This is a genomic window from Lichenibacterium ramalinae, assembly GCF_004137085.1.
Taxonomy (GTDB): domain Bacteria; phylum Pseudomonadota; class Alphaproteobacteria; order Rhizobiales; family Beijerinckiaceae; genus Lichenihabitans; species Lichenihabitans ramalinae.
On sequence record NZ_QYBC01000022.1, the window covers coordinates 1 to 57671 of the forward strand.

44 protein-coding genes (1 of these 44 running past the window's edge) are annotated in these 57671 nt (G+C 70.1%); 23 read left to right on the top strand and 21 right to left on the bottom strand.

From position 1 onward, the window contains the following. Both D3272_RS21995 and D3272_RS22000 read left to right on the top strand, forming a co-directional pair. Positions 1 to 466 (top strand): DNA translocase FtsK (locus tag D3272_RS21995; protein WP_281010999.1); only part of this gene is annotated, 466 nt, incomplete at its 5' end. Positions 467 to 1003: 537 nt separating this feature from the next. Next, complete coding sequence (locus tag D3272_RS22000) at positions 1004 to 1471, top strand: Fur family transcriptional regulator (RefSeq protein ID WP_129221367.1); 468 nt, start codon at positions 1004 to 1006, stop codon at positions 1469 to 1471. Here D3272_RS22000 and uvsE read toward each other — a convergent pair whose 3' ends face one another. Together uvsE and D3272_RS22010 are read right to left on the bottom strand one after the other, a co-directional pair. Beyond that, the gene (gene uvsE / locus D3272_RS22005) at positions 1472 to 2596 is read right to left on the bottom strand and encodes a UV DNA damage repair endonuclease UvsE (RefSeq protein WP_245496722.1); all 1125 of its coding nucleotides are present in this window, start codon (positions 2594 to 2596) and stop codon (positions 1472 to 1474) included. A gap of 104 nt (positions 2597 to 2700) precedes the next feature. Then, complete coding sequence (locus D3272_RS22010; RefSeq protein WP_129221368.1) at positions 2701 to 2934, bottom strand: hypothetical protein; 234 nt, start codon at positions 2932 to 2934, stop codon at positions 2701 to 2703. Positions 2935 to 3035: 101 nt separating this feature from the next. On the opposite strand from D3272_RS22010, the gene D3272_RS22015 reads away from it, so the two are divergent. Both D3272_RS22015 and D3272_RS22020 read left to right on the top strand, forming a co-directional pair. Beyond that, positions 3036 to 3812, top strand: a complete 777-nt coding sequence (locus D3272_RS22015; RefSeq protein ID WP_129221369.1) for an SDR family oxidoreductase — start codon at positions 3036 to 3038, stop codon at positions 3810 to 3812. A gap of 75 nt (positions 3813 to 3887) precedes the next feature. Further along, complete coding sequence (locus tag D3272_RS22020; protein WP_129221370.1) at positions 3888 to 5222, top strand: MFS transporter; 1335 nt, start codon at positions 3888 to 3890, stop codon at positions 5220 to 5222. Between the two features lie 13 nt (positions 5223 to 5235). Here the strand turns inward: D3272_RS22020 and D3272_RS22025 are convergent, their stop codons facing one another. From D3272_RS22025 to D3272_RS22035, 3 genes are all read right to left on the bottom strand, one after another. Further along, positions 5236 to 8073 (bottom strand): rhamnan synthesis F family protein, encoded by a 2838-nt coding sequence (locus D3272_RS22025; protein WP_129221371.1) that lies wholly within the window; start codon positions 8071 to 8073, stop codon positions 5236 to 5238. 34 nt (positions 8074 to 8107) lie between these two features. Continuing rightward, complete coding sequence (hisN, locus tag D3272_RS22030) at positions 8108 to 8905, bottom strand: histidinol-phosphatase (RefSeq protein WP_129221372.1); 798 nt, start codon at positions 8903 to 8905, stop codon at positions 8108 to 8110. 308 nt (positions 8906 to 9213) lie between these two features. Continuing rightward, complete coding sequence (locus tag D3272_RS22035; RefSeq protein ID WP_129221373.1) at positions 9214 to 10149, bottom strand: N-formylglutamate amidohydrolase; 936 nt, start codon at positions 10147 to 10149, stop codon at positions 9214 to 9216. A gap of 311 nt (positions 10150 to 10460) precedes the next feature. Here D3272_RS22035 and cpdR point away from each other — a divergent pair, with 311 nt between their 5' ends. Then, on the top strand, positions 10461 to 10841 hold the full coding sequence (gene cpdR, locus D3272_RS22040) for a cell cycle two-component system response regulator CpdR (RefSeq protein WP_129221435.1): 381 nt from the start codon (positions 10461 to 10463) through the stop codon (positions 10839 to 10841). Between the two features lie 85 nt (positions 10842 to 10926). On the opposite strand, the gene D3272_RS22045 is transcribed toward cpdR, so the two are convergent. Both D3272_RS22045 and D3272_RS22050 read right to left on the bottom strand, forming a co-directional pair. Then, positions 10927 to 11310, bottom strand: coding sequence for a HesB/IscA family protein (locus D3272_RS22045; protein WP_129221374.1), 384 nt, complete (start codon positions 11308 to 11310; stop codon positions 10927 to 10929). Between the two features lie 84 nt (positions 11311 to 11394). Then, entirely contained in the window at positions 11395 to 13695 is a 2301-nt protein-coding gene (locus D3272_RS22050; protein WP_129221375.1) for a ComEC/Rec2 family competence protein, read from the bottom strand. 113 nt (positions 13696 to 13808) lie between these two features. On the opposite strand from D3272_RS22050, the gene gltX reads away from it, so the two are divergent. The 4 genes from gltX (at position 13809) to D3272_RS22070 (ending at position 17934) form a co-directional block, all read left to right on the top strand. Further along, positions 13809 to 15242, top strand: a complete 1434-nt coding sequence (gltX, locus tag D3272_RS22055) for a glutamate--tRNA ligase (RefSeq protein ID WP_129221376.1) — start codon at positions 13809 to 13811, stop codon at positions 15240 to 15242. Between the two features lie 117 nt (positions 15243 to 15359). Continuing rightward, entirely contained in the window at positions 15360 to 16649 is a 1290-nt protein-coding gene (gene gltA / locus D3272_RS22060; RefSeq protein ID WP_129221377.1) for a citrate synthase, read from the top strand. A gap of 164 nt (positions 16650 to 16813) precedes the next feature. After that, positions 16814 to 17236: an HIT family protein gene (locus D3272_RS22065; RefSeq protein ID WP_129221378.1), complete on the top strand. Its 423-nt coding sequence runs from the start codon at positions 16814 to 16816 to the stop codon at positions 17234 to 17236. 41 nt (positions 17237 to 17277) lie between these two features. Then, positions 17278 to 17934: an HAD family hydrolase gene (locus D3272_RS22070; protein WP_207210286.1), complete on the top strand. Its 657-nt coding sequence runs from the start codon at positions 17278 to 17280 to the stop codon at positions 17932 to 17934. Between the two features lie 10 nt (positions 17935 to 17944). Here the strand turns inward: D3272_RS22070 and D3272_RS22075 are convergent, their stop codons facing one another. After that, positions 17945 to 18277 (bottom strand): hypothetical protein, encoded by a 333-nt coding sequence (locus D3272_RS22075; RefSeq protein WP_129221379.1) that lies wholly within the window; start codon positions 18275 to 18277, stop codon positions 17945 to 17947. Between the two features lie 102 nt (positions 18278 to 18379). Then, the gene (locus D3272_RS22080; protein WP_129221380.1) at positions 18380 to 19492 is read right to left on the bottom strand and encodes an anhydro-N-acetylmuramic acid kinase; all 1113 of its coding nucleotides are present in this window, start codon (positions 19490 to 19492) and stop codon (positions 18380 to 18382) included. Between the two features lie 152 nt (positions 19493 to 19644). Here D3272_RS22080 and tyrS point away from each other — a divergent pair, with 152 nt between their 5' ends. Continuing rightward, positions 19645 to 20916, top strand: coding sequence for a tyrosine--tRNA ligase (gene tyrS / locus D3272_RS22085; protein WP_129221381.1), 1272 nt, complete (start codon positions 19645 to 19647; stop codon positions 20914 to 20916). Positions 20917 to 20964: 48 nt separating this feature from the next. Here the strand turns inward: tyrS and D3272_RS22090 are convergent, their stop codons facing one another. Continuing rightward, positions 20965 to 24522 (bottom strand): DUF3971 domain-containing protein, encoded by a 3558-nt coding sequence (locus D3272_RS22090; protein ID WP_165361469.1) that lies wholly within the window; start codon positions 24520 to 24522, stop codon positions 20965 to 20967. 200 nt (positions 24523 to 24722) lie between these two features. Here D3272_RS22090 and D3272_RS22095 point away from each other — a divergent pair, with 200 nt between their 5' ends. The 3 genes from D3272_RS22095 to D3272_RS22105 all read left to right on the top strand — a co-directional run bounded on the left by D3272_RS22095 (position 24723) and on the right by D3272_RS22105 (position 28071). Beyond that, the gene (locus tag D3272_RS22095; protein ID WP_129221383.1) at positions 24723 to 25199 is read left to right on the top strand and encodes a peroxiredoxin; all 477 of its coding nucleotides are present in this window, start codon (positions 24723 to 24725) and stop codon (positions 25197 to 25199) included. A gap of 122 nt (positions 25200 to 25321) precedes the next feature. Further along, positions 25322 to 26650, top strand: a complete 1329-nt coding sequence (locus D3272_RS22100; protein WP_129221384.1) for a M23 family metallopeptidase — start codon at positions 25322 to 25324, stop codon at positions 26648 to 26650. Positions 26651 to 26859: 209 nt separating this feature from the next. Continuing rightward, a complete protein-coding gene (locus D3272_RS22105; protein ID WP_129221385.1) occupies positions 26860 to 28071 on the top strand; it encodes a patatin-like phospholipase family protein in 1212 nt (403 codons plus the stop codon). Positions 28072 to 28274: 203 nt separating this feature from the next. Here D3272_RS22105 and prfB read toward each other — a convergent pair. After that, positions 28275 to 29403 (bottom strand): peptide chain release factor 2 gene (gene prfB / locus D3272_RS22110; RefSeq protein WP_129221386.1). Its coding sequence is split into 2 segments (ribosomal slippage): positions 28275 to 29333 and positions 29335 to 29403, totalling 1128 coding nucleotides; the frame shifts between segments, so codons are not numbered across the junction. Positions 29404 to 29727: 324 nt separating this feature from the next. Here prfB and D3272_RS22115 point away from each other — a divergent pair. From D3272_RS22115 to D3272_RS22125, 3 genes are all read left to right on the top strand, one after another. Then, positions 29728 to 31497 carry a rhamnan synthesis F family protein gene (locus D3272_RS22115; protein ID WP_129221387.1) on the top strand — a complete coding sequence of 590 codons (1770 nt, stop codon included), beginning with the start codon at positions 29728 to 29730 and terminating at the stop codon, positions 31495 to 31497. Positions 31498 to 31782: 285 nt separating this feature from the next. Further along, positions 31783 to 34854, top strand: coding sequence for a rhamnan synthesis F family protein (locus D3272_RS22120; protein ID WP_129221388.1), 3072 nt, complete (start codon positions 31783 to 31785; stop codon positions 34852 to 34854). Between the two features lie 60 nt (positions 34855 to 34914). After that, positions 34915 to 36483: a glycosyltransferase gene (locus tag D3272_RS22125; protein WP_245496723.1), complete on the top strand. Its 1569-nt coding sequence runs from the start codon at positions 34915 to 34917 to the stop codon at positions 36481 to 36483. 172 nt (positions 36484 to 36655) lie between these two features. On the opposite strand, the gene D3272_RS27490 is transcribed toward D3272_RS22125, so the two are convergent. The 10 genes from D3272_RS27490 to D3272_RS22170 all read right to left on the bottom strand — a co-directional run bounded on the left by D3272_RS27490 (position 36656) and on the right by D3272_RS22170 (position 51633). Continuing rightward, positions 36656 to 37420, bottom strand: coding sequence for a glycosyltransferase family 2 protein (locus tag D3272_RS27490; protein WP_165361470.1), 765 nt, complete (start codon positions 37418 to 37420; stop codon positions 36656 to 36658). An 8-nt stretch (positions 37421 to 37428) separates the two neighbouring features. After that, on the bottom strand, positions 37429 to 38679 hold the full coding sequence (locus D3272_RS27495; RefSeq protein WP_165361471.1) for a hypothetical protein: 1251 nt from the start codon (positions 38677 to 38679) through the stop codon (positions 37429 to 37431). A 103-nt stretch (positions 38680 to 38782) separates the two neighbouring features. Continuing rightward, on the bottom strand, positions 38783 to 39508 hold the full coding sequence (locus D3272_RS22135; RefSeq protein WP_129221390.1) for a hypothetical protein: 726 nt from the start codon (positions 39506 to 39508) through the stop codon (positions 38783 to 38785). A gap of 226 nt (positions 39509 to 39734) precedes the next feature. Further along, positions 39735 to 41717 (bottom strand): glycosyltransferase, encoded by a 1983-nt coding sequence (locus D3272_RS22140; protein WP_129221391.1) that lies wholly within the window; start codon positions 41715 to 41717, stop codon positions 39735 to 39737. After that, positions 41714 to 43021 carry a hypothetical protein gene (locus D3272_RS22145; protein WP_129221392.1) on the bottom strand — a complete coding sequence of 436 codons (1308 nt, stop codon included), beginning with the start codon at positions 43019 to 43021 and terminating at the stop codon, positions 41714 to 41716. Before D3272_RS22145 ends, D3272_RS22140 begins: the two co-directional genes overlap by 4 nt. 145 nt (positions 43022 to 43166) lie before the next feature. Continuing rightward, positions 43167 to 44669, bottom strand: a complete 1503-nt coding sequence (locus D3272_RS22150) for an HlyD family type I secretion periplasmic adaptor subunit (protein WP_129221393.1) — start codon at positions 44667 to 44669, stop codon at positions 43167 to 43169. Continuing rightward, positions 44666 to 46894, bottom strand: a complete 2229-nt coding sequence (locus tag D3272_RS22155) for a type I secretion system permease/ATPase (RefSeq protein ID WP_129221394.1) — start codon at positions 46892 to 46894, stop codon at positions 44666 to 44668. The genes D3272_RS22150 and D3272_RS22155 overlap by 4 nt, the downstream gene beginning before the upstream one ends. A 170-nt stretch (positions 46895 to 47064) precedes the next feature. Continuing rightward, positions 47065 to 48177, bottom strand: coding sequence for a 2OG-Fe(II) oxygenase (locus D3272_RS22160; protein WP_129221395.1), 1113 nt, complete (start codon positions 48175 to 48177; stop codon positions 47065 to 47067). 47 nt (positions 48178 to 48224) lie between these two features. Next, positions 48225 to 49907 carry a glycosyltransferase family 4 protein gene (locus tag D3272_RS22165; RefSeq protein ID WP_129221396.1) on the bottom strand — a complete coding sequence of 561 codons (1683 nt, stop codon included), beginning with the start codon at positions 49905 to 49907 and terminating at the stop codon, positions 48225 to 48227. Positions 49908 to 50010: 103 nt separating this feature from the next. Next, entirely contained in the window at positions 50011 to 51633 is a 1623-nt protein-coding gene (locus D3272_RS22170) for a beta strand repeat-containing protein (protein WP_165361472.1), read from the bottom strand. Positions 51634 to 52005: 372 nt separating this feature from the next. Here D3272_RS22170 and D3272_RS22175 point away from each other — a divergent pair, with 372 nt between their 5' ends. The 7 genes in view from D3272_RS22175 to D3272_RS22205 are tightly spaced (at most 49 nt apart) and all read left to right on the top strand, a layout consistent with a single transcriptional unit that may run on beyond the window. Then, positions 52006 to 52758 carry a glycosyltransferase family A protein gene (locus D3272_RS22175; RefSeq protein WP_129221398.1) on the top strand — a complete coding sequence of 251 codons (753 nt, stop codon included), beginning with the start codon at positions 52006 to 52008 and terminating at the stop codon, positions 52756 to 52758. Continuing rightward, a complete protein-coding gene (gene rfbF / locus D3272_RS22180; protein WP_129221399.1) occupies positions 52755 to 53528 on the top strand; it encodes a glucose-1-phosphate cytidylyltransferase in 774 nt (257 codons plus the stop codon). Before D3272_RS22175 ends, rfbF begins: the two co-directional genes overlap by 4 nt. Before the next feature lie 20 nt (positions 53529 to 53548). Then, positions 53549 to 54607 carry a CDP-glucose 4,6-dehydratase gene (gene rfbG, locus D3272_RS22185; RefSeq protein WP_245496724.1) on the top strand — a complete coding sequence of 353 codons (1059 nt, stop codon included), beginning with the start codon at positions 53549 to 53551 and terminating at the stop codon, positions 54605 to 54607. Further along, positions 54604 to 55842: a class I SAM-dependent methyltransferase gene (locus D3272_RS22190; RefSeq protein WP_129221400.1), complete on the top strand. Its 1239-nt coding sequence runs from the start codon at positions 54604 to 54606 to the stop codon at positions 55840 to 55842. Before rfbG ends, D3272_RS22190 begins: the two co-directional genes overlap by 4 nt. Next, a complete protein-coding gene (locus D3272_RS22195; RefSeq protein ID WP_129221401.1) occupies positions 55839 to 56372 on the top strand; it encodes a dTDP-4-dehydrorhamnose 3,5-epimerase family protein in 534 nt (177 codons plus the stop codon). Before D3272_RS22190 ends, D3272_RS22195 begins: the two co-directional genes overlap by 4 nt. A gap of 49 nt (positions 56373 to 56421) precedes the next feature. Then, positions 56422 to 57525 (top strand): DegT/DnrJ/EryC1/StrS family aminotransferase, encoded by a 1104-nt coding sequence (locus D3272_RS22200; RefSeq protein ID WP_129221402.1) that lies wholly within the window; start codon positions 56422 to 56424, stop codon positions 57523 to 57525. Between the two features lie 46 nt (positions 57526 to 57571). Beyond that, on the top strand, positions 57572 to 57671 hold the 5' portion of the coding sequence (locus D3272_RS22205) for a cephalosporin hydroxylase family protein (protein WP_129221439.1). The gene runs 713 nt beyond the window's last position; the window shows 100 of its 813 coding nt (coding positions 1-100); it begins with the start codon at positions 57572 to 57574; its stop codon lies beyond the right edge, outside the window.

The following is a 57671-nucleotide window of genomic DNA, read 5'->3' on the forward strand; positions in this document are numbered from 1 at the left end:
GCTCGGCCAGGGCGACATGCTCTACATGGCGGGCGGCGGGCGCATCTCCCGCGTCCACGGCCCCTTCGTCTCCGACGGCGAGGTCGAGAAGGTCGTGGCGCACCTCAAGCGCCAGGGCCATCCGGCCTATCTCGACGTCGTCGTGGCCGAGGAAGGCGCCGACGACGGCAAGGCCGAGGCCGCCGACGACAAGCCGGTCTTCGACAAGTCCGCCATGGGCTCGGCGGGGGGCGAGGATGACTCGGACCTCTACGACCAGGCCGTGAAGGTGGTGCTGCGCGACAAGAAGTGCTCGACGTCCTACATCCAGCGCCGCCTCGCCGTGGGCTACAACAAGGCCGCCTCGCTGGTCGAGCGGATGGAGAAGGAGGGCATCGTGGGCCAGGCCAACAATGCCGGCAAGCGCGAGATCCTCGTCTACAGCCGGGACCTGCGCTTCTCCGAGACCCGCGACGGCGAGGACTGATCCTCGAAGCCGCGAAGATGACGGACGGCGGGCTCCGGCCCGCCGTCCTCGATCGACGACCTGCACGCCCAACGGTGAGGTGACGTCGGGCGTCGACCCGCGGCGCCCGGTCCATGGACCCGCGCGGGAGACTGCAACGAGCTCGGTGCCGCCGCGACGACCGACGGATCGTCCGCATTGCTCATCCCCGCGCCGCTCCCGGCCGAGTCCGGCGCGCGGGCGGGAACCGATGGCGGTCTGAAGGCGGAGGCCGGCCGCCTTCCGCAGTCCCCGGCGTTCGAGGGCGTCGTCGCACCGATCCTGCTCCACCCTTGCCGTGCGCTGGACAAGTGGAGGCTCGTCGACTTCTACGAGTTTCGAGGGTCGCTGCATCGCGAACCCCGGCGTCGGCACGTCGCTCGGCGAGGAGGCCGGGCCGGCCGAGAGCGCGGGTGACGCGGGTCGAAAGGATGCGGGCCGTCACCGACACCGCTCCTCGGGCCAGGGCCGGGTTGAAGCGCCGGGCGGAGGGCTCACATGAAGGGCCGGAGGAACGGGATGAGCCACGCGCATGACGAGCCGACGGCAGAGCGGGACGGCTGGCTCCGCCGCGTCGAAGGGCTCTGCGCCGAACGCGGCGTGCAGCTCACGGCCCTGCGTCGCCAGGTGCTCGGCCTCGTCGCCGACGGCGCCGCACCGCTCACCGCCTATGCGCTCATCGACGGGCTGGCGCGCCTGCAGGGCCGGCCGGTGGCGCCGCCCACCGTCTACCGCACGCTGGACTTCCTCGTCGAGAACGGCTTCGTCATCAAGGTCGAGAGCCGCAACGCCTTCGCGATCTGCGATTCTCCCGGCCACCATCACCACGGCATCCTGCTCATCTGCACCCGGTGCGGGGCGACCGAGGAGGTCGACGACCACGACGTCGACGCGTCCCTGTCGCGTCGCGCCGCCGCCTCGGGGTTCAGGATCGACAAGCAGATGGTGGAACTCGAAGGCCTCTGCGGGCGCTGCGCGGCCGCCTGATCAGGCCGCCTCGTCGGCCAGGGAATCGCCCTCCGCCGGCACCGGCACGGCCGTGCTCTCGGCGATGACGCCCGCTTCCTCGGCGTCGAGCCGCGCCGTTTCCGCCAAGTCGAGGCCGAAGCGCACCGCCACCTCGGGGGCGTAGCGCAGCATGTCGGGCCGGAGCCGGATCAGCGCGAGGTCCTTGGCCTTGGCCTCGATCATCACGTCGAACTCCCGGTCCGTCAGGCTCCGCATGAAGCCCATGAACTCGAACGGGTGGACGTAGTCGGCGTGGCCCGTCCAGATCGGCGCCACATGCACGGTCTTGACCTTGCGGGTCTTGCGATCCTTGCGCTTGAGCTCGCGCAGTTCCGTGCGGGGCGACGAGAAGTGGATCTTCGGCCGGACGTCCTCCGGCCAGGTGTCCAGGATGCGCCGCACCGTCTCGCCCATGTCGAGCCGGTCCGGGTTGAGGCACAGGAAGTGCTGGTGGTCGAAGATCAGGCGCACGCCCGTGTGCTGGTGGATCCACAGGACGTCGGAGGCGCTGAAGCGGATGTCGTCGTGTTCCAGCACCAGCCGCCGCCGCACCGGCTCCGGCAGGCCGTGGAAGGTTTCGACCCAGCGGGCGTTGCTGGCCTCGCGGTCGCCGTAGGTGCCGCCGACATGGATGACCATCACGGCCTCGGGGCCGAGCTCCATGAGGTCGAGCATCTCGGCCTGGCTCAGCAGGTCGGCCGTGCTCTTGCGGACCAGCTCGGGGTCGGGGCTGTTCAGGACGATGTATTGCGAGGGGTGAAAGGACAGGCGCAGCCCCTGCGCCCGCGCCCGCGCGCCCACGGCGGCGAGGTCCGCCGCGCTGTCCCGCACCATGGTGTGGAACTGCGGCATGTCGGGATGGGTGGCGTAGGGGGCGAGGTCGGAAGACATGCGGTACATGTCGATGCCGTGCCGCCCGAGGTAGCCGAAGATGGCGTCGAGGTATTCGAGGCTGACTCTGAGATGCGGATCGGCCTGCCAGCGCCGGGTGTCGTTGCTCTTGAGGTCGGGCCGGCCCATGACCTTCACGGGAAAGCCGAGCCTCAACCGCCCGACGGGCGGCGGAACCTCGGGGCCGACCATCCGTTTCGTCGCTCTCGCCATGTCGCCCGCTCGTCCCCGCCGCAGTCCTGGGGCGGCAATCCTCTTCGGAAGCGCAAAGTTGCGCGCCGGCCGGAGGGCGGGATGCCGCGGCGGCGCGCAGCCGGTCAGTAGGGGCGCTGCTGGTTCGCCCGGATGTTGTTCTGCACCTGGTCGATCACGGCGTTGTTGCGCTGCTGCGCCTGATGGATGTTGTTCATCACGGTGGTGTGCTGCCCGACACCGACGTAGCGCGCCGCGACGGGCCGCACGCGGTGCCGCGCCTCCGCGCCTCCCGTCGAGGCCGCCAAAGCGGCGAGGGCCGCGAGGGCGGCTCCCGTGGTGGTCATGCTCGTCGTCATGATGCTGGCTTCCCCGTGTCGGTGGTTTCTGCGGAAACAACGCGGGCCATCTGCGTTCCGTTCTGGCGGCGTTGACGTGCCGCGGGGATCGGAGCGGTGCCATGGATCTCGGTCTCGGTGGACGGCGTGTGCTCGTCACGGGCGGCTCGAAGGGGATCGGCCTCGCCTGTGCGGCAGCCTTCGTGGCGGAAGGCGCCATCGTCGCCGTCTGCTCCCGGGACGCCGGCAACCTCGAGGCGGCGCGGCAGCGGCTGCCGGCCCTCAGGGCCTTCGCGGCCGACTGCGCCGACGCCGCGTCGGCCGCCCGCATGGTGGCGGCGGTCGAGGACGAGGTCGGCCCGCTCGACATCCTGGTCACGTCGGCCGGCGCCGCGCGACGCACGCCGGTCGAGGATCTGACGCCGGACCATTGGCGTGCCGCCATGGACGCCAAATACTTCGCCACCGTCAACGTCCTCGACCCGGTGCTGAAGCGCATGGCGGCCCGCGGCCGCGGCGTGGCCATCACGGTCATCGGCACGGGCGGCAAGGTCGCGTCGCCCATCCACCTCGCCGGCGGGGCCGCCAACGCGGCCCTCATGCTGGCCACGGCCGGGCTCGGTGCCGCCTATGCGCGGCAGGGCCTGCGCGTCGTCGGGGTCAGCCCCAGCCTCACCGACACGACGCGGGTCGCCGAAGGCCTGGCGGCCGACGCCGCGGCCCGCGGCATCGCGCCCGAGGAGGCGCGCGAGCGCATGCTCGCCGGGCTGCCGCTCGGCCGCATGGCCAGCGCCGAGGAGGTGGCCGACACGGTTCTGTTCCTGGCCTCGGACCGCGCCGCCTACATCACCGGGACGACGCTGTCGGTCGACGGCGGACAGCATCCCGTGGTCCTGTAGGGCGTTGGGCCTTGACCGCCTGCCGCTTCCGCCGTAGCCGCATCGTCGGACAAAAACGCGGGAAGCGATACGAACATGGCAGGAAACGCGGGGGTCGGCACCCCCCTCCAGGGGCCGCCCATCGAGGGCACGGCCGCCCGCGGCGGCGTCGCGCCCGGCTCGGGCCTCGGCCGCATCGTGCTGGCGAGCCTCGTCGGCACCACCATCGAATTCTACGATTTCTACATCTACGGCACGGCCGCCGCCCTGGTCATCGGCCAGGCCTTCTTCCCGACGTCGGCGCCCGGCACCCAGGCCCTCAACGCCTTCCTGACCTTCGGCATCGCCTTCGTGGCCCGGCCGGTCGGTTCGGTGCTGTTCGGCCATTTCGGCGACCGCGTCGGCCGCAAATCGACCCTCGTCGCCTCCATGCTGGTGATGGGCCTGTCGACCTTCCTCATCGGCGTGCTGCCCGGCTACGCCACGGCCGGCGCCCTGGCACCCTGGCTCCTGTGCGGGCTGCGCTTCGGCCAGGGCATCGGGCTCGGCGGCGAGTGGGGCGGGGCGGCCCTGCTGGCGACCGAGAACGCCCCGGCGGGCCGGCGGGCCTGGTTCGGCATGTTCCCGCAGCTCGGGCCGCCGCTCGGCTTCCTGCTGGCCAACGGCCTGTTCCTGGCGCTGCTGCTCGGCTTCGGCGAGACCACCTTCGTGGCCTGGGCCTGGCGCGTCCCCTTCCTGGTCAGCGCCGCGCTGGTCGGGATCGGGCTCTACCTGCGCGTCTCCATGCAGGAGACGCCTGCCTTCCTCGAGGCGATGCGGCGGCAGGAGCGCGTGCGCGTGCCGCTGGCCGAGGTGCTGGGCCGACACTGGCGCCCGCTGATCCAGGGCTCGCTGTCCATCGTCGTCTGCTATGCGCTGTTCTACATCTCGACGGTGTTCGCGCTCGGCTACGCGGTTGGCACGCGGCACATGCCGCGCTCGGACGTGCTCGGCATGCTCTGCGGCGCGGTCGTGTTCATGGCGATCGCCACGCCCATCTCGGCCGCGCTGGCGGACCGGTTCGGCCGCCGACCGGTGCTCATGACGGCCAGCGCGCTCGCCGCCCTGTCGGGTTTCCTGATGCCGGCCATGCTGGGCGGCGGCACGCCCGGCGAGGTCCTGCTCTTCCTGTCGATCGAGCTCGGGCTCATGGGCCTCACCTTCGCGCCGCTCGGCGCGCTGCTGCCGGAGCTCTTCCCGACGCGCGTGCGCTACACCGGGGCCTCGTCGGCCTACAACCTCGGCGGCATCCTGGGCGCCTCGCTGGCGCCCTACGCGGCTCAGCAGCTGCTGGACCACGGCGGCCTCGCCTGGGTCGGCTACTACGTCACGGGCGCGGCCGCGATCAGCTTCCTGGCGGTGGCGAGCATGCGCGAGACCGGCCGGGGCTGAGCGGCCCCGGCCGTCACCGGGTGATGCCCGGCACGTGGGTGGTGGCGAGGCCGAAGCCCGCGTGGATGGCGACGACGGGCAGCAGCCGCTCCAGCGCATGCAGCATGGTGCCGTCGATCGGCACCGGCTCCTCGGGATAGTCGTCCCAGCCGAGGCCGAGGTCGAAGAGCGGCTTCAGGGCCGCGGGCCGCGCCCAGAACATCGTGCCGATGGGGAAGTCGATCGATCGCGGAATCTCCATGGCGGGGTCCATGCGCCGCGCGATGTCGCGGGCGATCTCCCGGTCGAGGCTCCATCCCGTGAGGTTGGGGTCCTCGGGGAAGACGAGCCCGAGCGCCGGGTCGGCGGCAAAGCGATCGAGGATCAGGTCGGCCATCGGGGCGAGGTCGCCCAGGAGGTTCTGGAGCAGGAAGCCGTGCCAGCGCGTGCCGAGCTCCACGCTGAGGCCGACCGAGGTGAGGGCCAGGCTCCGCTTGCCGTGGATGTGGCCGAAGACGTCGTAGCCCTGCAGGGCTTCGGCGAAATGGGTGAGCATGGGGCCGACGTCGCGGCCGCGGTTGGGGCAGGCCGCGACGATCACGCGCCCCCGGTCGTAGGGGGCGAAGCGGGCGCGGAGCTCCTCGGCCTTCTCGGGCGCGGTGGTCGACACGAAGAGGTCCAGCGCCGCCGTGTTGGCGGCCAGCGCCGCCAGCATGTCGCCGGCGAGTTCCGGATAGTGCAGGTGGATGTGCAGGGCGGCCCGCAGCGACGTCCCCGCCCCGCGCGCCGGCGCCGCCATGGCGGCCTCGGGCGTCAGCACCGGATGGGTCCAGGGCCCGGACGGCTTGCCGGCGCGGATCCAGTGGGCCAGCGGGTTGGGATACGGCACGGCGTCGAGGGCCGGGTGGTGGTCGGCATAGGTCTGGGGCACGAAGCCCAGGGCCGGCCGGCGGCAATATTGCTCGGCCTCCTGACCCGAGGCGGCCTTGCGCACGTGCAGGCGCACGGCTTCCTCCCGGGTGAAGTGCTCGTGCGGGTCCTGCCAAAGCTCCGCCGCGAACGTGTCGTCGGCCAGCAGCAGGGCCACGTCGTCCCGCTCCTGCGCCGCGATGGCCTTGGCCCTGGCGAAGACCGGCGCGAGGCGGTCGATGTAGCGCGCCATGGGGAACTCGCGCCCGCTCCGCTCGCGCAGCGCCGCCCCCATGACGGCGCGCCGCTCGGGCTCGGCGAGGAGCGTGGCGAGGACCGCCCCGGCCCGATCGGCATCGAGGTAGCCGACCGACAGCGGCGCCGTGACGGGATCTTCCGCCAGCCAGTCGGCGAAGCCGTTGGCGCCGGCGAAGCACACGACGGGTCGTCCGGCGAGGGCGGCATCCATGGCGACGTTGGGGAAAGGGTCGAGGCGCGACGAGATCATCACGGCATCGGCCGCCGCATAGGCGCCCTCGAGGTCGTCGACGGCGTCGAGGAAGACGAGGTCGATGCCGAGGCCGGACCGCTTCACCTGGTCCTGCAGCCAGTCCCCGTACAGGCCCTCCGGGTGGGGTTTGGGCGTGTGGCCGATCCACACGAAGCGGGCCGCCCGCGGCCCGAGGCGCCGGGCCGCCGCCATGGCGCAGGAGACGAAGAGGTCGGGCCCCTTGCGCATCGAGACGGTGCCGAGGCCGAGCACCACGGGACGCGTCCCGTCCCCCCGCACGGCGCGGAAGACGGCGTCGCGCTTGGCCGCCAGGGCTTCGGGCGAGGCGGCCGGGGCCCGGGGGTCGGCCGGCACCTCCGAGGCGCCCTGGTGGAACACCTGGCTGTTGCGGCCGGTGATGCCGGGCCAGCAGGCGAGGGCCGCCTCGCGCTGGGTTTCGGCATCGAAGACCACCTGCCCGGAGAGCATCATGCCGCTCTGCAGGCGCGCCTGCGATTCGGGACCCGTCGGGTATTCGTGGACCAGCGTCACCGTCGGCACGCCGGCCGACGCGAGGCCGACCAGCAGCGGCTGGCACTCGATCGAATTGCACAGCGCCGCCTCGAAGGCGAAGCGCTCGGCGAGGTGGCGTCCGAACCGGGCCATGTAGAACCAGGTGAGCTGGCTCTTGCGGAACGGCCCGACGACGAAGGCCGCCTCCTCGACGAAGAGGTCGGCGAGGTCGCCCACCGGGTTCAGCAGCACGACCACGAGGTTGTGGCTGCCGTTGAGGTGCCGGGCGAGGTTCCAGCCGAGGATCGGCGCCCCGGTCCGGCTCGCCTCGTGGCAGGCGAGCAGCAGGGTCGGGCGCGACGGGTCGAAGGGCCTGGCGCCGGGGCGGATGTCGCGCTCGGGCTCGAACAGCGCGGTGCGCCCTTCCGTGCGGCCGTAGCGCGCATAGTGGATCAGCAGCCCGATGTCGGAACCGGCGACCTCGCGGTGGAGGTCGGCATAGACGGCGGGGTCGAAATGCGGGTTGGGGCGCAGGCCCTCGCGCTCGCCCCGCGCCACGTAGTGCTCGGCCGCCGCGAGATCGCTGACGGCGCCGAGCCGCGCGGTGGCCCGGTAGGCGGCGGCGTCGAAGAGCCCGGTGTCGAGCACCCAGACGCTCTTCGGGTCGGAGACGGTCTCGCCGGGGCCGACGTGGTGGCCGGGCGGGTGGAGCCCGCCGGGACGCGCCGGCGCGGCGCGGCGCCCGCCGCCGGACCGCCTGTGCCGCAGCGTCTCGACGGCGGCGCGGACCGGGCGCGTCACGCGCCAGGAGGTCGAGCCCAGCATCGCGTCCATCCGCTGGCGGAGTTCCTGGTTCTCGCCCTCGAGGATCGCGATCCGCTCGGCGAGGCGCCGGGCCTCCCAGGCCTCCGGGCTGGTCCCGGCCGGGCGATCGGGATCGTTCTGGGTCGCGTCGGACATGCGCAGGAGGCCTTCTGGATGGGTCGTGCGGCGGTCAGCCGGCGAGCAGCTTCAGCGCCGCCTCGTGCAGGCGCGGGTCCCCCGCCGCCACCACGGCGCCGCCGCCGGCCGCGTCCCCGCCCGACCAGCTGGTCACGACACCCCCCGCCCCCTTGATGATCGGGATCAGGGCGGCGATGTCGTAGGGCTTGAGGCCGCTCTCGATCACGAGGTCGACGTGGCCCGCCGCCACCATGCAGTAGCTGTAGCAGTCCCCGCCGAAGCGGGTCAGCTTGGCCCGGGACGCCACGCGCTCGAAGCGGGGAAGATGGTCACCGTCGAGCAGCCCCGGGCTCGTCGTCATCACGACGGCCTCCTCGAGGCTCCCGCAGGGCCGGGCGCGGAGGTGATGCACGATCTCGGTGCCGAGGTGGTTGCGCCCCCGCCAGGTGGCGCGGGCATTGTCGCCGAAGAACGATTCGCGCGTGAAGGGCTGATGCATCACGCCGTAGACGGGCACGCCCCGGTGTTCCAACGCCACCAGCGTGCCCCAGGTCGGCAGGCCCGAGATGAAGCTCTTGGTGCCGTCGATGGGATCGAGCACCCACACGTATTCGGCGTCCGGCTGGTGGTCGTCGAACTCCTCGCCCACGATGCCATGGGCCGGAAAGGTCGACAGGATGCGGCTCCGCATGGCGTTCTCAGCCGCGCGGTCGGCTTCCGTCACGGGGTCGAAGGCGCCCCGGCCGTTCTTGTTCTGCGCCTGGAGCGCCGTGCGGAAGAACGGCAGGATCGCCTCGCCGGCGGCGACGGCGAGTTCGGCGACGAAGGGTTCGAAATCGACGATCGTCATCGGGGCTCCGCAGCGGGGCGCGGGCCGGGACGGCCCAGGGCGAGAAACCGCACCCATAGCACCGGGCCGGTACGGGCTCCAGGGCGATGGGGTCATCGAGCGATGGGCGATCGTTCGACCGATCCGTCCCGCCTCGCCCGACAGACCGCTTGATTTTGTGCGGCGCACATGGCATATGTTGCATCGCGGCAGCAATGCCGTATGCCCTTCTTGGGCGTTTCCTCCCTAGACTTGGGCCGCTCGCCGAAAGGCTGAGCGGCCTCTTTCTTTCGGGGCCCCGCTCCTCGACGCCGCGCCCGCCCCCGGCATCATTCGGCCGCCATCCGCTCGGATCCGCGGCTCGCCGCCGCGATCGACACGGCTTCGACCACGGCGTGGAGATCGCGGGACAGCGCGTCGAAGCCGGGGCCGCGCGCGATCGCCCGCTCGTCCATGTAGAGGCCGCGGTTGATCTCGATCTGCAGCGCGTGGCATCCCGCGCCGGGCCGGCCGTAATGTTCCGTGATGAAGCCGCCCGCATAGGGCTTGTTGCGTTCCACCGCATAGCCGAAGCGCCGCAGCTCGCTCTCCGCCACGTCGACGAAGAGCGGCGCGCAGCTCGTGCCGTAGCGGTCGCCGAGCACGAAATCCGCCTTGGTCTTCTCGTCCCGCCACGTCGTCGGATCGGCCGTGCCGGTCACCGAGGACGAGGGCATCGAGTGGCAGTCCACCAGAACGGCGAGGCCGAAGCGTCGCAGGGCGCGGTGCAGCAGCTCCTGCAGGGCGGCGTGGTAGGGCTTGTGCAGCTCGTCGATGCGCCGCAGCCCCTCCTCGACGCTCATGCGCTTGGCGTAGATCTCCTGGCTGTCCCCCACCACCCGGGCGATGGTGCCGAGCCCGCCCGCCACCCGGACCGAGCGGGTGTTGACGTAGGCCGGGAGGCGCCCCTCGAACATGCGGGGGTCGAGTTCGTAGGGCTCGCGGTTGAGGTCGAGGTAGGCGCGCGGGAAATGCGCCCGCAGCAGCGGCAGGCCGAGCGACACGGCAGGCTCGAACAGGTCGTCGACGAAGGCATCCTCGGACTTACGCAGGCTGGCGGCGTCGAGCCTCGCGCTGCGCAGGAACCGCGACGGGTAGACGCGTCCGGAATGCGGCGAGCTCAGCACGACGGCGCTGGTCAGGGCCACCGGCTCCAGCACCTCGAAGGGTGGGTCGAACTCCGGCCCGCCCGGATCCTGGCCCTCGTCCCCTCCCGTCCGCGCCATCCCTCGCCCTCGTCCCCGTCCGGCCTTCCTCGTCGGCGCCACTCTGCCGAAGGCTCCCGGCCCTGTCCACGGACAGATGAGCCGTGGTCCCATGCCGTCGGCGTCCCCGCCCCATGCCGTCGGCGTGCCCGCCCCTGCGGGTCGTCCGGGTTGACGGCTTTTTCACGACCACATGCGACACTGTCGACGGGCCCGCCCCGGCGGCCCCGCATTCGGGCGCGAGCCGCGTTAATTTTACGGCCCGTTAACCACTCAAACGTTCTATGGTTAATGCCGGGAACCGGGCCTTTGGGGAAGTCGAGGAAGGGATGATGGACGCAGCCGCCGACCAGGCCACGAAGATTCTGCTCGCCGAGGACGACAACGACATGCGTCGCTTTCTCGTCAAGGCGCTGCAGAATGCCGGTTTCACCGTGACGTCCTTCGACAACGGCCTCGCCGCCTACCATCGGCTGCGCGAGGAGCCGTTCGAGCTGCTCCTGACCGACATCGTCATGCCCGAGATGGACGGGATCGAGCTGGCGCGCCGCGCCACGGAACTCGACCCCGACATCAAGGTCATGTTCATCACGGGGTTCGCCGCCGTGGCGCTCAACCCCGACAACAATGCCCCGCGCGAGGCCAAGATCCTGTCGAAGCCCTTCCACCTGAAGGACCTCGTCGGCGAAGTGCAGCGGCTGCTGGCGGCCTGAAGGCGCCGCCGCCTCGGCGGCTCGCCCGATCCCATCGACCCCGCGAAGGGACCCGGCGCGCCCGCGCCGGGTCCCTTCGCGCGTTTCAGGCTGCGCCCGCCAGCGCCTCCGGGCTCGCCGGCGTGATGGCGACGCTTTCCCCGCAGCCGCAGGCCGAGGTCTGGTTGGGGTTCTGGAACACGAAACCCGACGACAGCTTGTCGACCTTGAAGTCCATCTCGGTGCCGAGCAGGAACAGCACGGCCTTGGGGTCGATGAGGATGCGCACGCCCTTGTCCTCGACGATCTCGTCGGACGGAGCCGGCGCGCCGGCCATCTCCATCGTGTAGGACATCCCGGCGCAGCCGCCGTTCTTCACGCCGACGCGGAGCCCGAACGGGGGCGTGTCGGCCTGGCTCATGATCTCCTGCACCCGGCCCGCCGCCGCATCGGTGAGCGACATGACCTGATAACGTTTCCTGGCAGCCATCGTGATCTCTCCCACCGGCGGATGACGCGCGGGGTCTGACACCAATGTAGCGGTTCCGACGGCCGGAAAAAAGGCCGATGCCGGTCAAGGCTCCCGGCCGCCGTCCGGCGCGGCGGCATCGGCCGCGGTTTCGGCCCCGGCATCGCGCCCCGCCCTCCGACGTTCGGGCGCGGGGGCGGGCGACCAGGGGCGGTCCTCGCCGATGCCGCGCGCGTCCCGGCGGCGCCAGCCCTCGCCGTCGCGGCGCAGCGCCACGGCGCCGCTGGCCGCCAGCGCGAGCCGGTCGATCACCACCGGGGCGGCGCAGGGCCGCGGCGCCACGAGCGTCGTCACGACGATGCGGGCCCGCCGGCAGTCCTCGGCGAAGGCGGCGGCATCGGCGACGAGCGACACGAAGCCGCCGCCCGGCAGCGGCGCCACGCAGCCGAGCTTGTCGCAGCGACGGCCCGGCAGGGCGACCTCCCCGTGGCCGGAACCGCCGAGGTCGCGGGCGTCCCCGTCGGCCCGCAGCCATTGCTCGGCCGTGAAGGCGCCCGGGCGGCCGAGCGTGCCGAGGCGGCCGTCCGGCTCCCGAAGCGCCAGGGCGTCTCCCGTCGCCGCGACCAGGATGTCGTCCCGCGCGCCCGATGCCGCCCCGGCGAGCCCCAGGGCCAGCAGGGGCACGGCCGTCAGCCGCAGCAGGAGGCTGCGCCAGATCACGACGGACAGCAGCGCCAGGGCGAGGCAGGGCAGCGCCCAGGGGGCGAAGTCCCGGAGCGGCACCGTCGACAGGGGGGCGGCGCCGAGGATGCGGGCCACGGCCAGCACGATGCGGATGCCCCAGCCGACCCAGTGCCACACCGGCGCGTCGAGCCCGAGCGGGTAGAGGATGGTGCCGAGCAGGGCGCCCGGGACGGCGAAGACCTCGATCATCGCCAGGGTCAGGGGGTTGCCGATGAAGACGTAGGGGCTGAGTTCGTGGAACTCCGCCGCCATGAACGAGGCCGTGGCGAGCGTGGCGAACAGCGTCGCGGTGAGGAGGTGGACGACCCCCTGCCCGGCCCGCGCCGCCCGCCCGCGCCACGGCGGCCGGGGCGCGGCGCGGGGCGGCGGCTCGGCGAAGAGGTCCGGCGGCGCGGCGCGCCAGCGGGCCTCCTGCACGGCGATCAGCGCCGCCACGGCCGCGAAGGAGAGCTGGAAGCTCGCGCCCGCGATCTGCTCGGGCTCGATGGCGATCACCAGCAGGGCCGCGAAGGCGAGGTTGCGCATCGTCATGGCGCGGCGCCCCGCCAGCACGGCCGCCAGCACGATCACCGTCATGAAGAGGGCCCGCTGCGTGCCGACGCGCGACCCCGTGCCGATGTCGTAGGCCACGGCGCCGACGATCGCGACCCCGGCCGCCCAGGCCTTGATGGGCCGCCGCAGCGCCAGCGCCGGGCTCAGTGCCAGCAGGCGCCGCGCCAGCCCGAACAGCAGGCCGGCGACCAGCGTCATCTGCACGCCCGCGATGGTGATGATGTGGAAGATGCCGGCCTCGCGGATGACCTCGCGCCCGCCGGCCGAGAGCAGGTCGCGCTTGCCCGTCACCATGGCGGCCGCGATGGCGCCGGTGTCGTCGCCGCCGACGACGGCGTAGACCCGCAGTGCCAGGGCGTTGCGCGCCCGGTCGACGGCCCGGTGCAGCCGCGCCGCGGCGTCGCCCGGCGCGGGCTCCGGCAGCGTGACGATCGGCCCCAGGATCGAGCCGACGGCGCCGATGCCGGAGAAGAAGGCATCGCGGGCGAAATCGTAGCCGCCCGGCAATGCGGCACGGGCGGGCGGCAGCAGGCGGGCCTTGAGCCTGACGCCGTCGCCCGCCGCGACGGAACCGGGCCGCCGCGTCGTCAGCCTGACGCGCCGGGGCCGCTGCTCCGGCGCGAGGCCTTCGGCCGTCTCGACCGCGACCAGGATGCGGGCGCCCGTGGCGCGCAGGTCGACCTCCTCGACCGTGCCGGTGAGCGTCACGATGCGGATGCGGTCCAGCATCGGGGTGGCGACGCTGCGTGACCGGACCTCGCCCGACAGGAACCCCGCCGCCAGCGCCAGGACGCCCAGCGCGGCGCCGCAGGGCACGGGCCGGCCGCGCAGCAGCACGGCCGCGGCGAGCGCCGCCGCCGCGAGCAGCGACGGCAGCCAGGGCGAGGGCTCGACGTCGGCCGACAGGTAGAGGAGCACGCCGGCGCCGGCCGCGACCGGGAGCCACAGGAAGAAGCGCCGTTCGTCCCGTTCCTGCGCGAAGGCGCGCGACAGGGACCACCCGCGAAACCGCGCCGCGACCGCCGACGGGCGGTGCGGACCCGCCAGGACACCCGCCAGGACATCCACGAGGACACCCGCGAAACCACCCTGGCCGGACGCGTCGGGCACGGCGGTCCTCCGCCCTTTGTGGGAACCGGACCTTCATGTTAGAGCGGCGCCGCGCCGGCAAGGCCCCTGCCTGCCGGTTCCCGCTTCGTTCCGGATAATAAAGTGCAGATGCCATGCCCGAGCCCGTGATCACGCGCTTCGCGCCGTCGCCGACGGGCTTTCTTCATATCGGCGGCGCCCGCACGGCGCTGTTCAACTGGCTGTTCGCGCGCCGCCACGGCGGCACCATGCTGCTGCGCATCGAGGACACGGACCGCGAGCGCTCGACCACGGCCGCCATCGACGCCATCCTGGACGGGCTGAAGTGGCTCGGGCTCGATTGGGACGGCGAGGTCGTCTACCAGGCCAGCCGCGCCGATCGGCACCGGGACGCCGTCGCGCAGCTCCTGGCCGACGGCCGCGCCTACCGTTGCTACGCCACACCCCAGGACCTCGAGGCCATGCGCGAGCTCGCCCGGGCCGAGAAGCGGCCGCCGCGCTACGACGGGCGCTGGCGCGACCGCGACCCCGCCGAGGCGCCGGCGGGCGTGAAGCCCGTGATCCGTCTGCGGGCGCCGCTCGACGGCACCACCACGCTGAACGACGCCGTGCAGGGCAGCGTGACTTGGGCCAACAAGGACCTCGACGATCTCGTCCTTCTCCGCTCGGACGGCAGCCCCACCTACATGCTGGCCGTGGTGGTGGACGACCACGACATGGGCGTCACCCAGATCATCCGGGGCGACGACCACCTCACCAATGCGGCCCGCCAGATGCAGATCTACGAGGCCCTGGGCTGGCCGGTGCCCGCCATGGCGCATATTCCGCTGATCCACGGGGCGGACGGCGCCAAGCTGTCGAAGCGCCACGGGGCGCTCGGCGTCGAGCAGTATCGCGCCATGGGCTACCTGCCCGAGGCGCTGCGCAACTACCTGCTGCGGCTCGGCTGGAGCCAGGGCGACCAGGAGTTCTTCTCCACCGACGCCATGGTGGCGGCCTTCGACCTCGGCGGCGTCGGCCGCTCGCCGTCCCGCTTCGACTTCGCCAAGCTCGAGAACATGAACGGCCACTACCTGCGGGCCGCCGACGACGCCCATCTGGTCGATCAGCTCGTCGCCAACCTGCCCCACCTGCCGGGCGGCGACGCCTTGGCGGACCGGATGGACGCCGGGGCCCGGGCCAAGCTGCTGGCCGCCATGCCGGGGCTGAAGGAGCGCGCCAAGACGCTGGTGGAACTGCTCGACGGCGCCCAGTTCCTCTTCGCCGCCCGCCCCCTCGCCATGGATGCCAAGGCAGCCGAGATCCTGGCCCGGAGCGCCGACGTGCTCCCCGCCCTGCTGGCGCGGCTCGAAGCGCTGGACGACTGGACCGCCGCCACGACCGAGGGCGCCGTGCGGGCCTGCGCCGAGGAGACCGGGACCAAGCTCGGCCAGGTGGCGCAACCGCTGCGCGCCGCCCTCACCGGCCGCTCGACCTCCCCAGGCATCTTCGACGTGCTCGCCGTGCTCGGCCGCGAGGAAAGCCTGGGACGCCTGCGCGATGCGCAGCCCCACCATGCCGCCCCATGACGGACCGCACAGCTTGACGGCAAGTGCCGATGATTTAGCTTTGGTGCAACGCACAAGGCCACGCTGGGCCTCCGCGAATCGCGCCTGCCCCCCTCCACCGTCGCAGAGGCTCCTCCCATGACGCAGACTCCTGGCAAACTTCAGGTCGACGACAAAGCCGTCGATCTGCCCGTGAGGGCGGGCACCATCGGGCCGTCGGTCGTCGACATCGGCAAGATGTATGCCCAGACCGGCATGTTCACCTACGACCCCGGCTTCACGTCGACGGCGAGCTGCGAATCCAAGATCACCTATATCGACGGCGACGAGGGCGTGCTGCTGTACCGCGGCTATCCCATCGAGCAGCTGGCCGAGCACGGCGACTTCCTCGAAAGCTGCTACCTGCTGCTCTACGGGGAGCTGCCCACCAAGGCGCAGAAGGCCGAGTTCGACTACACGGTGACGCGCCACACGATGGTGCACGAGCAGATGGCGCGGTTCTTCGCCGGCTTCCGCCGCGACGCCCATCCCATGGCGGTGATGACCGGCGTGGTCGGGGCGCTGTCGGCCTTCTACCACGATTCCACCGACATCTCGGACCCCAACCAGCGGATGGTCGCCTCGATCCGCCTGATCTCCAAGATGCCGACCCTGGCCGCCATGGCCTATAAGTACACGATCGGCCAGCCCTTCGTTTATCCCAAGAACGAACTCGACTTCACGTCGAACTTCCTGCGCATGTGCTTCGCGGTTCCGTGCGAGGAGTACAAGGTCAACCCGGTCCTGTCGCGGGCGCTCGACCGCATCTTCATCCTGCACGCCGACCACGAGCAGAACGCTTCGACCTCGACGGTGCGGCTGGCCGGCTCCTCGGGCGCCAACCCCTTCGCCTGCATCGCGGCGGGCATCGCCTGCCTGTGGGGACCGGCCCATGGCGGCGCCAACGAGGCGGCGCTGAAGATGCTGGCCGAGATCGGCACGGTCGATCGCATCCCCGAATACGTCAAGCGCGCCAAGGACAAGTCCGACCCGTTCCGCCTCATGGGCTTCGGCCACCGCGTCTACAAGAACTACGATCCCCGCGCCAAGATCATGCAGAAGACCTGTCACGAGGTCCTCAGCGAGATGGGCATCAAGGACGACCCGCTGCTCGACGTCGCCGTCGAGCTGGAGCGGATCGCCCTGTCGGACGAGTATTTCATCGAGAAGAAGCTCTACCCGAACGTCGATTTCTATTCCGGCATCACGTTGAAGGCGCTGGGCTTCCCGGTGTCCATGTTCACCGTGCTGTTCGCCGTGGCCCGCACGGTCGGCTGGATCTCGCAGTGGAAGGAGATGATCGAAGACCCGAGCCAGCGTATCGGGCGCCCCCGCCAGCTCTACACGGGCTACGACAAGCGCGACTACGGCCCGATCAGCGAACGCTGAGAGCCGGCGACCGGATGCCCTGTCGCTGAAAACAAGGACAAGTTGTTTTCAGCCGGCATCCGACCGGAAGGCCGAGACCGTCACGGACGCTGAGCGTGCGAGGTCTGGAACCGGCCGGCGGTCGACCCGGCCGGCCGAAACGAGACGCAGCGGGGGACCCGTCCATGCAGGCCTATGACGAATCCAACATCTTCGCCAAGATCCTGCGCGGCGAGATCCCCTGCACCAAGGTCTACGAGGACGACGCCGTCCTCGCCTTCATGGACATCATGCCCCAGGTCGAGGGGCACGTGCTGGTGATCGCCAAGGCGCCCTCCCGCACGCTGCTGGACACCGATCCCGCGGTGCTCGCCGCCGTGATGCCGCGCGTCCAGACGGTCGGCCGCGCCGTCGTGAAGGCGCTCGCTGCCGACGGGCTGACGCTGATGCAGTTCAGCGAGGCCGCGGGCGGGCAGACGGTGTTTCACCTGCATTTCCACCTGATGCCCCGCCGCGACGGCGTTCCGCTGCGGCCGCACGAGGGGCCGATGGCGGATCCGAAGGCGCTGGAGCGGGTGGCGGCGCGGATCCGGGCGGAACTCACCTAGGCGCCTGGCGTTCGCCCTCCTCATGCGTGGGGGATGCCAGAATGATCGAGGCCGTGATTTTCGACGTGGACGGGACGCTGGTCGACAGCGTCGACCGGCACGCCGAGTCCTGGGAACGCGCTTTCGCCCGGTTCGGCAAGGACATCCCCTTCGCGAAGCTGCGGTCGCAGATCGGCAAGGGCGGAGACCAGCTGATGCCGGTCTTCCTCGACGCGGCGGAGCTGAAGCGCTTCGGCGCCGACATCGAGGCCGCGCGCGGCGCCATCTTCAAGGCCGAGTCGCTGCACCGCGTGAAGGGCTTCCCGGGCTGCACCGCGCTGTTCGAGGCGCTGCGGGCGCGCGGGCTGCGGATCGCCCTGGCGTCCTCGTCGAAGGCGGCGGAACTCGAGGTCTACAAGCAGGCCGCCGGGGTCGACGGGCTGACCGACGTCGAGACGTCCTCCGACGACGCCGACCGCTCCAAGCCCCATCCCGACATCTTCGCCGCCGCCCTGGCCAAGCTCGACCTCCCGCCCGGACGCGCGATCGTGGTCGGCGATACGCCCTACGACGCGGAAGCCGCCCGCAAGGCCGGCATCGCGGCCATCGGCGTGCTCTGCGGCGGCTTCCCCGCCGAGGACATGCGCGCGGCCGGCGCCACCCGCATCTACCGCGATCCCGAGGACCTGCTGGCCCACATCGACGAATGGGCGGCGTGACCCACCCGGCTCAGTAGCCGCGTGGATAGACCGCCTGGGTCTTGAAGGGGGCGACGCGGGGCAGTGGCACCAGCACCAGTTCGGCGTCGACCGCGCCGGGACGGCTGCCGGGGTTGTTGTAGAGCACCGGCAGGGGCTGGCCCGTGAAACGGCTGCGGGCGAGCCGCATGACGTGGCGCACCGGCGCCTCCACGGTGCCGACCCTCAGGCCTTCGGCCGTGTAGGCCGGAAAGACCACGATCCGCGGCAGGCATTCGGACCGGACGGGATCGCAGGCCCAGGCCGCCGGTGCGGCCAGCAGGCCGGCGGACAGCGCCGAGGCGAGGGCGAGGGTGAGACGCATGGCGGGCTCCCGTGCGGCGGCGCGATGCCGCCGCCGCCGGGAGGATCGGCCACGGAGCTTTCCGGTTCCCTGACGGTGCGGCTTTTTTGCCGTGCGAGGTCGTCAATGGCCGTGGCGTGCCGGCCCGGGGTGCAGCACGCCGCCGGTGAGCGGAGCGCCCACGCCCGTCGTGCCCGGGAAGGTGATGGGCAGGCCGCGGCAGGCGCGCACCGCCAGATAGGCGAAGGCCTGCGCCTCGATGGCGTCGCCGTCCCAGCCCAGCGCGGCGGCCCCGGTGACGCGGCAGGGCAGGCGCCGGGCGAGGCCCGCCATCAGCACGGGGTTGCGGGCGCCGCCGCCGCAGACCACCAGCACGGCCGGCGTGGCGGGCAGGTGCTCCAGCGCGCGCGCCACGCTGGCGGCGGTGAAGTCCGTCAGCGTCGCGGCGGCATCCGCGGTCGACAGCGGCGCGACGGCCGCGCGGGACCAGGCGTTGCGGTCGAGCGACTTCGGCGGGCGCGCGTCGAAATAAGGGTGGCGCATCAGGTCGGCGACGATCGCCGCGTCGATGCGCCCCTGCCCGGCCGCCGCGCCCTCGCCGTCGAAGGCCGCGCCCGTTCGCTCCAGCATGAGGTCGTCGATGAGCGCGTTGCCCGGCCCCGTGTCGAAGGCCAGCGGGTCGCCGCGCTCCGGCAGGAAGGTGATGTTGCCGACGCCGCCGAGGTTCAGGATCGCCGCCGGAGCCGCGAGGCCGGCCGAGCGCGCCAGGGCGCGGTGGAACACCGGCACCAGCGGCGCGCCCTGCCCGCCCGCCGCCACGTCGGCGGCGCGGAGGTCGGCCACGACGGCGACGCCGCTGGACCGCGCCAGGGCGGCGCCGTCGCCGATCTGCACGGTCAGCCGCCGCTCCGGCCGGTGCAGCACGGTCTGCCCGTGGAAGCCGATGACGGCGAGGCCCCGCGCCGCACCGGCGTGGGCGGCGGCGAAGTCGCGCACAGCCGCGGCATGCAGCGCCGTGATGCGGGCCTCGGCCTCGGCGAGGGCGCCCGGCCGGGCGTCCCGGTCGTCGAGCGTCGCGGCCTCGGCGAGCGCCCGGCGCAGCAGCGCCCGGTCGGGCTCGCCGAAGGGCGCGAACCCGGTCGGCCCGAAGGCGAGCCGGTCCTCGCCGTCCGTCTCGACGAGGGCGAGGTCGATGCCGTCCATCGACGTCCCGCTCATCAGACCCAGTGCCAGCATCGGACCCCTCCTCCCAAGCGCGACCAGGGTGCCACCCCATCCTTGCCGGTGCGTGAGCGGGCCAGGGTCGCGGAAGTTGCGCGGGCCCGCAAGACGCCATAGACGGGCCGCAACGGCCCCGGCCGTCCCGTCCCGAACATCCGAGTGCCCCCATGTCCGCCAGCCCCGAGCAGGCTCAGCCCGCGTCCGACTTCCTCCGGGTGATGCGCGAGCGCGGCTACGTCCACCAGATGTCGGACGAGGCCGGCATCGACGCCCTGGCCAAGGCGGGCCAGCTCAACACCTACGTGGGCTACGACTGCACGGGCCCGTCGCTGCACGTCGGGAGCCTCGTCTCCATCATGATGCTGCATTGGCTCCAGGAGACCGGGGCCGGCAAGCCGATCGTGCTCATGGGCGGCGGCACCACCCGCGTCGGCGACCCGTCGGGCAAGGACGAGGCGCGCCAGATCCTCACGCTGGAGCAGATCGAGGCCAACAAGGACGGCATCAAGACGAATTTCCAGCGTCTCGTCCGCTTCGGCGACGCCGCCGCCGACGCCGTGATGGTCGACAATGCCGAATGGCTGACCAAGCTCAACTACATCGACTTCCTGCGCGACGTCGGCCGCCACTTCTCGGTCAACCGCATGCTGTCGATGGACAGCGTGAAGATGCGGCTCGACCGCGACCAGGAACTGTCGTTCCTCGAATTCAACTACATGTGCCTGCAGTCCTACGACTTCGTCGAGCTGAACCGGCGCTTCGGCGTTCGCCTGCAGATGGGCGGCTCGGACCAGTGGGGCAACATCGTCACGGGGCTCGACCTCGGCCGGCGCATGGGGGCGCCCCAGCTCTACGCCCTCACCTGCCCGCTCATCACCACGGCCTCGGGCGCCAAGATGGGCAAGACGGCGGCGGGCGCCATGTGGCTCAAACCCGACATGCTGAGCCCCTACCTCTACTGGCAGTTCTGGCGCAACACCGAGGACGGCGACGTCGGTCGGTTCCTGCGCCTGTTCACCCTACTGCCGATGGACGAGATCCGGCAGCTCGAGGCGCTCGGCGGCGCCGAGATCAACGAGGCCAAGAAGCGCCTCGCCACGGCCGCCACGGCGCTGATGCACGGCGAGGAGGCGGCCGAGACGGCGGCCGAGACGGCGCGGCTGACCTTCGAGCAGGGCGCCCTGGCCGAGGACCTGCCGAGCGTGGCGATCCCGCACCTCGAGCTCGAAGCCGGCCTCGGCGTGCTGTCGGCCTTCGCCCGCGCCGGCCTCGTCGCCTCGACCAGCGAGGCGCGCCGCCAGATCAAGGGCGGCGGCCTCAAGGTCAACGGCGACACCGTGACGAGCGACGCCGCCACGCTGCGGCCGGGCGACGTGGTGGCGGGCGCCATCAAGCTGTCGCTCGGCCGCAAGAAGCACGTGCTGCTCAAGCCCGAGTGAGGCGAGCCCCGCGGCGGAGGCCGGGACGGGCGTCCGTCCTGGCTGACGTCAATCCTGGCCGAGGTGGAGCGGGTCCAGCGCGCCGGCGCCGGTCTGGGCCGATCCGGTCTGGGCCGAGCCGTCGAAGGCTCCGAAGATCTGGCGCAGGAAGCCCGGCGCCAGGACCGACAGCGGGTTGACGTTGAGCACCGGGTTGGCGGCCGAGCCGGTGATGCGGTAGCTGAGGCCCACCAAACCCTCGTGCCGCCCGCCGCCGAGCAGCGGTCCCAGCACGGGCAGTTGCGAGAACAGGTTGTTGACGCCGAACAGCGGCACGAAGGTGCCCGACAGGTTCACCTGGTCGCGGCTGAAATCCACCGTCCCCCCCACCGTCGCGCCGAGCGTCGGCCCGAACATCGAGCCGTCGCGCACCTCGACGATGTTGCCGGTCTTGGTGAAGGTGGCTTCGAGCTTGCGGAACGACATGGCGGAGGGGTCGAAGGGCTGGGCATCGGCGCCGCCCCCGGCACCCTCCTCGCGCTTCTGGCTGGCGAGGCCCTCCACGGCGAGCTTGCGGATCGCCGGGTCCTCCCGCACCGTGAAGTCGTGCACGGTGGCGTAGCCGTCGAGGCGCGACCCCTGCACCACCAGGTTGGCGTCGAGCCGTCCTCCTGCCATGCGCCGATAAAGGTCCATGAAAAGCAGGCTCGCCCCGGCATCCCCGGCGTGGATCACGAAATGCGGCGCGCCGTCCATCGCCGTGGTCGCGATGGTGAGGGGCTGGCGGCCGAGCCGCCCCGACAGCGTCATGCGTCGCACCTGTCCGGCGCGGCGCAGCAGGTGGAACTCCGCCCCCGTCACCGCCTGGCTGTTCTGACCCGTCAGGATGGTGCTGTGCAGCTCGAGGTCGAGCGCGCCCTTGCCGGCGGGCTCGGCGGCGCCCGTGCTGGGCGCCGACAGCCATTTGAGGAAGGGGCGGGCGTCGAGGTTGGCGCCGCGGGCCACGACCTTCAGCAGGTCCCCGCTCTGCTGAACGTCGACGCGCATGTCGTCGCCCGGCGACAGCTTGACCTGGGCGAGCTTCGCGGACGCGAAGTCCCCCTCGCGGTCGAGCTCGACCGACCCGCGCAGCGTCGCCCCGCCGCCCTCGAAGGCGATGTTGTCCAGCGTCACGCCGCCGTCCCGTTGCACGACGTTCAGCGTCGCCCGGGCCGGCCGTCCCGCGGGCTTGGCAAAGCCCGGCACCAGGCCCTCGATGGCGGCGCGGCCGAGGTCGAGGTCCACGGAGGCCCGTGCCTTGTCGCCGGACGCGAGCGTGCTGGTGATCCGGGCCGAGACCGGGCCCTTCAGCCCGGGGTTGGCCAAGCCGGCCCTGGCGCGGGCGGCCTCGTCCAGCGTCAGGGCGATGACGGCCTCGCCGGCGCCGGACGGCGGCCTGTGCAGTTCGATCGTGGTGGCGGCGCCGTAGATGCGCCCCTCTCCCTTGACGCGGAGGCCCGCCTTCGGGTCGGCGTCGAGCCTGACGGTCGCGTCCGAGAGCCCTTCCTTGCCGATCAGCTTGTCGAGGGCGAAGCCCGTGGCGGTGGCGGCGGCCGACACAACGGCGCTGCCGGGCGGGACGTCCTTGCCGATGAGAAAGCCGACGCCGAGGTGGCCGTCGACCTGGCCGTGCACCGCCGTCGGGTCGAACGGCATGTCGGCGTAGGGCTTCAGGGCGTCGCGCGACAGCAGGTCCGCCAGCGTGTCCACCCCGCCCTGGATATGGGCCTCGACGGTGGCGGGTGTCGGCTTCGGGTCGTTGTCGGGCACCTTGAAGGTGCCGTCCGCCAGGATGAGGCGCCGGCCGGGGCTCACGTCCATGGCGCCGTGCTGCACCTGCATGTCGAAGGTGTGACCCGTCACCACGCCGGTCGCGGCGACGTCGATCAGCGGCGGCACGCCGTTCATGAAGGCGAGCGCGAGGTTCGACACGGTGAAATCGACCCGGACGTGGTCGTCCGCCACGGAGCGCTCGGCCCGCATCAGGGCGAGGTCGTTGGCGTCGAAGTTCCCCGTCACGCTGCCGCTTTCGACCGTGCCGCCCTTGAGGTTGGCGAGGAGCCAGGCCCGGACCGGCGCCGACATGAAGCTCGGCCACAGACGCACCACCGTCGGCGCCGGCATGTGCCGCACGCCCGCCGTGGTCCGGACCTTGACGCCGCCCGGCCCGTTCTGGACGTCGGCCGTCGCCGTGAAGTCCACCTCCGGCCCGGTGACCTCGGCGCGGTCCAGCACGAACCGGTGCTCGGCGGGAAGGACGTGGAAGGCGAAGCCGCCGTGGGCGATGCGGATCGGCCGCTCTCCGGGCCGCTCGGGCGGGAAGCTGCCCGACATGTCGACGCGGCCGGCCCAGGGATCTCCCAGCGCATGGGGCAGGTCGACGTGGCCGGTGAAGGCGAAATCCGTGGTGGGGCCCCGCATCTCGGTGCGGTCGATCTCGACGCCGTTCGTCGTGCGGTCGAGGTGGAACCCGCCCGCGAGGGCGTCGATCAGCATCGGCTCGTGATCCGGGTCGTCGAGCCTGAAGTAGCCGGCGCCGAGCGAGAAGGTGCCCTTGGCGGTGTCGATCTGGCCGTCGGGGCCGAGACGCAGGGCGACCCGCGCCGACACCGGCATGTCGAAGTCGAAGCCGAGGCTCTTCAGGCCGCCCGCCAGCGTGATCTCGTCGAGCGACAGGTTGCCGGCCTGGACCGTCAGGAGCTTGCCGCCGTCGGGCTGCACGGCGGCCCGGGCTTCGAGGGTCCAACGGCCGGCGGGCCCGTCGGCCGCGACCGTCAGCACGGGCTCGCCCTCCGGGCCGCGCAGAAAGCTCAGCGCCGTGTTCTTGAACACCGTCGTGGTGCCGTGGATGCGGTCGTCGAGCACCAGCCGCCCCGTCACGCTCACGCGTTCGAGCGTGTCGAGCGCGCTGTCGGGCGCCGTCGCGACGTCCACCAGCGACCGCATGGCGGCCGACAGGGCGCGCAGGGCGCCGTTGCCGGGCCGGGCCGGGTCTCCGGCGGCGGGTGAGACCGACCCCACGGCCTCGGGGGCCGGGACGGCGGCTTGAAGCGCGTTGGGCGTCGGCGAGGTGGGCGCCGGCGCGGCCGCCTCGGTCGTGGCCGAGAGGGCGCGGGCCAGCGGCACCGCGGCTTCGCCGGCACCGGCCGAGATGGCCACCTGGCCGTCGGTGCGGATCACGAGCCGGAGGTCGACGTCGTGGATGTCGAGCCGCGTCGGGGCGATGCGGCCGACCATCAGCGCCATGGGATCCACCGCGATGGCGGCACTCGGGGCCGAGACGATCGGTCGCGCCGACGCGTCCGACACGGACAGGGCGTGGATGGTCAGCGCGGGCCCGTGATCGGTGGCCTCGATGGCGGTGTCGGCGAGGTCGAACCGGTAGCCGTGGCCCACGCGGGCGTCGAGTGCCGCGACGATCTGCGGCTTCAGGTCGAAGCCGATGGGCCCCTGCCGCAGCTTGATGAACAGGCCTGCCGCCAGCAGAGCCACGAGGAAACCCACGCTGACGACGAAGCCCGTGAGGGCGACCGCGGCGCGGCGCAGGCCCGTGCGGCGTCGAGGCGGTCGGCGCAGCAGGTGCCGCATGCACAGGGCATCGACGGGCTCGTCGGGCGGAAGGTCGCCCGGGGGAGATCCGTGACGCGAAGAATCGTGCATTGCGGCCAAGCCGTCAGGCTCCCTGGATTGACGGGCAGGCTGCTTCCAACCACCGTTGCCGCCACAGGCCGATCCGGCCGGCAGCCGCCACAAGCCATCGGCTCCCAATGGGACGAAAGGAAGACGTCATGGCCGATCCTCTGCAGACCGGCGCACCCGCGCCAGCATTTCGGTTGCCGCGGGACGGCGGGAGCGACCTCACTCTGGCGGACTATGCCGGCAAGGCCCTGGTGCTTTATTTCTACCCCAAGGACGATACCAGCGGCTGCACCCGGCAGGCGACGGACTTCAACGCTCTCATCCCGGCCTTTCGCGACGCTGGAGCGGAGATCCTGGGCATCTCGCCCGACTCGGACCGGAGCCACGATGCCTTCAAGGCCAAGCACAAGCTCGAGCTGACCCTCGGCGCCGACGAGACCAAGGCGGTCTGCGAAGCCTATGGGGTGTGGCAGGAGAAGAGCATGTACGGCCGCAAGTACATGGGTGTCGAGCGCACCACCGTTCTGATCGGGCCCGACGGCCGCGTCGCCGAGATCTGGCCCAAGGTGTCGGTGAAGGGCCATGCCGAGGCGGTCCTCGCCGCAGTGCAGTCCCTTCCCCGCTGACCGACGCCGCGCCTGATCGGCGCCGTGCCGGACCGGCGGCGGTGACGGTCCATTAACCGCGTTTCGATTAACTCCCTCCGTCGCGGCGGCCTCTCGCAGGCGTGGCATGGGAGTGGATCGACATGCCAGGCCATCAGCTCTCTTCGTCCGAAGCCCTGCCGCGCAGCCATTATTTCCTCACCGTGTCGCGCGGCACGGCCATGCGGACGGTGGCGGTGCGGGCCCCGCTGGCGCAGGTGATCGCGCTGGTCCTGCCGCTGCTGCTCCTCGTCGGCATCGGATGCGGCCTCTACCTCGCCTTCCACGACGACCTCGTGGCCGGGCTGATGCGGCGCGAAAGCGCCATGCAATATGCCTATGAGGACAGGATCGAGGCGCTCCGCCAGGACCTGGCCCGCCAGGGCGAACGGGCCCGCGCCGACCAGGCGCGGCTCGACGCGCGCGTGCACGACCTTTTCACCCGCGAGGCCCGTCTGGAAGGACACGGCGCCGTGGTCGCCGGGCTCGCGGGCGAACAGGCCGGGCCGGTCGCCCGCCCTGCCCTGCCGGTGGAGATCACCGGCCGCATCGCGACCTCGCCCGTCTCGGCCTTGCCGGCCTCGGCCTTGGGCTATGCCGCGTCCGACAAGCCTCACCCGATGCGCGACCTGCCCGTGGCGGGGCCCGCCGACCCGGCCCGCAGCCAGCTCCGATTCGAGGACCACGCGTCCCTGCTCGACGACGCGCATGTGCCGCTCGCGGACCGGCTCGGTGCCGCCGAACTGTCGCTCGACCGCGTGGAACGCGCCCAGGCCGACACGCTGGCCCGCGTGGGCGCCGCCGCGCAGCGCCGCTCCGCGCGCAGCCGGTCGCTGATCGAGGAGGCGGGCCTGTCGCCCGAGAGGTTCCTGCCGAAGGCGGCGCCGGCAGCCGTCGGCGGGCCCTTCGTGCCGCTGCCGGCGGAGCCGGACGGCGCCTTCCTGCGCGTTGTCGCGGACCTACGCGGCGCCCTCGCCACCGCGGTGGCCCTCGACGCCGCCGTGGGCCGCGCGCCGCTGGCGGCGCCGCTGCTGGGCCGCATGGAAGTCACCTCCCCGTTCGGCGCCAGGACCGACCCGTTCCTCGGCCGACCGGCCCTGCACACGGGCGTGGACCTCCGGGAAGGCTACGGCACGGACATCCGGGCGACGGGTGCCGGGCGCGTGGTCTTCGCCGGCACCGCCGGCGGCTATGGCAACATGGTGGAGGTGGACCACGGCCACGGTCTCGCGACGCGCTACGCCCACATGGGCGGCATCGCCGTGACCGAAGGCCAGGCGGTGGCGCGGGGCAGCCTGCTTGGCATCGTCGGCGCCACGGGCCGGGCTACGGGACCGCACCTGCATTACGAGGTGAGGATCGACGGGGAGCCTGTCGACCCGACGCGCTTCCTGGCCAGCGCCGACCGCCTCGCCGGGCTCGCCGCGCCGTGACCCCTGGCGGCGCTTTTCGGGCGCCGGGACGCCTTGCGGCGGCACATCCGTGCCACACCGATGCTGAATCGCACCGAAGCGACAGGGAGACGACAGGGAAGCGAGGAACATGCAGGTTTTGCGATACTTCTCTCGATGAGCATAATCCGGTGCGGTCGGAGCCCGTCTGTCAGGGGCGGCCGCAACGGGTCACCGGGGTTGTCGAATCCATGTCCAGAACCAAGAGCGCGTTGATCTGCGGTGCCGCCGCCCTCGGCCTGTCGGTCGGCGGCTGTGCGTCGACGACGCCGCGTATCCCCTACACGCTCGCGGAAGGCCAGGCGGCCGACGTGCCCGGCATGCCGGCCGACGTGCGCTTCTACGCGGATTCCCCGGCTTTCGTGTACGAGCGGTTCCGCCAGGGCGTCGTCGCCCAGGCCCAGGCGCGGCACGAGCCCGTGACCTATCTGGCGCTGTCGAGCGGCGGTTCGGACGGCGCCTTCGGGGCGGGCTTCCTGAAAGGCCTGAGCGAGTCGCACCAGCGCCCGCAGTTCACGATCGTCTCGGGCATCAGCACCGGCGCCCTCATGGCGCCCTTCGTGTTCCTGGGCCAGGGTTACGACGGCACGCTGCAGGACCTCTACACCAACGGCTACGCCTCGGCCCTGGTCAAGGACGTGAGCGTCCTCAATGCCGTCGTCGGCAACGCCTTCGTGGACAGCGACAAGCTCGGCAAGTTCATCGCCCGCTACATCGACCAGGGCATTCTCGACGCCGTGGCGGCCGAACACCGCAAGGGCCGCCGCCTGATCGTGGTGACCACCAACATCGACCAGCAGCGGTCCGTGATCTGGAACATGGGCGCGATCGCGGACTCGCACGCGCCGAACGCGCTCTCGCTGTTCCGCCAGGTGCTGGCGGCCTCGGCTTCGATCCCGGCCCTGTTCCCGCCGCGGCTGATCGAGGTCGAGAGCGGCGGCCGCAAGTTCCAGGAGATGCATGTCGACGGCGCCACGGTTCGCCAGGTCTACGTGGCGCCGGACGAGCTGATCTTCGGCGGCAAGTCCGCCGGGCCGAGCCCCGTCAAGGACCTCTACATCCTGGTCAACAACAAGATCGACCCGTCCTTCCAGGTCGTCGAGAACAACACCGTCTCGCTCGCGGCGCGGGGGCTGTCGACGATCCTGAAGCGCGAAGGACGCAGCAACGTCCTCAGCTCCTACGCCTATGCGACGTCGCACGGCATGGGCTACCACATCGCCTTCATCGATGCCGACGCGCCCGAGGCACCCTCGACGGATGCGGCGGAGCAGTTCAGCACCGAATACATGACGACGCTGTTCGCGCGCGGCGAAGCGAAGGGGCGCAGGACCGGGCCCTGGCTGTCGCACCCGCCGCTCTCGACCGACCCGGCCGGCCACGACCTGGCGGCATCGCGCTAGAGCGCTTCCGCCTTCGGCGGATCCGCTCCGACCTCGATTCGAGAGCAGTCCCATCGGCTCGGGATCGCCAAGGCGGTTCCGCGAAACGCGGTTCCGAGCAGGCCGACACGGCTCGAGGCGGGATGCCGGTTCAAAACAAAGCGGCGGCCCCGGGGGCCGCCGCTTTTTTCATGGTGGGAATGCCACTCGCGCGGCCTCACCCGTCACTCGACATCCTCGACCACGACGGTGCGGCCCGACAGGCGCTGGGCCAGCGAGGCCTCCATGAAGTCGTCGAGGTCGCCGTCGAGCACGTCGTCGGGCGTGCCGGAGGTCCGGCCGGTGCGCAGGTCCTTCACCAGCTGATAGGGCTGGAGCACGTAGGACCGGATCTGGTGACCCCAGCCGACATCGGTCTTGGAGGCCGCGTCGGCATTGGCCTTGGCCTCCTGCTTCTCGAGCTCGAGTTCGTAGAGCCGCGCCCGCAGCATGTTCCAGGCCGTGGCCCGGTTCTTGTGCTGCGAGCGCTCGCCCTGGCAGGCCACCACCACTCCGGAGGGCACGTGGGTGATGCGCACGGCCGAGTCCGTCGTATTGACGTGCTGGCCGCCGGCGCCCGACGACCGATAGGTGTCGATGCGGCAATCGGACTCTTTGACGTCGATCTCGATCTTGTCGTCGATCACGGGATAGACCCAGGCCGAGGCGAAGCTCGTGTGGCGCCGCGCCGCGCTGTCGAAGGGCGAGATGCGCACGAGCCGGTGCACGCCGGATTCGGTCTTGGCCCAGCCGTAGGCATTGTGGCCCTTGACCAGGATGGTGGCGGATTTGATCCCCGCCTCCTCGCCGGCGCTTTCCTCGATGATCTCGACCTTGAAGCCGCGGCGCTCGGCCCAGCGCGTGTACATGCGGAACAGCATGCGGGCCCAATCCTGCGATTCGGTGCCGCCGGCCCCGGAATGGACCTCGATATAGGCGTCGTTGCCGTCGGCCTCGCCCGACAGCAGGCTCTCGACCTGCCGCCGCTCGGCCTCGGTCCGCAGCGCCTTCAGCTGGTTCACGGCCTCGCGTTCGACTTCCGCGTCGTCCTCGTCCTCGGCGAGTTCGACGAGCGTCACGGCGTCCTCGAGTTCCCGCTCGAGCCGCGCGACGCCGCCGAGCCGATCCTCGAGCTCGGTGCGCTCGCGCATCACCTTCTGGGCCGCGGCGGCGTCGTTCCAGAGCGCCGGGTCTTCGGATTTGGCGTTGAGTTCGGCTAGGCGCCGCGTCGCTGTATCGACGTCAAAGATGCCTCCTCAGCAGTCCCACGGACTGCTTGATCTGCTCGACGAGAGCCAGGGGTTCGGCTCGCATGATGGGTCACTTCCGTCGCTGTCTTGGGGTCCCACGGGACCGGAGGGCGAGAGATAGAGGGGGTGGGGGGCGGTGTCCAGGCGGGGACCGAGCGGGCCGCCGCGGGGTCGGTCGCGTTCAAGGGTTTCGGCGCCCGGGCCGCCTCGCGGCGCCGCCCTCGCCCGGTTCCGGTCATGGCGCGCCGGCAGGTGTCGTCCCACGGCTCCGAACCACCGTCGCAGCGGTGGTTTGGACAGATCGTGGCCACGGCGCCTATCATGCCGCCAGGCCGACCCCGCCCGCCGCCGGCGTGGTCCGCAGTCGAACGGAGTCGGGGAGCATCGCGTGATCCAACCGCATGGCGAACCGGAGGTCGCCAACATCCGTCCCGCTTCGCTCATGGCGACCGGCGTCTTCGACCCGGCCTGGTATCGCGACAGCTACCTGGCCGGATCGGGATGGACCGGCACGCCCGAGGCGCATTTCAAGGCCGAGGGTGCCTGGCTGGGATACCGGCCGAACAGGTTCTTCGACACCCGGCACTACCTCGCCCTTTTCCCCGCCCTCCGCGCGTCCGGCTCCGATCCGCTCACCCACTACCTGAGCCACGGGGAGCGGAACGGCGCGACACCGAATGCTGATTTCGATCCCGCCTGGTATGCCGCGACCTATCCCTCGCATCGCACCAACGCCTGGGGCCCGTTCGCGCATTTCTGCGCCTTCGGGTGGCGGCTGGGTCTGGCGACCTGTCCCGGCCAGGTCGACCGCACCGAACAGATCGCCTGCGAGATGAAGGCGGATGGCCTGTTCGATCCGGACCTCTACCGTCGCCTCAACCCGGACATCGCCGCGGCCGGCGTCGATCCCCTCCGCCACTACGTCGAGCACGGCAGCCGGGAGGGCCGGCAGCCTCATCCGCTCATCGACGTCGGGTTCTACCTCGACCAGATCCCGCTCAAGCACGGCGGCGAGGACAATGTCCTTTGGCATTACGCAAGGGTCGGTTCGCAGTTGGACCTCGACCCGAACGGCTGGTTCGACAACGCCTGGTACAAACGCCGGTACGGCTCCATCATGCGATCGGGCGAAACGCCCCTGGCGCACTTTACCCGCGTCGGGGGCTTCAGGACCAACCCGTCGATGTTCTTCGACGCCGTGCGGTACCGCCGCTCATATGGCCCGCTGGCACCCGGCATTGATCCCCTGTCCGACTTCCTGCTGACGGGCATGGATCTGGGGCGGCCGACCTACACGGTGCAGGACGACGCGGTCGAGCGGAGCCGAGCGACGTCGGCGCAGATGACCTGCATCAAGGAGGGGTCGCTGGGCGGGCGGCCGACGGCCCTGCTCGTGACCTTCGCGGCCCAGGGGCGTATCAAGGGCCATGTCCCCGGCTACGTCGAGGCCTGGCGGCGCCAGGGTGTCGACGTCGTGCTCATCGTGGCTGCGCCGCAGCGCACGACGGCGATGCCGGCGAGCCTGCTGGACCGGTGCAGCGCCGTCTACCTGCGCGAGAACACGGGCTTCGATTTCGCGGCATGGGCCCATGTCATCGAACGACGACCCGACATCCTCGACGCGCCGACCCTGTACCTGACCAATGACAGCATCGTCGGGCCGATCGACGATGCCGCGTTCGGGAGTCTGATGCAGGCGATCGAATCCGACGCGGCCGACGTCGTCGGGTTGACCGACAACCGGCACCACGCGTGGCATCTCCAGAGCTTCTTCCTGGCGATCAAGCGGCCCTGCCTGGCGTCCGACGCCTTCCGCGAGTTCTGGAAGGACGTCGTCAACAGAGTCAGCAAGGAGGCGGTCATCACCGCCTACGAACTGACCTTGACGGCACGCCTCGTGGCGGCGGGCTTCTCCGCCAAGGCGCTGTTCCCGATGCAGTCCCGGCATGCCTTCGAGGGCAATCGCACGGTCCTGGCTTGGAGGAAGCTCGCCGACAGCGGCCTGCCGTTCGTCAAGGCCTCCCTGCTGATCGGTGAACAGAGGACGGCGGCCGAAGCCGACGTGCGGGCCTTCTTGAACGACCGCGGCTTCGACACCTCCTGTTTCGACCCCGGCTTCGAGCACACGGGACCGCTGGTGGACGCCTCGCTCGGTTGACGTCGCCGACCCCATGCGGCGGCTTTCGATCCGGCGCGGATCAGCCAGGTGGCGGAAGCGCTCCGGGGCCGTGATGGGCCGAGCGGCCCGGAGCGACCCCCGGGGCGGCCACTGTTGCCGGGTCCGAAACCAGCGTGTTAGAGCCTGCAGGCCCGCGGGCCACTCACCCGGAGCGACCCCGGCAGGACACCGGATCGACGTCGCCGTCAAGCCTTCCGGCGCGCTCGCGCGAAGGCCGGCCGAGGGCGGAACCCCCCACGCGATGAGCGGAGTGCAGGACGCCTGATGAGCACGTCGGACCTTTCATCTCCTCTCCGCGACCTCATCTCCGGCACCCCGTCGCGCGCCGCGCGCTTGGCCTATCTCGCCGCCTCGCCGCTGTTCGACGCGCGATGGTACCTGGAACAATACCCGGACCTGGCCGGATCGGGCGTGGATGCGGTCGAACATTTCCTCGATTGCGGCGGCTTCGAGGGCCGGTATCCGCATCCCCTGTTCCACAGCGACTTCTACCTGGAGCAGAACCCCGACGTTCGTGGGACGACGTCGAACCCGCTCATCCACTATCTCGAGCGTGGCGCCGCGGAAGGCCGCGATCCGAATCCACTGTTCGATACGGATTGGTATGTCGCGCGATACATGCGTCAAGCGCCCTACGCCACCAATCCGCTGGAACACTACCTGTTCCACCCGGACAACGACGCATCGCTGCTGTTTCATTCACGGTGGTATCGTCACAACGCGATGCAGTCGGTCCGGCCCGACGAGCATCCCCTGGTCCATTACTTCCGGCAGGGGCGCGATGCGGGCGCATTGTGCAACGATGGGAACATGCCCGACATGGGCAACGTCTCCTATCAGATCCTGATGTCTGGCCTCTTCGACGCCGAGTTCTACCTGGAGACCTATGCGGACGTGGCCGCCGCTGGCTTCGACCCCTTCGGCCACTACATGCAGATCGGCTACAAGGAAGGGCGGATACCGAACCTGCTGCTCGATATCGAGTATTATTTCACGCAGGTTCCAGAATCGGAACGGGAGGGGATGAACCCCCTGGCTCACTTCTTCGAGCGGGGGGCGGCTCTCGATCTCAATCCGAACTATTTCTTCGACACCGCTTGGTACAAGGCGGAATATCCGGCCTGCGGCCTCGAGGGGTCGAACCCCCTGGCTCACTTCCTGAAGGACGGTGGCTGGTCGGCGAACCCTTCGCCCCGCTTCGACGCCGGATGGTACCTCACCCAACACGAAGACGTGGCGCGGGCCGGCCTCAACCCGCTCAAGCACTACCTTTGGACCGGCATGAACGAGGGCCGCGCCGCCCGGCGGGTGAAGCCCGCCCGCAGCGCGGTCGCCCACGTGTCGGACGCCAAGCTCGTCATCGTCAAGGCTCGCGCGCAGCGCGGTCGGCGCACCGCCCTGCTCGTCACCCATTCCGCGCGAGGGACGTTGAAGGGGCATCTCCAGCAGATGGTCGACGGCTATCGGCGCGCCGACGTCGACGTCGTGCTCATCGTCGCCGCGGACCGTCGTCGCACCGCCATACCGCAGTCCATCGTCGATGCGTGCCAGGCCGTCTACGTGCGGGAGAACATCGGTTTCGATTTCGGCGCCTGGGCCCACGTCCTCCGGTCCGACGACACGCTCCTCGACAGCGACCTGCTCGTCCTCACCAACGACAGCCTGCTGGGCCCGCTGGACCCGGAACAGCTGACGGCGATCTTCGACCGCATCTCGGAATCGCAGGCGGACGTCGTCGGGCTGACGGAAAACACCTTCTACGCGAAACACGTCCAAAGCTTCTTCCTGGCACTGAAGCGCAGATGCCTGTCGTCCTACGGGTTCAACCGCTACCTCGCCGCCATCGTCGACCTCGAGACCAAGAACGAGGTGATCACGACCTATGAACTCACGTTCTCGAGCCGGATGAAGGCCGAAGGCCTCCGACAGGAGGTGCTGTTCGCGGGCGCGGAAGCCGATGTGGCGCGAGCCGGAAACAACCGCATGATCTTCGAGTGGCGGGCGTTGCTCGACGAAGGCCTCCCCTTCGTGAAGGCGTCGCTGGTGTTGGGCGAGCACAGGTCGCTCGGCGAAGCCGACGTGCGGGCCGAACTGGCGTCGCGCGGCTTCGATGTCGGCCTGCTGGAGGCCACGCACCGCTACCCAGGTCCGCTGGTCTGGGCCGACCTCGACGGGCCATCCCAGCCCAACCGCGTGCCGCGCGTCGCTTTCTTCGGCCCGCCCAACGTGGCGAACGGCCTCGGGATGGCCAGCCGCGGCTACGTGAAGGCCCTGCACCGCACGGGTTGGCCGTTGAACCTGCATCCGATCGAACGCCCGTTCCACATCCACGCCAAGACAGCGCCGAGCTGGCAGGCCCGCAGTTTCTCCGGCCCGGCGGATCTGGCGCTCGTCCATTTCAACGGCGACAGCTGGGATGCCCTCCTCACCCCGCAGCAGCGACGCGAGATCGACGCCGCCCGCCTGAAGGTCGGGCTCTTCGTCTGGGAAACCTCCTTCGTCCCGGACGACTGGCTGCCGACCATCGACGAACTCGACGCCATCTGGGTGCCGACGGCCTTCTGCGCCGACATCCTGCGCTCCGTCACGGGGATCCCCGTCCACGTCGTGCCCTACGTCGTCGAAAACGAGCCTGCCCCGCCCGCAGAGACTTCTGCCGCGGTCGAGACCTGCCGGAGCTTCGGTCTCGCCCCGCAGAAACGGCACATCCTCTATGCCTTCGACGGATCGAGCTTCCTGGCGCGCAAGAATCCGCAGGTGCTGATCAGGGCCTTCCGTGCTGCCGGCCTTGCGCGGGCGGGCTGGCAATTGGTGCTCAAGACCAAGCACGTCTTCGACCTTCCGACCGAGGGACGTGCGTTGCTCGACCTCGTCGGGACCGCCGGAGACGTCGTCGTCATCGACCAGCCCTTGAGCCGTACGGATCTGGCGGCGCTCTTCGCCCTCTGCCCCATCTACGCCTCCTCGCACGCCTCCGAAGGCTTCGGCCTCACCATCGCCGAAGCCATGGAGATGGGGAAAGTCGTGGTCGCCACCGACTATGGCGGGAGCCGAGACTTCCTCGACCCGAGCTGCGGCTTTCCCGTCAAGGCGAGGGAGGTCGCCCTCGAGCAGAGCCACGGTCCCTACCTGCGCGGCGCCGTCTGGGGCGAGATCGACGAGGAAGCGCTCGCCGCAGCCCTTCGGGAAGCCGTCGAGAGCGTCGTGAGCGGAGCCGCGGCCGAGATCGGCACCGCGGCGCGCTCGCGCATCCGCGCGGACCTGTCGGTCGCGGCCGTCGCCGCCGCGATGGCGGCCAGCTTCGAGCGCCTGTCCGCCGGTGGACCGAGCCGGTGATGCCGCTGCCAGGATGGCGCGAAGGGCGTCCGCGGCGCCCGACCTCGACCTGAAGCCTCGATGAGCAACATTGTCCGCATGTCGCACTACACCCTCCACCCGTCCTGGTCCGAAGCTTGGCCGAACGACATCGTGCCGCTTCCGCTGGGACGTGATCACCTCCCGATCGAGCCGGCCCGCCTGGCACGCTTTCCAGGGTCGCGCGTCCACGTCTTCTTCGTCGCTCCGGAGACGAGCGCCGTGCGTCCCGATGCCGTCGCGCTCGCGCGGCGCTTCCTGGCGGAGCGTCCGGACGTCGGCATTTTCTATGCCGACGATGCCGTGGTGGCGTCGGACGGCGGCATCGAGAGCGTGCATTGCAAGCCGTCGTTCAACATGGCCCTCATGCTGGCCGACGACTACATGGCGTTTCCCCTGCTGATCCGGGCGGAAGTGTTCGCCAAGGTCGCGATGAGGTCGGAGCCCGATATCCAGGGGGCGGCCTGGTACCGCTTCTGCCTGGATGCCTTGGCGGCGGGGATCGGCATCGACCGCATCCCCCACACCCTGTTGGCGTCGCCCACGCCGCGCCCGAAGGCGCCGAGCGGGCCCCGCGCCGAGACCGCGTCCCGGTGGTTGATCGAAACCGGTCAGCCGCTGACCCTGCAGGCGGGCCGCGTCGCGGGGACGACAGGCCTCCGGCGCGTCTTCGCCGAGCATCCCGCCGTGACGCTGGTGATCCCCACGCGGCAGAGCGCGCCCGTCGACGACGATGGGCGCCAGGGGCGGCCCTTCATCGTCAACTTCCTGGATAGCCTCGGCCGCAGCACCTATCCGTTGGATCGCGTGACGGTCCTCGTCGGCGACGACGAAGCCGACGACACCGTCTATGCGGGGCGTGACGATCGCTTCGCGCTGAAGCGGATCGTCACGAGGCTGGCGCCGGGCGAGCGGTTCAACTACGCGGCCAAGATGAACCGGCTTTGGCGCGCCGCCGAGACCGACCTCATGGTGCTGATGAACGACGACATCGGCGTCGGAACACCGGACTGGATCGAGGCGCTGCTGACCTTCGCCATGGATCCCGACGTGGGCGGCGTCGGGGCGCGGTTGCTGTTTCCGGACGGCCGCCTGCAGCACGCCGGCATGTTCGGCGGGATCTTCGGCGTCTGCGCCCATCCCTGGTACATGCTGCCGGCGGAGGCCCCCACCTACGACGGGTGGGCGCAGACGCATCGGGACTGCTCGGCCGTGACCGGGGCCGTCTTCGCGACGCGGCGGGCACCGATGGAGGCCGTCGACGGCTTCGACGAGGGGTTCAGCCTCGATTTCAACGATGTCGACCTGTGTTTCAAGATGCGGATGCTGGGGTACCGCATCGTCTACACCCCGTTCGCCGAGATGACGCATTACGAGAAGGCGTCGCGCCGCAGCGAATTCGCCCCGGGCGACCAGGTTGCGCGCTACCTGCGGAAGTGGGCGGACGTGCTGGCCGACGACCCGATGTCCAGCCCGCAATTGCGCGACGACACCGACCGGGTCGCGCCCCGCACGACGGCGTCGGCCTGGGTGCGCGAACGCCCCGACCTCTTTACCGCCGCTCGCGGAACCGACGCGACGGACCCGCGCTCTGCCCGAGAGGGCCTTTGACACGGGCTCGCGATCGAGAGCCGGCGTAGGTCGGCTGCGGCCTGACGCAAGCGGAGGCTGACGGCCATGCCTGGAGCAGTATCGGCTTGCTCCGAGCCGCCTTGGCCACGTCAAGCCGATGACACTGCCTGCGGTTCGAAGTTGGAGCGAATTCACCGAAGGCGAAAGCGCCTTAGCTGAAGGTCAGCCAGGGATGGCGGTAGGTCAACTGGACCTTCAGGGCTTCGGTCGCGGCCTGCGTGTCGCTGCGCAGCATCGAGGTGCCGTGCACCCGGTAGCGACACAGGATTTCCGGGACGTAGAGCCCCGTCATCCTGGCCTCCACGAACTTGCACCAAAGGTCGAAGTCTTCCCAACCGCCCTCGAGATGCGTGTAGCCGCCGACCTGGCTCCAGGAGCGCACCCTGATGAGCGCCATGGCGTCCACGTAGTTGCCGCGCTGAAAGCGGCGCCGGCTCCACACGTCGGCCTGGCCGACGCCCTGCTGGTCCCCGAACAACTCCAGTTGCGAATAGGCCGCGTCCCGGTCCTCGTCGCGCGCCGCGCGATGCAGGACATCCAGCGCCCGGGGATAGATCAGGTTGTCGGCGTCCAGGACGAAGACGTGGTCGGTCCGGGCCTGCGAGAATGCGGTGTTGCGTGCTGCCGCGAGCCCGGCGTTGTGGCTGTGCCGGAACAAAGCGAGGCGGTCGAAACGCTCCGCGTGACGATCCATCCAGCGTCGGGCGACGTCGACGGAATCGTCGGCCGTCGAGTGATCGTCGACGACGATCACCTCGAGATGGGGATGCGTCTGCCGCGAAACCGACTCGAGGCATTCCGCGATGAAACGCGCGTAGTGGTACAGGCTGATCGCCACCGTCACGGCGTCGGGATGCGGACGAGGGCTGTTGTCGTAGGAGACGATCAGCTCGTGAAGCGCGGGTCTCGCTGGCATGGGGCGGCTCAAGCGGTGTTCGGGCGTGCGGCTGCGGACAGGAAGGATCGCAGCGTCGCGGAGAAGACCGGGTCCGTCCTGTCGATGGCTCGCGCGGCGCTCTCGCGTGCGCTCGACGCGGCGCGGCGGCCGTCGGCATCGTCGAGCAGCCACCGGGTCAAGGCCGCGAGATGTCTCGCGTCGTCCCGGAACACGTGCCGACCGATGTCGTCGTCCGGGTGGGAGCCGGGCGTGTCGCTGACGACCAACGAACCGGACGCCATGATCTGCGTCACGCACCGGTGCCAGTCGAACTGGGGAAACTCGTCCTCGGCGAGCTGCAGCGTGATCTTCGCATGGCCGCTGACGTGGCCTGCCAGGCGATGGTGGCTGCGGCGCTCGACGCTTTCGTCGAGGCTGTCCCGTCCCCCCTGCGCGCCGTAGACGAAACAGGGTCGTTCGGCCAGCGCCGCGGCGTGGCGCCGAAGGACGGCGCTCCGTCGGGCGCTGAGCGGGTCGAAGAACGCGATGTCGACCGGGCGGGTCTCCCAATCCCAAGGGTCGAAGTCCAGCCTGCGAGCGACGCCCGGCAGGGCTTGCACCAGCGGATGCCCGAGATCGGTGGGTGCGAGCCAACGGCTGCGGAGCGGGGTGGCGAACCGCATCAGAAGCGCGGGCCACCCCGAGGCCTGGAAGATCCTGGCGGCCTGGGGCGACGCATCCAACACGCCGCGAGAGCGCAGGAGCCACGGCAGCGAGCGTTCGAAGGCGCGATGGTGCAACGGTGCGGTGTTGAACACCAGGCTGCGTTCGACCGCGTCGCTCCGGGCCCAGAGCGCGCCGAGCCCGACGTCGAAGAAGCTGTGAGGCGCGACCACGACCGGGAGCCCATGGTCGCCGTCGGGGCTGGAAGTCTCGTCCTTCAGGACCGCCGCGACGCCGGAGCGCGTGAGGGACTCCGCCAGGTCGGCCGCCAGCGCGATGTCGGAAGGGTCGCTCCCCGTGCTGACGAGGATCGATACGGGCGGACATGCGGCCGCGGCGGCGTCGACCGAGGAGGTTTCCGTCGGTGTCGGCGTCGCGGGACCGGCGCTCGCCTGTCCCCAAGCGCGCGCGATGGCCTCCCGCCGGAAAGCCGTGCGGCCCTCGGCGAGGCCATGGCGGAAGGCATGTTGGGCCGGATCGACGCCGCCGCCTCTGAGATCGGGGTTCAGCGCCAGGTAGTCCTCGACGTCGAAGAACGTCAGCGCCGTCAGGCGTTCGACCGGCGTCCGGGTCATGGTATGCCGCGCTCGAACCGCCCGGTCCGACGGACCGCAGCCGTGCGCCGCAGGATCCTCCGAGATGCGATGACGGACGACGCTCCGCCGCAGGTGGGACTCGTCATGGCCGATGTCGAACCACCCTGACGAGGCGGGACGGCACGCGACGCAGACCGCGCAGGAGCCGGCCGGCCCAGCGCAGGGGACGGCCGACCTTCCAGCTCGTCGAGGCGTAGATCGACGCCAGCTGCCGTTTCGCAGCCTCGGCCTCGGCCTGGGCTGCCTTCGCCTCGCTGGATCGCAAGGCGATCAGCGCCGACAGGTGGAAGGCTTCCGACCGGAACCGTTCCTCGGCCTCGGCGAGGGTCAGGCGCAACAGGCCTTCGCGCTCCTCCGCGGCGGCGACCTTCGCATCCCGCTCTCCCACCATGGTGTCGCGGGCGGCAAGGGTGTCGCGCAGGGCGGCGAGGTCGCGCGCGGCTTGCTCGACTTCGGACCGGTGCTTCAGCTCGACCCTTTCCGAAACCTGCTCGAACGTCTTGGACAGGTCGTCCGATTGGCGGGCCAGGGCTCGAGCGTGGTCCTGCTTCAGGAGTTCGACGTCCTCGACGCTACGGAAGCCCGCGTCGGCCCACCTCACCTTCTCCGCCTCGAGGGATCGGCATCGGAGCAACAGATGCTCGTAGGCGTCCTCGTGCTCGTCGCGGGCCAGCGCCCGCGCCCGGACAGCGGCCTCGCGCAGGGCGATCTCCCGGTTGAGATCCGCTTCGAGACGTGCCACCGTTCCGATGGCGTCGTCGCCGGCATGGGCTTCCGGCTCGAGCGCCGCCATCGCTGAGTCGCTCATCTCCAGGCGGCCCCCCGTGTCGCAGTCTTGTTCACGCATGATCATCGGCGGTGTCGTCCTCCCGACGACGGAGCAGAGAGAGCCACGCCGGAGCCGCTCGCCGCCATCTGCGACAGCCCTGTGAACCCTGGTCGGCTTGCGGCGTGGATACCGCATTCGTCACGGGCCCGTCCAGCACGCTCGCGGCGGGCCATGCCGGGCTGTCCGGCGGTGGCCACCCGGCCGGTCACACGAGCCGATCGTTGCGCACCGAGAGGTCGACGAGGCGGCGGAGCGACGCGGGCAGCGCTTCGGCGTAGGCGTTCCAGACGACGCGGTTGTTGTCGAATTCGTCCGTCGACATCAACATGCCGCTCGGCACGCGGCGGTACCAGTACAGCGGCTCCGGCAGGGACAGGATCGACAGACCCGCCAGCGCGGCGCGGGCATGGAGGTGCCAGTCCTCGTAGCCCACGCCCCGACGCTCGTGGAAGAAGCCGATGCTGTCGAAGACCCGCCGTCGATACATGCCGGTGGCGTCGCCGAACACGTTGACGGAAAGGCCGAGTTCGACCGACCCGCCCGGAAAGCCCCAGCGCTCGGCGGCGAAGAGGTCGGCGGGTTCGGGCTCGGCGGCGGCGTCGCGGAAGATCGCCATCTGGCAGGTCAGGATGTCCACCCCCGTGCGCGACATGGCGGCGTCGAGCCGCTCGATCATGTCGGGAAAGGCGAGGTTGTCGTCGTCCATGAAGACGATGCGCTCGGCCCGTGTCGCCCGAATGCCGGCATTGCGGGCGGCGCCGAGGTATCCGTTGGCCTGTCGCACGACGTCGAGCCGGAACGGCCACGCCCGGCTCTCGACGGCTCGCAAGCCCGCGATCGCGTCGGGCGAAAGGCTGCCGTCGTCGACGAGGACGAGGTCGAAATCCGTGCGGGTCTGCGCCGCCAGCGATTCCAGGGTCTGGACGAGCAGGGCCGGCCGTTCATGGTGGGTGAGGACCACGGCGATGCGTTCGCCGGGGCGGACCGGCGCCGGTGGCGGCGCCGGCCGCGCCGCGACCCCGTCGAGCCAGGCGATCCACCGCGCCGCGACGTCGGCCTCCGCATAGGCCGGGCGGGCGGGCGCGAAGGACTGCCCCAGGACCGCGCCGATGCGCGCCGCCAGGGCGGCGGCGCGGGGCTCGACCAGGACCCGCTCCCGGTCCTCCGCGGCGACGAGCTCCGGGATGCCGCCCGTGCGGGTCGACAGGAACGGGATCGCGCGGCGCAGGCACTCCGAGATGACGCAGGGCGCGTTGTCGACGAGGGACGGTATCACGGCCAAGCACTGCCGATCGCGCAGGAAGGCCTGGGCGCCGTCGGTGTCGAGATCGGTCTCGAACGAAAGGCGCGCCAGGAGGGAGGGCCGGCGGCGGGCCACGACGTCGCGGATGCCGTCCGGCGTGTGCGAGGCCGGCTTGCCCAGGAACACGACGTCGAAATCGCGGTCGGCGAGCGCTTCCGACGTGATGGCGTCGAGGAAGAGATCGACCCCCTTGCGCGTCTCGAGCCGGCCGAAGAAGGCGATGCGGGCGACGCTGTCCAGCGCCCGGCCCTGCCGTTCCGGCAGGACGTCGTCGGGGTCCGACCAGAGATAGAGCGGCACGGCATCGACACTGGGCGCCATGGGTTCGCCGCTCGCGAGCAGCCAGTCGCGCATGTAGAGCGACGGGCACAGGACCGCGTCGGCCTTCTGCAGGGCCACGCGCTCCATGTGGAGGTGCGCGAGACTGCGCTGGTCGCGTGCCAGGGCCCGGTTGGCGTCGAGCAGCCAGGCCGTCGGCCCGTGGGCGATGACGACCAGTGCCGTCGTGGTGAAGGCCAGGCCGGCCTGCTTGGCCACGATGCTGCTGAACGCCGGCCCCTCCCAGTCCTGGAACAGGATGACGTCCTGGTCGAGCGTGCGGAGATGGTCGTAGATGACGCAGGTTTCGCGCAGCCAGAGCGGGTAGGTCTCGCCCCATCGCGCGTCGAAATGCGTGATGGCGATGCCGGCGGCCTCGCAGCGCCGGATCCAGGGGCTCGTGTAGTCGATCCAGGGCGCGCCCGTGTAGAGCAGCGTGACGCTGTGGCCGGCACCCGCCAGGAACAACGCCAGATGGCTGGTCGCCGTGCCGATCCCGCCGTTCTTGTGGGCGCCCAGCAGCTCGCTGGTGACGAAGCAGACGCGGAGCGGAGGCCGCCGCGTCATGCGCGCCCCCGCACCCTGCGCGACAGGGCGCGCAGCGGCGCCGTGACGCGCCACGATGTGGACGCGTGGATGGCCGCGACACGGGCCTCGCCGTCCTCCAACACGCGCTGCATTCGGCCGGTCTCGGCGGCATGGTGGTGCTCCAGCCGGGCGAGATCCGTTCGGGCGGCGGCCAACCGGTCCTCGAGCGCCCCGAAGCGGGCCTCGCCCTCGGCGACGAGCCGTTCGAGATGCGTCACCTCGCCCTGCAGGCTGACGACCTGCCGATCGCGCGACCCCAGGGCCAGCTGCAGGCTCGACCGGTCGTTGTTGGCCTGCGTGAGGGCCTGCCAAGTCCGCTGCTGGCCTTCGCGCAGGCGGGCCTCGGCGTCGAGCGACAGGTCCAGCTGCTCGCGCCGCGCCGTGCTCTCCTCGTAGAAGCGCCAAACCAGCGGGTACAGGTTCTCCAGCGTGGCGACGAGGTCGCCGGCGCCCCCGATGCGCTCGGAAAATTCCGCGTGGATGGCGTCGACCCGCGCATTGTCGTCGCCGACCCGGCAGAGTTCCGCGTGGCAGACCGAGGCCAGCGCCGCGAGGTCGAGCCCACGCAGGTTGCGGACGTCGGGGTCGACGGCCGGGTGGTGGTCCTCGGCCTGCGCGTTGCCGTGCAGAAAGGCATCGACGGCGCCTTCCTTCTCGGTCCCGAGGCCCGGGAAGGCGATGCCGAGGTCGCGCGCCACGCGCCCCACTTCACCGCGCCAGTCGGCCAGGAGGTCGCTGTAGCGCAGGAAGACGCGGGGATGGCCGCGAGAGCCACGGACGGCCGCCAGCGTGTAGCGCAGCCAGACGGCTTCGCCGCGCGGCTGGACCCAGGCGTCGTAGGGGATGGTCTTGAGGTGCCGGCGGCGCAGCGAGAGCGCGACGTCGGCCGGATGGCGCAGCGGCAGGACGTGGACAACGCGGTAGCCCGCTTCGGCGAGGGCGCGGTTCCACACCGGCGCCAACAGGGCCGTGCGGGGATCCTTGAGGACGATCAGCGGCTCGTCGCCGAAGGAACGGCCGACGAGCCGGACGGCTTCGGCCGTGAAGGCCGCGGCGGCGGGCGAGGCGAACCAATCGGGGGCGATGTCGCCGACGCCGTAGAGGTCCGAACCCGCGTCCGCCAGCATGCGGTCGTTGAGGTCCACCATGCCCCGGGGCTCCCAGTGGCCGTGGGGATTGCCCTCGTTGGCGGGAACCAAGTCCGTGGGCAGGGCGGCCCCGAGCAGCGACAGGGTGCGGGCCAGGGCCGAGGTGCCGTTGCGGTGCATGCCGGTGATCAGCACCGCAGTTCGCGGCGGAGCGCCGACAGGCGCGGGCCTCGACGCCCCGCCACCGATATTGACCGCCACGCTCGTCCTCCTGATCACCGCGAGGGTCCGTGTTCCGGCTCCCCGCTTCGGTCCCTACCCGGCCTTCGGTCGGGCCGCGTCAGCGCTCGTGCGCGGCCTGCGACGAGGCTTCCCAGATCGGCGCCAGCAGATACTGGATGACGCGACGGCTGCCGGTCTGCACCTCCGCCGTCACCATCATGCCGGGCATGAGCGGCACTTCCTTGCCGTCGGCGTTGATGGAGGTCCGGTCGAGCTGCACGGTGACGGGATAGACGAGGTTCTGCACCTTCTGGCTGCCCGAAAGCGCCGAACCGTTGATGGGGCGCGCCAGCGTGCTGGCATCCGAAGACGCGGTCGCCTCCTGCGAATCCACGGCCTCGTTCGAGATGCGCTTCACCGTGCCCTTCAGCGTGCCGTAGTGGCTGAACGGGAAGGCCTCGACCTTCAGCACGACCTCCTGGTCGGGCTTGATGAAGCCGATGTCCTGGTTCTGCACCAGGGCCATGACCTCGAGGGCGCCGCTCGCCGGCACGATCACCATGAGGGGCTGGCCGGAGGTCACGACCTGGCCGACCGTTGTGACGGCCAGTTGCTGCACGGTGCCGTCGATGGGCGCCACGATGCGGGCGTGCTCGGCCTTGTCGGTTGCCTTGACATAGGTCTGCTCGACATCGTCGCGCTTGCGCTGGGCGTCGCTGAGCTTCTGGTTCTGGGTGGCGAGGAAGTCGCGCTTCGCCTGGTCGAGCCGGCGGCGCAGCGACACGGCGGCGGCGTCGTTCTCGAGCATCTGGCCGCGGTCGTCGGCGAGGTTGCGCTGCTCGTTCTCGACGAGCTGGCTGGCGTCGATGACGGCGGCATGCGAGCCGGACTGGCGCGATTCCAGCGTCTGCTTCATGGTCAGCCGCTCGGTCATCGAGGCGATGACCTTTTCGCGCGCCTGCGAGCTGTCCTTGAGGCGCGTCGAGCGCGCCGTCTTCTCGGCGAGCTGGGCCTGCAGGCTCTCGACCTGGGCCTGGTACTGGCTCATCTCGGCCTGGAACACGGCGTCGTCGCGGCGCCGGTACACGTCCGACACGTCGGCGGGGTAGATGATGGCCGAGTTGGCGATGTTGCCCTGCACGTCGAAGATCTCGGTCGTGCGGCGGGCGATCTCGGCGTGGAGCGACTGCAGCTCGGCCGAGGCGGCGGCGCGGTCGGCCTCGCTCTGCGTGGCGTCGAGGGCGACGAGGAGCTCGCCGGCCTTGACCTTGGCGCCGTTCGAGACCGCGATCTCGGACACGCGGCCGACGTCGAGCGGTTGCACGACCTTGGAGCGGCCGCTCGGCTGGATGCGCCCCTGCGCCTCGGCGTAGATGTCGATCTTGGCGAAGGAGCTCCAGGCGATGGCGGCCGTCAGCATGCCGCAGATCGTCCAAAGCATGAAGGACATCTTGGGCGAGGCCGGCGTCTCGAGGATCTCGAGATGGGCGGGCAGGAACTCGGTATAGGCCGAGCCGGGCTTGGACACGACCGGGCCGGGTTTCACCAGGGCGGGCAGCCGCGAGATGACCGCCGGGAGCTTGGCGCGACGGGGCGCCGGGAGCGGGACGGGGGTGCTCATGCGGCGGCGCTTTCGCCGGCCTGGATGCGCCACAGGCGGCCGTAGAGGCTGGTGGGCAGGGCGAGGAGTTCGTTGTGCGACCCGTCCTCGACGATGGAGCCGTCCTGCACGGCGATGATGCGGTGGCAGCCCCGCACGGCCGCGAGGCGGTGCGCGATGATGATGACGGTGCGGCCGTGGACGATGTGGCGCATGTTGTCCTGGATGATGCGCTCGCTCTCGTAGTCCAGGGCCGAGGTGGCCTCGTCGAGGATGAGGATGCGGGGGTTGGCGGCGAGCGCCCGGGCGATGGCGAGCCGCTGGCGCTGGCCGCCCGACAGGTTGGCGCCGCGCTCCACGATCATGGTGTCGTAGCCGAGCGGCAGGCGGTTGATGAACTCGTCGGCGCCCGACAGGCGCGCCATGGCGATGACCTGTGCGCGGGACATGGCGGGATTCACCAGCGCGATGTTCTCGTGCACGGTCTTGTTGAAGAGCAGGTTCTCCTGCAGCACGACGCCGACCTGGCGCCGCAGCCAGGCGGGATCGACCTGGGCGACGTCGATGCCGTCGACGAGGATCTGGCCGCGCTCGGGCGTGTAGAGGCGCTGCACGAGCTTCGTCAGGGTCGACTTGCCCGAGCCCGACGGGCCCACGATGCCGATGACCTGGCCGGCCGGGATAGCGAGGTTGATGTTCTTCAGGATCTCGCGCCCGCCCGGCTCGTAGCGGAACGTCATGCCGCGCACCTGCACCTCGCCCTTGGCGGGCGGAAGGTGCGCCTGGGCCATGGAGGTGGATTCGGGGAAGTTGTTCATGATGTCGCCCAGCCGGTCGACCGAGATCTGCACCTGCTGGAAGTCCTGCCAGAGCTGCGACAGCCGCAGGATCGGGCCCGTCACCTGGCCGAAGATCATGTTGAAGGCGATGAGGCCGCCGACGGTGAGGTCGCCGTTGATGACGGCCTGGGCGCCGAAGAACAGCACGGCGGCGGTGGACAGCTTCGACACGTATTGGAACGCGTTCTGGCCGACGTTGGCGATCGACACGGCGTCGAAGGACGAGCCCACGTAGGCGGCGAGCTTCTCCTCCCAGTCCTGCCGCAGCACGGGCTCGATCGCCATGGCCTTCACGGTCTGGATGCCGACGATGGACTCGACGAGGAACTGTTGGGACAGCGCGCTCTTGTTGAACTTGTCCTTCATGCGCTCCATCAGCAGGGGCCGCATGATGTAGCCGATGACCACGTAGACGGGCAGCGACAGCAGGGCGATGACCGACAGGAAGGGCGAATACGCCACCATGACGACGATGAGCACGACCGAGAAGATCACGTCGAGCCCCGTCAGCAGGGCGGAGCCGGTGAGGAAGTTGCGGACCTGCTCGATCTCGCGCATGCGGGCGACCGTCTGGCCGGTGGCGCGCGTCTCGAAATAGTTCAGCGGCAGCCGCACCATGTGGTCGAACAGCTTGGCGCCGAGTTCGACGTCGATGCGGCTGGTCGTGTGGGTGAGCATGTAGGTGCGCAGCCAGGTCAGCAGCGCCTGGAACAGCCCGACGAGGCACATCCCCAGGATGACCATGTAGAGCGTCGACATGCCCTTGTGGGTGAGCACCTTGTCGATGACGATCTGGAACAGCAGCGGCGAGGCCAGCGTGCAGAGCTGAATGAACAGCGACGCCACGATGACGCTGGCGAGCGGCCTGCGGTAGCGCCACAGCGACGGCAGGAACCAGGACAGCGAGAAGGAGCCGACCTCCTGCTTCAGCGAGCTCCGCCGCGCGAAGAGCAGCAGCGTGCCGCCCCATTCAGGCGCGAGTTCGTCGTCCGACAGATTCTTGACGTCGCGCGTCACGGCATTGACGAGGCGCATCTTGCCGTCGTCGTGCCGCCGCCCGTAGATCCAGAAGGACCCGTCCTTCATCTCCAGCATGGCGGGGAGCGGCACGCCCACCAGCGCCTTGGCGGGCTGCTTGGTGAGGCGGCGGGCCTTGAGCTTGACGAGCTTGGCGGCCCGCACGATGTCGATCGACGAGCAGGGCTTGGTGCCGAGGCCCATCTCGTGGCGCACCTGGTCGATGTCGCAGGCGAGCTTGTGGAAGTTGGCCACCAGGGCCAGCGATGGCAGTCCCGTGTCGGCGGGGGGCGGCGGGGGAGCGGCCTGCGCCGGCTGCGGCGCGACGGGAACGGGCTTCTGCTCGCCGCTGCCCGGCTCGACCTTCTCCGCCACGGTGCTCAAGGACATTCAGTCAATCCATTGGAACGGCGGGTGCCGGCGACGCTTCCTCATACACCCCGTAGGGTTAACGGGCCAGCGACGCGAGAAAAAGCCGGAGTGCGACGGAACCAAGCGGTGGAATGGCCTCGGATTGTGGCCATATCGAGGGGTCTGGCCGGCGCCCCTCGACAGGGTCGTCACGCCACCTTGGCGGCCTTGGCCTGATCGGCGAGGTAGCGGTCGCGGATGGCGGCGCCGGCCTCGTCGTAGACGAAGGGCAGGAAGGCGTAGCGGCGCCCCCGCGTCACGCGTGAGACGGCATGCAGGATGTTGGCGGGGAACACCACGGCCCAGCCCGGCGGCGCCTTGATGCCGCGCGAGTTGTATTCCGGAAAGCTCACAGCCCCGCCGTCGAAATCTGCATTGAGGTTGATCGAGACGGCGAAACGGCGATGCGCCGTGACGGGCGAGGAATTGTCCCGGTGCGGCCGGAAGTGCCCCCCGTCTTCGGCGGCGTAGCACCCCACCATGTAGCGCTCCATGCGGGTGATCTTGAGAAAGAACAGCCGCTCGATCTCGGGCAGCACGCGCCGGGCGATCAGCCCCTGCAGGTGGCGGATCAGCCCCTGGTCCTCGACCGCGTAGTCCTTCCGGCTCTTGAACGACCGGTCGAACACCCCGACGCCGCCGCGCATCACGCCCGATTCGCCACCGCCGTTCCCGTCGTAGAGGCCGATGAGGTGGCGGCACAGGTCGGGGTCGAAGACGTTGGGCAGGACCAGCACGGGAGCCGGCACCTCGAATCCGGCGAAGCTGGCCGGCTGGGGCAGGCCGTCGAGGTGGTCGAAAAGGGCGTCGGCATCGCTCCCGTCCGCCGCAAAGGGGATGACTTTGGACACGTGGAGCGAGGGGTCGACGACCATCCAGAAGCGCCGGCGCAGCGCCGCGGCGTTGTCGCCGCCGAGCGGGGCCGCACCCAGAAGCTCCCCCACCGCGCCGTCGAGGTCCCACATGAAGCGCAGGCCCGGCATGGAATCGCGGAAGCGGCCCGACTCATGGTCGGCAGCGTCCGAGCCGACGAGGAACACGGACGCGCGCGCGTCGTCGAACCGCGCCCGCCCGCGCCCCTCCACGGCCGCCACCGCGCGGCGCCCGACCGCGTCGTCGGCCCCGTAGAAGCCGAACACCAACGTGCGGCCCGCCATGGCGTCGGGCGCGAACTGGATACCTTGGCAGAGCTGGCGGAAGCGAGGCAGAGGATCGCCGGGCAAGACGTTCTTGTAGGCCGTCGGCCGCTCGGTGTCGCTCATACTGTCCTCCCCGGTCGCCGTCCTTTATCGACTGAGCAGATCCTCAGTCAATCGCTCGCCTCGCTCCAGGCGGCAGGCAGCCGACCGCCCGACGCGTCGACCACGCCGACCTTGGCGAGCCACAGGACGGCACGGACGAGCGCCGCGTGGCGCAGGCCGGGAAGCGCCGCCGCGAGGGCGCCCACGGTGGTCCAATCTTCCGACAGATGCACCAGGACGTCGCCGAGCGTGCTTTCGGCCGGCACCCCCGCAGTGGCGAAGGACACAGAGGCCAAGGCGCGCCGCTCCAGGGCGTCGGCGAGGACGAGGCCGGGCCGCAGACGCAGGCGGGTTCCGCCTGCCGCGAGCGCGCTGGGGAAGGAACGGTACAGCGAGAACGGGTCCGGCCGGTCCGGGCGGCCGATGCGGCTCCCCTCCCCCGGCACGGCGGGGTCGGCGCGCCGCCGCTCCGCCAACTCTTCCCACAATGCCTCGTAGCGGCGGAACACAAGCGTCCAGTCGAAGGTGTCCCGCACCCGCCGGCGCCCGGCGTCGCCCATGCGGCGGCGCAGGGCCGGCGACAGCACCAGCCTCCGATAGGCCTCGGCGGCGGCGCCGACGTCGACGGCGGTGAGCTGGGCGACGTTGCCGATGAAGCGGTCGTAGTCGTCGAGCGACGATTCGTGGCGATCGATCAGGTCGATGCCGCAGCCCGCCGGCGGCGCCAGCGTGGGCACGCGGAACCCGTCCACGCCGTCCCGCACCGTGTCCTTGTAGCCATTCCAGTCGCTGACGACGACCGGCAGGCCGGCCGCCATCGCCTCGACGGGAGTCAGGCCGAAGGTTTCCTGGATGTTGTCGCTGAGCGAGGTGAAGATGTCGGCCGCCGCCCAGGCGATGCCCTGATTGCCGCCCTTCGCCCCGTCGAGGTGAACCAGCCGCACCGAGGGGGCGAAGCGCGCAGCCTCGCGGGCGAAGGCGTCCCCGACCGCGGCATGGGCATATTGCCCGAACAGCAGCAGGTGCACCGGGTGCGGGCTCGCCTGGGCGGCGGCCTCCAGCCCGAGGAACATCGGCAACGGGTGGGCCTTTCCGTGAAAGGTGAGGCGGCCGGCGAAGAGCACCGCCACGTCATCGGGGCCCAGCCCCACGGCGACCCGCGCCGCCGCACGCTCGTCCGCCGTGAAGGCGAAGTCCTCGGGGTGGACGCCGAGCGGGATCATCGGCAGCTGCGGCAGGGTGAAGCGCGTGGCGCCGACCGCGTCGCGCAGCGATTCCATCTCGGCCTCGATGACATGGCGGTACACGTCCCGCGCCACGGTGGAGGTGCAGATCACCGCATCCCACGGGTAGAGCGGTGCCCGCACGATGGAGGCCACCGCCGTCATGGCGTTGAGCGAGGACAGCGAATGGGTGACGCCGCATAGGCTCCAGCCGCGGGCTTGGCCGTGCTGGCGGCGGTTCCAAGCGTCGGACTGGATGCCGGGGTCGGCGCGGTAGAGCAGACCGGCCTCGGCGAGCCTGCCCGGCGCGTCCCAGCCGATGAAACGCAGCTCCGGTGGCGTGGCCGTGATGGCGGTGACGTCGTCGGCGAAGGTCTGGGCGAGGCCGCGATGCGCCGCGTAGCAGTAGATGCGCTCGGGCCTGGCCTTCAGGGCGGCGCGGAGAAAGCCCACCCCGGCAGACTGCCGGCCCATCAGCTTGGTGCGAGTGTCGAACACGCCGGGGGCGTAGGTGGCGGCGAACTGCATCGGCGTCCCGTCAGGTCTCCGCCGGGCGGCGGACATAAAAAGGGCGGGGGACCGTTTCCGGCCCCCCGCCCCGTCTAGCTCGACTTCAGGCTGATCGAAAGGATCAGATGAAGTCGTTCTTGGTCAGGCTGCTGGTGTTCTTGATGTCGATGAGGACGTCAGTGCCAGCCGTAAAGCCGTCTCTGGCGAAGTCATTGACGAGATAGTAGTCCGAACCGGACTTGAACACGGCGGCATTCGCCCCCTGAGCGCTGGCACCCAAGATCGCGGAAGCTGCCTGAGCCTGCAGGTTTCCACCGGTCACGGTACCGAACAGCGCGACGTTGCTGGCCGTGAAGTCACCCGTACCGACAGAACCTGCGGTCGAGTTCAGGGCGAACTTGTCCGTGCCGCTGACGAAATCGTTGATGACGTCGAGGCCGGAGGAGATCCCGCTGCTGACGCTGCTAGTGGCGTTCACACCCCCGAAGCCGAAGATGTCGTTACCCGCCCCGCCGGTGATCGACGTGTTGGCGACTGCACCCGAAAGGATGTTGTCGTTGCCCGAACCACCGTAGATCAGCGCCGAAGACACGCTGGTGGTGAGCCCGCTGGCGTCGATCAGGTTGTTGCCATCACCGTTGCCGGCCGCGTCGACAGAAGTGTTGCCGCCGAAGATCGTGTCGGTTCCAGCGACACCGAGCACGGAAATCGAGTTGTTGCCCTCGTTCCCATAGATGACAGAGCCCACCGAGGTGGTTGCGCTGCCGTAGGTGATGGTGTCGTTGCCCATGCCGCCGACGAGCGTGTCGGTCCCGACCGAGGTCGCGAGGGTGTCGACGATGAGGTCGTTGCCCTGGTTGCCGTAGATCAGGTCGCTGGCAGTCGCACCGACGGAGATGACGTCGTTGCCCTGGCCGCCGGCCAGCGTGTCCGAACCAACGGAGGCCTGCAGAGCCGCATTGATCGTGTCGTCGCCGTAGTTGCCGAGAATGAAATCATTGCCGGCCGTACCCGTGCCGACGACGATCAGATCGTTGCCGTCCATGGTCGAGTCGATCGAAGCGATGCCGGTACCGCCGAGGATCGTGTTGTTCCCGCCGACGATGGAGATGGAATCGCTGCCCTCGCCACCGACCAGGAAGTCGTTGCCGGAGACCGACGCGGAGATCACGTCGTTGCCCATGCCACCGTAGGCGGTCACGGCACCGGCACCGCCGATGGAGATGATGTCGTTACCCTGGTTGCCCAGGATGATGGCGGAGGCACCACCGATCGAGATGAAATCGTTACCCTGACCGCCGACCAGCGTGTCGAGCGCCGACGAGGAGCCACCGACGCCGCCGAAGCCGCCTGCACCGGCCGTGCTGGAGCCGATAATCGTGTCATCGCCATAGTTGCCGAGGATGAGGTCAGCACCCGTGTCGTTGGCGACGTTGATGAAGTCGGCGCCGTCCAGCGAGACGTCGATGGCGGCGTTGCCCGTGCCACCGGCGATCGTGTTGCCGCTGGTGTCACCCAGGCCAACGATGGTGTCTGCACCCTCGCTGCCGAAGACCGTGTTCACGCCGGCGGCGCCGCCGCCGAAGACGATGCTGTCGTTGCCCTGGCCACCGTAGATGATGTCCGCACCGCCGTTGCCGACGATCGTGTCATTGCCACCCTGGCCGAGGAGGGTGTCATTGCCGGTCGAGCCGTTGACGGAACCGTTACCCGGACCGTCCTGAATGAAAGTACCCGTCGCCATAAATTTCATCTCCCGATGGTTGCACGCAGAGCGTCAGGGGTCGCTGGTCCGCGGCGCCGTCTACAGTTGGCAACCAGCCCCTTGCGGGACAGCCTCCTGAGATCGGATCGTTCGTACCCGAGGCCTCAAAAACCCGCAAGCGGTATGTGTCGGGACGGTGTTTCGCCGTTCGATTGTGGTCCTGCCGCAACAGCTCGGTGACAGGTTGCCTTCCTGCGAAGCCGTCCGCCAGCTCTGGACAGCCATTTTCGCCGGTGACAAAGTGTTGAGGACGTTCGGCGTCGTGCCGTGACGAATCAGCCGCTCGACTCGGGAACTGATCATTCGAATGACTCGTGTCATCTGTCTAGCAAACGCGGGACAGCTCGCGCCGTGAACGAGGCGCTGTTGCGGCGCACGGTGCCGGTGGTCGTCAATTCGTACAACCAGCCCACGTACCTGTTGCGCATGGTCGCGAGGTTGATCGCGGCCGATTTCCGCGATATCTGGATCGTCGATCAGGCCAGCACGACGCCGGAGACGCACCAAGCGCTCGCCCTGCTCGAAAGCTCCAGCCGTTGCCGCATCTACCGCCTGCGGGAGAACGCGGGGCCGCACTGGTTCTTCCGGTCAGACCTGTTCCGGCTCGTCGGCTCCGTGTTCGTTTACACGGACGCCGACCTCGATTTTCCGCATCCATTCCCTCCGGATTTCCTGTCTCGCCTGCTTGTGCTGACGCAGCGCTACAAGGTCGGCAAGGCCGGCTGCGCGCTGGACCTCAGCGACGCGGACCTCTTCGTCGAACGGATTTCGAACTTCCAGGGGCGCGACTACACGATCGCGCAGTGGGAGGAGCGGTTCTGGGCGCAGGCCGTCGAGCCCGACGTCTACCCGGCCATCCTCGACACCACCTTCGCTCTTTACAACAAGGCACATTTCCAGGTCGGGGACAGCTTCGCACGCGCGCCCTTCCTGCAGGCGGTCCGGGTCGGGGGCGCGTGGACGGCAAAGCATCTGCCCTGGTATCGCGACAAGCGCGTGCCGGCCGACGAGTGGGCCGCCTATGAGGCGTCCACGAAGCATTCGCACTGGTTCAATTCGGCCCGGGAGGCTCAGCCCGCTCCGGCACAGACGGAAGCCCTATGAAGGTCGTTATCCTGGCCGGCGGGCTCGGAACACGCATCTCGGAGGAAAGCCACCTCCGTCCGAAGCCCATGATCGAGGTGGGGGGCCACCCGATCCTGTGGCACATCATGAAGCACTTCTCGCACTATGGGCACCACGACTTCGTGATCTGCCTCGGCTACCGAGGCTATTTCATCAAGGAATATTTCGCGAACTACGTGCTGCACAATTCGGACCTGACGGTCGACCTGCGGAGCGGCAGCCTCGAGTTCCAGTCGAACGTGCGCGAACCGTGGCGCGTGACGCTGATCGACACCGGCGACGGCACGATGACGGGCGGGCGGTTGAAGCGGATCAGGCCGCACCTTCCGGCCGACGAACCCTTCTTCTGCACCTACGGGGACGGCGTCTCGGATGTCGATCTCGACCAACTCGCCGCCTTCCACCGCGTCCACGGCCGGGACGCGACGATCACCGCGGTCGTGCCGCCGGGACGCTACGGCGCGCTCGATATCGCCGACGGCGTCGTCAGGCGCTTCGTCGAGAAGCCGCCGGGCGACGAGGGCACGATCAGCGGGGGGTTCTTCGTGCTGAACCCGGCGGTGCTGGACCGCATCGCCGGCGACGAGACCTCCTTCGAGGCCCAACCCTTGGAATCCCTGGCGCGGGACGGCCAGCTCATGGCCTATCGCCATTCCGGCTTCTGGGCCGCCATGGACACGCTGCGGGACAAGAAGCACCTCGAAGACCTTTGGTCGACCGGCCACGCTCCCTGGCGGACCTGGGCGTGACGGCGCGACGGGAATCAGCCGTGCCCGACGCGGCCTTCTGGTCCGGCCGCCGGGTGCTGATGACCGGCCATACAGGCTTCAAGGGCTCCTGGGCCGCCCTGTGGCTGGGCAAGCTCGGCGCACATGTCACGGGTCTGGCCTTGGCTCCCGATCGGCCGGATGCGCTGTTCCACCTGGCCCGCGTCGATACGGGCGTCGTGTCCCAGGTCGTCGACCTGCGGGATCGCCAGGCGGTGGCGGGCGTGGTGTCTGAAGGCGCCTTCGACATCGTTCTCCACCTCGCCGCCCAGCCCATCGTGCGCGCCTCGCTGGTCGATCCGATTGGTACGTTCGCCACCAACATCATGGGCACGGCGCATCTGCTCGACGCCCTCCGCGGGCACGCCTCGCTCCGCGTCGCCCTGGTGATCACCACCGACAAGGTCTACGCCAACGGTGAAGGCGGGCGAAGTTTCGTGGAATCGGACCCGCTCGGCGGCAAGGATCCCTATTCGGCTTCCAAAGCGGCGGTCGAGGTCGTCACGGCGAGTTTCGCGCGCAGCTATTTCGACCGGACGGGCGTGAGGCTGGCCACGGCGCGGGGAGGCAATGTCATCGGCGGTGGCGACGTGTCGCCGGACCGGTTGGTCTCCGACCTCATCCGTGCGGTAGCGGCCGGCGAGGTGCCACGCCTGCGTCACCCGGAGGCGACCCGCCCCTGGCAGCACGTGATGGACTGCATCGCGGGCTATCTCGTCTATGCCGAGCGGCTGTGCGGGAGAGACGACCTGCCTCGGGCCCTGAACTTCGGACCTCGGCCGGGCAGCCCTCCCGTGAGCGTCGGCGCCGTCGCCGATGCCGCGCTGAGATCGGCGGGTTGGTCGGGGGGCTGGATCCACGAACCCGATCCGGCCTCGATCGAGGCCGGCACGCTGTCGATCGACGCCGGCCTCGCTCGCGATGCCATAGGTTTCGAGAGCATGCTCGGCTGCGCGGAAGCAGTGGAGTTGACGATGCGTTGGCACGCGGAGGTGCGCGCCGGGCGTGACGCCCGAGCCGTCACCCTCGCCCAGATCGAGAGCTACGAAGGCCGCCGATGACTGAACCCGCCTGCCGCTTCTGCCGGGCGCCGCTCGGCCTCCCCGTGCTGGACCTCGGCAGCCAACCCCTGTCCAACGCCTACCTGTCCCCGGCCGATCTGGCGGCTGGGCGGGAGCGAAGCTTCCCGCTGCGCCTCCGCGTGTGTGCCTGCTGCCTCCTGGTGCAGGTCGATGATTCGGTGCCGCCCAAGGCCATCTTCGACGGCGACTACGCCTACTTCTCCTCCTTCTCCGAGTCTTGGCTGGCTCACTGCCGGCGCTATGCCGCGGACAGCGTCGCGCGCTTCGGGCTCGGCCCGACCTCTCAGGTGCTGGAGGTGGCCAGCAACGACGGCTACCTGCTCCAATTCTTCGCCGACGCGGGCGTCCCCGTGCTGGGCATCGAGCCGACCGCCAACACGGCGGCGGTCGCGCAGGCCAAGGGCGTGCCGACGGAGGTGCGGTTCTTCGACGAAGCGACGGGACGCGATCTCGCGGCGCGCGGCTTCGCGGCGGATCTCGTCCACGGCGCCAACGTGCTCGCCCATGTCCCCGATATTCGCGGCTTCGTGGCAGGGTTTCCGCACGTCCTGAAAGCCGACGGCACGCTGACCCTGGAGTTCCCACACCTCCTCTGCATGATCGAGCGCGTGCAGTTCGACACCATCTACCATGAGCACTTCTCCTACCTGTCGCTGCTGGTGGTGGAAGCGGTGCTCGGCACGGCCGGCCTGCGGGTCTACGACGTGGAGCGATTGCAGACTCACGGCGGCTCGCTGCGGCTATTCTGCTGCCATGTCGAGGCGCCTTTTATCGAAGCTCAGGCCGTGGATCGGCTCCGCCTGGCGGAGCGGGAGGCGGGGCTCGCTGATGTCGCGACATACACCACTTTCGCCGCCAGGGTCGACGACGTCCGGCGCGCATTCGTGACGTTCCTCGACGACGCGCGACGGGATGGCCTTCGGGTCGCCGCTTACGGCGCCGCGGCCAAGGGCAACACCTTCCTGAACTCCTGCGGCACGACGGCCGAGGATGTGGTGTGCGTCTTCGACCGGAGCCCTCACAAGCAGGGCAAGCTGCTGCCGGGCAGCCATGTCCCCGTACTGGACCCAGCCAAAGCCTCCGAGGTGCGCCCCGACCTGCTGCTGATCCTGCCGTGGAACCTGCGGACGGAGATCATGCGGCAGATGGACGATGTGCGCCGATGGGGGTGCCGTTTCGTCACGGTGGCGCCGGAGGTGGAGGTGACGGCGTGATCTTCAAGGCTACGGCGATCACCGGGGTGACAGTCGTCGAATCGACCCCGATCTCCGACGAGCGCGGCAGCTTCTCCCGGCTGCACTGTCCGGACGATTTCGAGGCAGGCGGCCACCCCTTCGCCCCCGCCCAGACCAGTATGGCTCGTAACGTGCTAGCCGGGACGCTGCGCGGCCTCCATTGGCAAGCGGAGCCGGAAGCGGAGACTAAGCTCGTGCGTGTGACGCGCGGGCGCGTGTTCGATGTCGCAGTCGATGTGCGGCCGGAAAGCCCCACCCATCGGCAGTGGTTCGGCATCGAACTCGACGCCGACGGCGGCCGGGCTCTGCTGCTCGGCCCCGGGATCGCGCACGGCTACGTGACGTTGGAGCCGTGTACCGAATTGATCTACCAGATTTATCCGTCCTTCCGGTCCGGCTTTGGTCGGGGCGCGCGCTGGAACGACTCGGCTTTCGGAATCCAGTGGCCGCGCGAGCCGTCCGTGATAGGAGAGCGGGACGCAGGCTATGCCGACTACGCGCGAGGATGAGCCAACGACCGACGCTACCGGTCGAGTCGGTCCTTTTTGAAGGCGACGCATGACCCGTATCCATTACACAAAGCCCAGCATAACCGAACTGGAGATGCAGTACGCGGCTGATGCCGTGGCAACGGGTTGGGGTGAGCGCTGCTATGACTACATCCACCGCTTCGAGGACGCGTTCCGCCGATATCTCGGTGTCGAGCACGCCATAGCGACGAGCAGTTGTACAGGCGCGATGCACATGGGCTTGGCGGCTCTCGGCGTCGGACCAGGCGACGAAGTCATCCTCGCCGACATCAACTGGATCGCCTCGGCGGCTCCGATCACCTATCTCGGGGGCAAGCCCGTGTTGGTCGACGTGCTGCCCGACACTTGGTGCCTCGATCCTGCCAGGGTCGAAGAGGCCATCACGCCGCGCACGAAGGCGATCATCGCCGTCCACCTTTACGGCAATCTGTGCGAGATGGATGCGCTTTTGGCACTCGGGGCGCGATACGGCATTCCCATCGTCGAGGACGCGGCCGAGGCCATCGGATCCATCTACCACGGCCGGCGCGCCGGAAGCTTGGGGACGTTCGGAACGTTCTCGTTCCACGGCACGAAGACGATCACCACTGGGGAAGGCGGCATGTTCGTCACCTCGGATGCGGCTCTCTTCGAGCGGGTACTGACCCTCTCTAACCATGGTCGTCAGCGCGGACAGAGCCGACAGTTCTGGGCCGACGAGATCGGCTTCAAATACAAGATGTCGAATGTTCAAGCAGCGATCGGCTGCGGGCAGTTGGAACGGGTCGAAGAGTTGGTCGCCGCGAAGCGCGGTATCTTTCGAACATACCGAGACGCCCTATCCCCACTGCCGCTCACAATGAACCCGGAACCTGTAGGCGTGCGGAATGGCTACTGGATGCCTACCATCGTGGTGGATGACGACTTGTCCTTCGATCGCGAGGTTCTGCTACACGCATTCAAGCGTGACGACATCGACGGACGCGTTTTCTTCTGGCCGCTCTCGATGCTACCGCCTTTGAAGACCTCGTCGCGGCCGGTAAGCGCCTCGCTGTACCGCCGTGCCGTGAACTTGCCAAGCTACCATGATCTTGACGGGCACGATATTGCCCGTGTGTGTGATGCGGTATCGGGCGTGCTGGCCCGCGCCTGACTGCGCCCACAATGCAAAGACGTTTCGACCGATGGAAGTGATTGTCATGGATGATGTGCAACGTTTTGCGGAACAGTGCCGGTCAGAGCTGGTTCGTCAGGGGGCCGACGACGGCCTGCGTGAATTGTCGAGATCGTGGTTTGATC

What these genes read in the sequence shown, in the direction of transcription:
- D3272_RS22000 (WP_129221367.1), top strand. Translation starts at nt 1,004, where the DNA reads ATGAGCCACGCGCATGACGAGCCGACGGCAGAGCGGGACGGCTGGCTC.
- uvsE (WP_245496722.1), bottom strand. Translation starts at nt 2,596, where the DNA reads ATGGCGAGAGCGACGAAACGGATGGTCGGCCCCGAGGTTCCGCCGCCC.
- D3272_RS22010 (WP_129221368.1), bottom strand. Translation starts at nt 2,934, where the DNA reads ATGACGACGAGCATGACCACCACGGGAGCCGCCCTCGCGGCCCTCGCC.
- D3272_RS22015 (WP_129221369.1), top strand. Translation starts at nt 3,036, where the DNA reads ATGGATCTCGGTCTCGGTGGACGGCGTGTGCTCGTCACGGGCGGCTCG.
- D3272_RS22020 (WP_129221370.1), top strand. Translation starts at nt 3,888, where the DNA reads ATGGCAGGAAACGCGGGGGTCGGCACCCCCCTCCAGGGGCCGCCCATC.
- D3272_RS22025 (WP_129221371.1), bottom strand. Translation starts at nt 8,073, where the DNA reads ATGTCCGACGCGACCCAGAACGATCCCGATCGCCCGGCCGGGACCAGC.
- hisN (WP_129221372.1), bottom strand. Translation starts at nt 8,905, where the DNA reads ATGACGATCGTCGATTTCGAACCCTTCGTCGCCGAACTCGCCGTCGCC.
- D3272_RS22035 (WP_129221373.1), bottom strand. Translation starts at nt 10,149, where the DNA reads ATGGCGCGGACGGGAGGGGACGAGGGCCAGGATCCGGGCGGGCCGGAG.
- cpdR (WP_129221435.1), top strand. Translation starts at nt 10,461, where the DNA reads ATGGACGCAGCCGCCGACCAGGCCACGAAGATTCTGCTCGCCGAGGAC.
- D3272_RS22045 (WP_129221374.1), bottom strand. Translation starts at nt 11,310, where the DNA reads ATGGCTGCCAGGAAACGTTATCAGGTCATGTCGCTCACCGATGCGGCG.
- gltX (WP_129221376.1), top strand. Translation starts at nt 13,809, where the DNA reads ATGCCCGAGCCCGTGATCACGCGCTTCGCGCCGTCGCCGACGGGCTTT.
- gltA (WP_129221377.1), top strand. Translation starts at nt 15,360, where the DNA reads ATGACGCAGACTCCTGGCAAACTTCAGGTCGACGACAAAGCCGTCGAT.
- D3272_RS22065 (WP_129221378.1), top strand. Translation starts at nt 16,814, where the DNA reads ATGCAGGCCTATGACGAATCCAACATCTTCGCCAAGATCCTGCGCGGC.
- D3272_RS22070 (WP_207210286.1), top strand. Translation starts at nt 17,278, where the DNA reads ATGATCGAGGCCGTGATTTTCGACGTGGACGGGACGCTGGTCGACAGC.
- D3272_RS22075 (WP_129221379.1), bottom strand. Translation starts at nt 18,277, where the DNA reads ATGCGTCTCACCCTCGCCCTCGCCTCGGCGCTGTCCGCCGGCCTGCTG.
- D3272_RS22080 (WP_129221380.1), bottom strand. Translation starts at nt 19,492, where the DNA reads ATGCTGGCACTGGGTCTGATGAGCGGGACGTCGATGGACGGCATCGAC.
- tyrS (WP_129221381.1), top strand. Translation starts at nt 19,645, where the DNA reads ATGTCCGCCAGCCCCGAGCAGGCTCAGCCCGCGTCCGACTTCCTCCGG.
- D3272_RS22090 (WP_165361469.1), bottom strand. Translation starts at nt 24,522, where the DNA reads ATGCGGCACCTGCTGCGCCGACCGCCTCGACGCCGCACGGGCCTGCGC.
- D3272_RS22095 (WP_129221383.1), top strand. Translation starts at nt 24,723, where the DNA reads ATGGCCGATCCTCTGCAGACCGGCGCACCCGCGCCAGCATTTCGGTTG.
- D3272_RS22100 (WP_129221384.1), top strand. Translation starts at nt 25,322, where the DNA reads ATGCCAGGCCATCAGCTCTCTTCGTCCGAAGCCCTGCCGCGCAGCCAT.
- D3272_RS22105 (WP_129221385.1), top strand. Translation starts at nt 26,860, where the DNA reads ATGTCCAGAACCAAGAGCGCGTTGATCTGCGGTGCCGCCGCCCTCGGC.
- D3272_RS22120 (WP_129221388.1), top strand. Translation starts at nt 31,783, where the DNA reads ATGAGCACGTCGGACCTTTCATCTCCTCTCCGCGACCTCATCTCCGGC.
- D3272_RS22125 (WP_245496723.1), top strand. Translation starts at nt 34,915, where the DNA reads ATGAGCAACATTGTCCGCATGTCGCACTACACCCTCCACCCGTCCTGG.
- D3272_RS27490 (WP_165361470.1), bottom strand. Translation starts at nt 37,420, where the DNA reads ATGCCAGCGAGACCCGCGCTTCACGAGCTGATCGTCTCCTACGACAAC.
- D3272_RS27495 (WP_165361471.1), bottom strand. Translation starts at nt 38,679, where the DNA reads ATGACCCGGACGCCGGTCGAACGCCTGACGGCGCTGACGTTCTTCGAC.
- D3272_RS22135 (WP_129221390.1), bottom strand. Translation starts at nt 39,508, where the DNA reads ATGAGCGACTCAGCGATGGCGGCGCTCGAGCCGGAAGCCCATGCCGGC.
- D3272_RS22140 (WP_129221391.1), bottom strand. Translation starts at nt 41,717, where the DNA reads ATGACGCGGCGGCCTCCGCTCCGCGTCTGCTTCGTCACCAGCGAGCTG.
- D3272_RS22150 (WP_129221393.1), bottom strand. Translation starts at nt 44,669, where the DNA reads ATGAGCACCCCCGTCCCGCTCCCGGCGCCCCGTCGCGCCAAGCTCCCG.
- D3272_RS22155 (WP_129221394.1), bottom strand. Translation starts at nt 46,894, where the DNA reads ATGTCCTTGAGCACCGTGGCGGAGAAGGTCGAGCCGGGCAGCGGCGAG.
- D3272_RS22160 (WP_129221395.1), bottom strand. Translation starts at nt 48,177, where the DNA reads ATGAGCGACACCGAGCGGCCGACGGCCTACAAGAACGTCTTGCCCGGC.
- D3272_RS22165 (WP_129221396.1), bottom strand. Translation starts at nt 49,907, where the DNA reads ATGCAGTTCGCCGCCACCTACGCCCCCGGCGTGTTCGACACTCGCACC.
- D3272_RS22170 (WP_165361472.1), bottom strand. Translation starts at nt 51,633, where the DNA reads ATGGCGACGGGTACTTTCATTCAGGACGGTCCGGGTAACGGTTCCGTC.
- rfbF (WP_129221399.1), top strand. Translation starts at nt 52,755, where the DNA reads ATGAAGGTCGTTATCCTGGCCGGCGGGCTCGGAACACGCATCTCGGAG.
- D3272_RS22190 (WP_129221400.1), top strand. Translation starts at nt 54,604, where the DNA reads ATGACTGAACCCGCCTGCCGCTTCTGCCGGGCGCCGCTCGGCCTCCCC.
- D3272_RS22200 (WP_129221402.1), top strand. Translation starts at nt 56,422, where the DNA reads ATGACCCGTATCCATTACACAAAGCCCAGCATAACCGAACTGGAGATG.